Raw genomic sequence first — 56,608 nt, 5'->3', positions numbered from 1 at the left:
CGGTCCGGTTCGTCGTCGCCCGGGGGGACGACGAACCGGCCGGCGCTCTGGCCTGGCCCGAAGCACCACTGTCCGAAGCGGAGCGATCCACTTTGGACTCGCAGGTGACCGAAGCCGACGTGAACGACTGCGTGACGATCTGCTGGACGTCCGGCACCGAAGCCGAGCCGAAGGCCGTCCCGCGCTGCCACGGCGACTGGCTCGCGACCGCGCGCGGCTGCGTCCAAGCCGCGGGCATGACGCGCGACGACGTCCTGCTGTCGCCCTTCCCGATGACGAACATGGCCGGCATCGGCGGGATGTTCCTGCCCTGGCTGCTGACCGGCGCCGTGTTCGTCCCGCACCACCCGTTCGACCTGCCGGTGTTCCTCGGACAGCTCGCCGCCGAACGCGTGACGTACACGCTCGCGCCGCCGGCGTTGCTGACCATGTTGCTGCACAACGACAAGATCCTGTCCGGAGTGGACATCTCGGCGCTGCGCAAAATCGGGTCGGGTTCCGCGCCGCTGTCACCGTGGCTCGTGCGCACCTGGGCCGAGCGGTACGGCATCGACATCGTCAACTTCTTCGGGTCCAACGAGGGCACCGCGCTGCTGTCCGGCCCGGCCGACATCCCGGACCCGGACCAGCGCGCGAGCTACTTCCCGAACTACGCCTCCGACGTCACGTGGTCGACGCCCGTCGCCGGCTGGACGTCGGTGCGGCTGCACGACCCGGTCACCGGCGAGCGCGTGACCGAACCCGGCCACCCCGGCGAGCTGCGCATCGCCGGGCCGACGGTGTTCGCCGGCTACCTCACCTCGGTGGGCGAGCCCCTGGACACCTCGTCGTTCGACGAGGACGGGCACTTCCGCACCGGTGACGTCTTCGAGATCGCCGGCGACCGCGACCGGTTCCTGAAGTACGTGGACCGGATGAAGGACCTGGTCATCCGCGGCGGCATGAACATCTCGCCCGCCGAGGTCGAAGGTCTGCTGGCCGGGCACCCGGACGTCGCCGACGTCGGGGTCGTCGGCGTCCCGGACGAGGTCATGGGGGAGCGGGTGTGCGCGGTCGTCGTGCCGGGCGCGCGGAAGCCGTCGCTCGAGGAGCTGGTCGCGTACCTGCGCGAGAAGAAGGTGGCCGCGTTCAAGCTGCCCGAACGGCTCGAGTACGCGGACGCCTTGCCCCGCAACCCGGTGGGGAAGATCCTGAAGCGGCAGCTGCGGGAGAGTCTGGAGTGAGGCCATGACGGTGTTCGTGCTGGGCGGGGCGCAGACCGACTTCGCGCGCAACTACGCCAAGGAGGGGCGCGGGATCCTCGAGCTGTTCGCCGAGGTCGTGCCCGCCGCCCTCGCGGACGCCGGGGTATCGGCCGACGACGTCGAGGTCGCGCACGTCGGGAACCTCGCGGCGGAACTGTTCACCGGCCAGGCCCAGCTCGGCGGGTTGCTGGTGGCCGCGGTCCCGGAACTCGACGGCGTGCCGAGCACCCGGCACGAAGCCGCGTGCGCGTCCGGCAGCACCGCCGTCCTCGCCGCCTGCGCGGACATCGAAGCGGGCCGCTACGACCTGGCGCTGGTCGTCGGCGTCGAGCTGATGCGGAACGTCGACGGGCAGCGCGCGGCCGAGCACCTCGGCTCCGCCGCGTGGGCCGGGCATGAGGCCGTCGGCGCGAAGTTCCCGTGGCCCGCGTTGTTCGCCGAGGTCGCTTCCGCGTACGACGAGCGGTACGGCCTCGATCCCGGCCACCTCGGGCAGTTCGCCTCGCACGCTTTCGCCCGCGCGGCGCGGAATCCGCTCGCCCAGGCCCGCGACTGGCGCTTCCCGGAGGGCGCCTTCGGGGCCGACGACGAGCTGAACCCGCTGATCGAAGGCAGCCTGCGGAAACAGGACTGCGGCCGGATCACCGACGGGGCCGCCGCGGTCCTGCTGGCCTCGCCGTCGTTCGCCGACCGGCTCGGCGGCGGCTTCCCGCGCATCGCGGGCTTCGGGCACCGCACGTCCCACCTCGGCCTCGCCGAGAAGATCGCTTCCGACGGCGAGTACCTGTTCCCGCACCTGCGCGGCGCGGTCGTCGACGCCTACGAGCGCGCGGGCGTGCCGGGGCCGGACGCGCTCGACGTCGTCGAGCTGCACGACTGCTTCACGATCACCGGGCTGGTCGCGCTGGAACACCTCGGCGCCGCACCGCCCGGCGACGGCGGCCGGTTCATCGCCGACGGCGGGCTCGACGCGGCCGGGATCAACCCCGGCGGCGGCCTGATCGGGCTCGGCCACCCGGTCGGCGCGACCGGCGTCCGGATGCTGCGCGACGCCGCCCGGCAGGTGACCGGGACGGCGGGCGAAACGCAGGTCGAGGGCGCGCGGACGGCGTTGACGCTCAACGTCGGCGGCTCGTTCACCACCGTGGTGACCATGATCGTGCAGGCGCTCGCATGAGGCTTTCGGTGTCGCTGGGGCTCTGGCAGGACCGCCCGCCGGAGGAGGCGCTGGAAACCGCGCGCGCCGCCGAGGCCGCCGGCTACCCGGAGCTGTGGATCGGCGAGATGGCGACGTGGGACGCCTTCGCGCTGGGCACCGCGATCGGCGCGGCGACCTCGCGGATCTCGCTGACGTTCGGGCCACTGGCCGTGACCGTGCGGGACCCGGCGACGATCGCGATGGGCGTCGCGTCGGTCGCGGCCTTGACCGGCCGGACCACTGGCGTCGCGCTGGGCACGTCCAGCGACGTCGTCGTGCGCGGCTGGCACGGCCGGTCCCGCGCGCGGGCCGTGACGGCGTTGGCGGAATCGGCGCTCGCCGTCCGGCAGCTGCTCGACGGTGAGAAGTCCACAGTGGACGGAACGGTCGTCGGCTCGCGGGGCTACCGGTTGCGGCTGACCGCACCGAAGTCGCCGCTGACGATCGCCGCGTTCGGCCCGCGCGCCCTGGACGTGGCCGCGCGGCACGCCGACCGGATGGTGGTCAACCTGGTCAGTCCCGCCGCCGCGGCCTCGTTGGTGCGCGGGCTGCGGGAGGCGGCTTCGCGGGCGGAGGTCGCGCCGCCGCCGGTCGCCGCGTGGGTGGTCGGCGCGGTGGATCCGGGCCCCGCGGAGATCGAGCAGCTGCGCCGCGGCGTCGTCGGGTACCTGGCGGCGCCCGGGTACGGCGAAATGTTCCGCGCGGCCGGGTTCGGCGACCTGGTGGACTTCGCGCGCACCCGCCCGCACCCGCGTGAGCTGCTGGCCGCGGTGCCGGTCGAGGCGATCGCGACGGTGGGTCTGCTGGGCTCGCGCGCGGACGTCGCCGCGAAGGCCCGGGAGTACGCGGAAGCCGGGATCGACGAGCTGGCGATCGTCCCCGCGACCGGCGACGACGATCCCGGTGGCGCGAAAACCCTGGAAGCGTGTCGATCCGCCGTCGGCCCGTTCGACGCGTAGGCATGACTGAACCCACGAAGACCACGAACCTCGACCGGAACGGGGCCCCGGCGCTGCCGTGGAGCCGGGCCCGCGACCTCCTCGCGACGCAGACCCCGAAGGAGGACCTGACGTTCTTCGTCGGGACCGTCCGCCCCGACGGCCGGCCGCACGCCGCCGGCGTCGGCGCGATCTGGGTCGACGACGCCCTCTACTTCGTCAGCGGGGACGGCACGCGCCGGGCCCGCAACCTGGCGGCGAACCCGGCGTGCAGCGTCTCGGTGCGCTTGAAGGGGCTCGACCTCACCCTGGAGGGCGAGGCCGAGCGGATTTCCGATCCCGCCACGCTCGAGCGCGTGGCGGCCGTCTACCGCGAGGGCGGCTGGCCCGCGACGGTGTACGAAGGCGGGTTCACCGCGTCCTTCATGGCGCCGAGCGCCGGACCCGCGCCGTGGTTCCTGTACCGGCTCGTGCCCACCCGGGCGATCGGCGTCGCCTGCGCCGAGCCCTACGGCGCGTCCCGCTGGGACTTCACCCGCTGACGGCCGCCGCGACGAGCGCGCCGATGTGCCGCATGCCGTCGGCGTTGGGGTGCAGCGGCGCCGCGACGGCGGTCGGGATCACGCTTTCGAACCACTTGACGCCGGGCAGCTTGCAGACGTCGTGCCCGATCGACGCCGTCCGGACGTCGACGTACCGCGCGCCGTGCGCGGCGGCCTGCCGGGCGAGGGCGGCGTTCGTCTTGTCGATGCTGCCCTGGATGTAGTTCGCGTCGCGCGGGGTCAGCGGCGCGACCGGCCAGCACCCGTTGTGCGGCAGGTAGGTGCCGTAGCCGGCGACGAAGACGCCGGCGTTCGGCGCCTTCGCGTGGATCGCGTCCAGCAGCGCGCCCCACGTCGGTTCGAAGGCGGCGATCTTCTCGGCCAGCTGGTCGTGGCCGCCGGCGGTGTAGCGGTCGACGCAGTCCGGGTTGATGCCGGGCAGCAGGTTGATGCAACTGGTGGCGGCGCCGACCAGGCCGACGTCGTTGCCGCCGATGGTCACCGTGACGGTCTCGGTGGTCGAGCCGAGCGCGTCGAGCTGCGGCGGAACCGCGCCGGCTTCCGTCTGTTGCGGCGCGTACATGTCCGCGGTCGTCGCGCCGGAGCACGTGACGTCCTTCAGCGGGACGCCGAGCTGCTTCGCGGCGACGTGCGGATAGTCCGCGAGGGATCGCAGGCAGCCGGGGGACGAGAGGTCCGGGGGCGGGATCAGCGGGCCGGCCGCCGCCGAGTCCCCCAGTGCGACGTACTCGCCGGCGGTGCTCGCGGCCGCCGTTCCCGCTGTCGCCGCCAAAGCCGCGACCATGATCGTGACGAACGCCGTTGTCCTCACTCGCACGCCGTCCTCCTTGACGTAGTTGGCTTCCGTGACACCATCGGCACCGAGGGTGGCCGGATTGACTGGGAATCCGGGCAGAGAACGAGGGGATCGGCTGTGACGGAGCACAAAACCGGCGGCGAGCTGACCCTCGGCGGGCTGCGCGTCCACGAGCGGCTGACCCGGGAGGAGCCGGAGCTGATCGCGCGGGTGCTGACGCGCATCCAGGAGCAGGTCGCCGACTACCGGCGGCTCCCGGTCGAGGAGCTGGCCGGCGACATCGCGCGGATCACGCGGCAGGCGGTGCGCGCGTTCGCCCGGAGCCTGCGCGAGGACCGGCAGCTCAACGACGCCGAGCTGCGGCAGATCGGCGCGTCGGCGGTGCGCCGGGCCGAAGAGGGCTTCCCGCTGGAGGCCGTGCTGACCGCGTACCACGTCGGCGCGCGAGAGATCTTCGCCGTCGGCTCGGCGGAGTCGGGCAGCGCGGACGTCGCGGACCTCCTCGAGGTCGCCGACCGGGTGCTCGCGTTCGTCGGCACCATCACCGGCGCCGTCACGCGGGGCTACCTGGAGGAGCTGCGCACGAAGGTCGGCCAGGAGCACACCGCCCGCCGGACGCTGCTGTCGGTGCTGGTGGACGGCGGCCCGGTCGACGGCGTCGCCCGCAGCGCCGGCATCACGCTGCCGGCGCGGTACCTGGTGCTGAGCGTCGAGCTGGGGCCGCACGCCGACGAGGCGTCCCCCGGCGTCGACGCGGGGATCGCGGTCCGCCGCAAGCTGCGGCGGTTCCTGGCGGCGTTCGAGCAGTCCTGCGGCGAGGGCGTCCTGGCGTCGCTGGACGGGCCGGGCGGGCTGGTGCTGCTGCCGCTGGCCGGCCGGCTGGCCGACGTGGCGGAGTGGCGTCCGGTGGTGGACACGGCCGGCCGCGCGGCGGGGGTCGACGTGCTGGCCGCGGCCGAGACGGCGGCGCCGTCCGAGGTCAGGCTCGTGGCCGCGCGGACGGGTGAGGTCCTGGAGGTGCTGCGCTGGTTCGGGCGGCCGCCGGGGCTGTACCGGCTGGACGACGTGCTGGTGGAGTACCAGCTGACCCGCCCGGGCGAGGCCCGCGACCGGCTCGCGGCGGTACTGGCACCGCTGGACGCGCACCCGGAGCTGATCGAGACGGTGTCGGCGTACCTGGAGCTGGACACGAACCGCCGCCGCACGGCGGCCCGCCTGCACGTCCACCCGAACACGGTCGACTACCGGCTGCGGAGGGTGCGGGATTTGACGGGGATCGACCCGCTGCACCCGGCGGGGTTGCCGCGGATCATCGCCGCGTTGGCGGCGCGACGGGCTTCGGAACCGCGGCGGGGGTGAGGGCTTTGCGGCCTCGGGGGGGCCTCCCGCGGGTCATCGCGGCTTGGGGGCTGGTCGGGGTGAGGGCTCGCGGCCTCGGGCTGGGCGCATCTCGGCTCGGCGGCTTGGCGCCCGTGACCGGGGCCGGCCTCGGCGGGCCTCCCGATCCCGCCGAGGCCGGCCGCCCCGCCGCCGCTGAGGGCCGCGAGAAAGCCCGTCAACCCACCGGACTCACCGTTCGCGGCGCTTCGACCGCGGCCGGTCGGCGAGGCGCGGGCACCCGAACCGGCACCCGCGGCCGTGCGCGAGCGAGCAACCCCACCACGACAGCCGCGCCCAGCACGCCCGCCGTCAGCGCCGATGCCGTGTCGAACCGCAGCTCTCCCGCCCGGCCGAGCACGAACCCCGAGTCCAGCGCCCACGCCACCACCGCGACCCCGATCGCGGCGGTGACCGAGCTCCACACCACCGTCAGCAGCACCACCGGCACGAGCGTGACCAGCGCGTACCACGGCTGGCGCGTCGCACCGGCGACGTCCGCCAGCACCACCGCGACCACCGCCGCCACGCAGCCGAACGGGAACCCGAAGCCACCACTCATGCCGTCCAGCGAAGCCGCCGGGAACCGCACGAGCGTGGTCCAGGACACATTCCCTACGCCCGGGCCCCCGGATCTTGACGCGCTATTGACCCGTCACGCGCCCGATCGCGTCGACCAGCGTCGGCCACACCGCGCGCGGCAGGTTGTGCCCCATTCCCGGGATCACCACCAGCTCCGCGCCGGGGATCGCCTCCGCCGTCGCCTTGCCGCCGCTGACGTTGATCAGCGGGTCGGCGTCGCCGTGCACGACCAGCGCCGGCAGCCGCACCGAGCGCAGCCCGGACGTGCGGTCGCCCGACGCCACCACCGCCGCCGCGTGGCGCAGCGTGCCCACCGGGTGGCGGGCGCGGTCGTAGTGCAGGGCCGCCTTGGCCAGCAGGAACGCCTCGTCGTCCGGGTAGCCGGGGGAGCCGAGCCGCCGGTAGCCCTCGACGCTGTCGGCGATCGCCTGCTCGCGGGTGGACGCCGGCGGGCGCGCCAGCAGCCCCAGCGCCCACGGCTCGGCCTGCCCGACCGACGGGTCGCCGGTGGTCGACATGATCGACGTGACCGACAGCAGCCGGTCCGGGTGGTCGATCGCCAGCTGCTGCACGATCATCCCGCCCATCGACGCCCCCACGACGTGGGCCCGCGCGATGCCGAGCGCGTCGAACAGCCCGACGGCGTCGTCGGCCAGGTCCGAGAGCAGGTACGGCGCCGTCGCCAGGTCGCCGGCGGCCAGCGCGGCCAGGTCCGGGGCGGGCAGGTGGTCGAGCCACGTCGAGAGCCCGACGTCCCGGTTGTCGTAGCGGACCACGAAGAACCCGCGCCCGGCGAGCAGCTCGCAGAAGCCGTCCTCCCAGGTGATCATCTGGGCGCCGAGACCCATCACCAGCACCAGCGGCGGATCGCCCGGATCGCCGAAGGTGTCGTATTCGAGCTCGAGACCGTTGGCCTGTGCGCGTGCCATGTCCCGATCCTGCCGTACCCCCGCGGCGCTGGCACCGGTCCCACCCGTGCGGTTACCGTTACCTCCCATGCCGACCTCATCCTCGGGTACGGGCCAGCGCCCCCGGTCGCGGGCCGCGGCGGGACTGCCGGCGCTCACGGCCGACCGGATCATCGACGCCGCGACGGCCCTGACCGCCGAACGCGGCCTCGACAACTGGACGCTGCGGGAGCTCGCGCGTGCGGTCGAGGCCTATCCCGCGGTGATCTACCACCACGTCGGCGACCGGGACGCGGTGGTCAACGCCGTCGTCGACCGGGTGGTCGGCCTGCTGGAGCTGCCCGCCGACGACCTGCCGTGGCAGGCCTGGTTCACCGCGCTGCTGGCTTCGCTGCGGGAGCTGCTGCGCACGTACCCGGGCTGCGCGCGGCGGCTCGCGCTGTTCGGGCCGTCGGTGCAGGCGGCCACGCGCAGCATCGACGCCGGCGTCGGCGTGCTGCTGAGGGCGGGCTTCGGCCGCGAAAGCGTGCTGGCGTACAACCTGCTGCTGATGACCGCGTGCCAGTTCGTCGCGATGGAGGACGACCGCGACGGCGCGCTCGCGCTGCGGATCGACAACACCGAGGAGTACGCGACCTACCGCGAGCGGGCCGACCTGCCGGGGATGGCCGAGCTCGGCGCGGCGATGCACGACCTGATGGGCGATCCCGACCTCGCGGCGGGCTACTACGCGCAGCTGTACGACTACGCGGTCGGCCGGTGCCTCGACGGGCTCGCCTGCCGCCTCGCCGAGCTGGGCGGATCGGGGTTGACAGCGACTTGACAGCGCTCCGGCGTACCGTGGACGTGCGTCGGCGGTTCGCCCGCCGACCCGGAGCCCCTGGCGCCCTCCTCCCCCTCGTGGCGCCGGGGGCTTCGGTCTATTCCGGACCGTTTCGCTGCGCCGGTTCCGCCTGGATCGCCGGGAAGATCTCGCCGACGAGCGTGACGAGCGATTTGGACAGCAGCAGGTGTACCTGGGCGCGGGTCAGCGATCCGCGCACGAGCCATTCCCGGCCGGCGGACTTCACCATCCCGCCGAACGCGCGCACGAGCGCGTTGAGTTCCGGGCCGTGCTCGCTCGCGCTGGACAGGCCGACGGCTTCGAGCACGCGGTCGGCGGATTCGCGGTCGGCCTCTTCGAGGATGCGTTCGACTTCGAGGTCGCGCCCGATGCCTTCCGGCGCGATCGCGGCGAGCCACATCCGCTCCTGGCTGGTGACCATGTCGAGGAACCACTCGATGGCGACGTCGGCACGCAGTTCGAGCGGCCCGTCGGGCAGGATTTCCACGGCCAGCCGCGGCACGGTCAGCGCGCGGCGGATGATTTCCAGGTACAGCTCGCGTTTCGTGCCGAAGTAGTGGTTGATCAACCCCCGCGCGACACCGGCGGCCGCGGCGATGTCCGAAGTGGACACTTCGGAGTAGGGGCGTTCACCGAACAGCCGCGCCGCGCAAGCGTAGATCTGTTCCTTCCGTTCGTCCGGTTCCAGTCTTCGCCATCTCGGCGCCGGCTCGGTGTTCATGGTCTTATCGTCGCACGCGAGGTGGGGCGGGGCAGGGCAATGGGCACGATGTCGGACCCGATGGCACGATCGGGGCACGCTCAGTCCGGCAGCGTGATCGGCGCGAGGTCGTCGAACAGGTCCCCCGGCCCCGGGTTCACCGGATCGGTTGCCCCGCCGAAGTGGTGCAGCACGCCCCACACCGCGTTCAGTGCCGTCTGGACCGCGCCCTCCGCCCAGCCCGCCGTCCACGACACGTCGTCGCCCGCCAGGAACAGCCCGCGGTGCCGCTCCTCCAAAGCGTCCTGCATGAAGTGCGTGAACAGCCGGTGCTGGTAGCGGTAGTGCCCGGGCAGGTTCGCCTTGAACGCGCCCATGAAGTGCGGCTCCGCCTCCCACGACACCGTCACCGGGTCGCCGATGATGTGGCGCCGGACGTCCACCCCCGGGTAGATCTCGCGCAGCGAGCCCAGCATCACCTCGACGCGCTCGCCCACCGACAGCGGCAGCCACTTCAGCGAGTCGTCGGCCCACGTGTACGACAGGCAGATCACCGCCGGTGAGTCGGGCGAAGAGCCCAGCAGGTATGTCCCGCGCGGCATGCGGTCGGTGAGCGTCATGCTCATCGTGTCGCGGCCGGTCGCCGGGTCGGGGTCGAGCCAGAACGGCCGGTCCACCGGCACGAACACCTTCGACGACTCCATGTAGTGCGTGCGCTCGATCGCCGTCCAGTGGTCGATCGGGAACAGGGCTTCGTCGCATTCGATCTTGGACAGCAGCATCCAGCTCTGCGCCGTGAACACCGCCGCCGGGTACGTCCGGATGTGCCCGGCCGCGTCGGTCACCGTGATGTTGTTCGGCGCCGTCCGGTGCAGCCGCGTGACGCCCGGGCGTGGTCCGCCTTCGTGCAGCGACGCCAACGACGTTCCGGCGGGCCAGAAAGCCATGCCGGCCGGCGCGTGTTCCCACAGCCGCAACGGCAGCTGCCTGCTGCCGCCGACGATGCTGCGGTGCTCGTCGTCGGCTCCGGTGTAGACGACGCGCAGGATCTCCAGGATGGAGTTGGGGAAGTCGGTGTCCCAGCCACCGGTGCCGAAGCCGACCTGGCCGAAGATCTCGCGGTGGCGGAAGGAGGCGAACGCGGGGGAGTCGCAGAGGAAGCCGTAGAACGTCTGGTTGTCCAGCCGCGGGACGAGCTCGTTCCACAGCCGCTTGATCGTCTTCGCGTCGCGGTCGCGGATCGCCGTCTGCATTTCGGCGAACGACGCGTGCTCGGCCAGCGTCCGGTCCCACGCCGCGGCGACGTCGCGGAACACCGCGGGCAGGTCCTCGGGCGTGCGCGCGTAGTGGCTCTGTCCCTTGAGGTCGACGACGGTGCTCGGCGTCCCCGGCGCCAGCGGGTTCGGGAACGGCGTCGTTTCGAGGCCGACCTTGTCGATGTAGTGGAACAACGCGGTCGACGCGGGCGGGAAGCGCATCGCGCCCATCTCGGCGACGACGTCGTCCGGGCAGCCGGGGAACCGCACCGTGCGCAGCCGGCCGCCGATCTCCGCGATTTCGTGGACCACCGGCCGCAGACCCAGCTTCATCAGCTCGTACGCGGTGACGATCCCGGACAGGCCGCCGCCGATCACGGCGACCTCGGTGCCGTACCGCTCGGCCGGGATCGCGCCCAGGCCGGCCGGGTGGGCGAGGTAGTCGTCGTAGGCGAACGGGAAGTCGGGGCCGAACATGGTGATCGGGCGGCCCGCCGGTTCGTCGTGGTGGATCGCGGTCGGGACGGCGGAGGTCATGCGGTGGTTCCTCGGTACAGTTCGGGCCGCCGGTCGGCCAGGTGGGTGTTCTCCAGCCGGGACGCGGCGAGCGCTTCCCGGGTCACGTCGGCGGTGATCAGCGCCGGGCCGGAGCCGGCGCGGGTGAGCACTTCGCCGGTCGGGGCCACGATGCAGGAGCGGCCGCAGTAGGTCAGCTCCTGTTCGACGTCACAACGGTTGGCGTAGGCAACGAACAGCTGGCTTTCGTAGGCCCGCGCCGGCACCAGCGTGTCCGCGACCAGCTCGTACGGGCTCATCAACGCGGTCGGCACGACCAGCAGCTCGGTGCCGGCCAGCGCGTGCGCGCGGACCAGCTCGGGGAACTCGACGTCGTAGCAGATCAGCAGCCCGACCCGGACCCCGCCGACGTCGGCCTGCACCACCGGCTCGTCGCCCGGGGTGAACCACTTCTTGTCGAGGTCGCCGAACAGGTGCGTCTTGCGGTAGTTCGCGAGCCGCCGGCCGGTGGCGTCGATCAGCTGGACGCTGTTGTACACAGCGGAACCGTCGGTCTCCGGGTAGCCGTAAACGAGCGCGGCACCGGTTTTCCTCGCCAGCGCGGCCATCCGGGTCGCGGTGGGTCCATCGGCGGGTTCGGCGAGTTCGTGCGTGCGCGCGCCGATGTGGTAGCCGGTCGTGCCCAGCTCCGCGGTGACGACGAGGTCGGCGTCGAGCCGGGGCAGGTCGGCGAGCGGGCCCTGGTGGATCGCGACCCTCATGCCAGCCTCGACCGCCGGATGCCGTAGCCGAAGTAGATCAGCAGGCCCAGTGCCATCCAGCCGCCGAAGACGACCCAGGTGGCGCCGTCGAGGCTGACCATCATGTAGCCGCAGCAGAGCACACCGAGGAGCGGCGTCACCGGCGAGAACGGCACGCGGAACGAGCGCGGCCGGCCGGGCCGGCGCCGCCGCAGCAGCAGGACGGCGATGTTGACCAGCAGGAACGCGAACAGCGTCCCGATGCTGGTGGCGTCGGCGAGCTTGCCCAGCGGGATGAAGGCGGCCAGGACGGCGACGAAGGCCGACACGACGAGCGTGTTGATCCGCGGCGAGCCGGACTTTGCGTCCACTTTGGACAAGGACCTCGGCACGAGGCCGTCGCGGGACATCGCGAACAGGATGCGCGTCTGTCCGTAGAGGACGGTCAGCACGACGCTGGAGATCGCCACGATCGCGCCGACGGCGAGCAGCCCGGCCCAGAAGGGATTGCCCGAGACGACGCTCAGCACGTGCGACAGCGCGGCTTCCTGGCCGTCGAACTGCTGCCACGGCAGGGCGCCGACGGCGGCCACGGCGACGAGGCAGTAGAGCACGGTGACGATGCCGAGCGAGAGCAGGATCGCCCGCGGCAGGTCACGCTGCGGGTTCTTCGCCTCCTCGCCCGCGGTCGACGCCGCGTCGAACCCGATGTAGGAGAAGAACAGCTTGGCGCCGCCCGCGCTCACCCCGGCCAGGCCGAGCGGCAGGAAGGGCGTGAAGTTCTTCGCCCGCACGGCGGTGAACGCGATCGCGCAGAACAGCACCAGCGTGCCGATCTTCACCGCGACCATGACGGCGTTGGCCCGCGCGCTCTCCTTCGCGCCGGACAGCAGCAGGACCATCGCCAGGACCACGACGACGATCGCGGGCACGTTGACCACTCCGCCCGAGCCCGGCGGCCGGCTCAGCGCGTCCGGGATGGCGAAGCCGAAGGCCAGCCGCAACAGCTCGTTGAGGTACTGCCCCCACCCGACGGCGACCGACGCCACCGAGACGCCGTATTCGAGGACCAGGCACCAGCCGCAGACCCAGGCGACCAGCTCGCCGAGCGTGGCGTACGCGTAGGAGTAGGACGAACCGGACAGCGGGATCATGCCGGCGAGCTCGGCGTAGGAGAGCGCGGAGAACAGCGCGGTGACCCCGGCGAGCACGAACGACAGCACCACCGCCGGCCCGGCCACCGGGACGGCTTCGCCCAGCACCACGAAGATGCCGCTGCCCAGCGTCGCGCCGATGCTCAGCGTGGTGAGCTGCCCGAGCCCGAGCGACCGCTTCAACGTGCCGTGCTCACTTTCGGCGACCAGATCGGCGACCGGTTTCCGCCGCACCGTCGCGGCCCGCAGATTCATGCCGACGACGGTATCGGCCGTCTTGAGCGCACAAAACAGGACAACGTTGCGCGTACAGATGAATCACAGGTGATTCATTGCACAAGCCGAACGAATCATGGCGAATCGTTCCGTCGGCTACTCGGCGGCCGGGAGCAGCAGCGTGAACGTCGGTGGCGCCGGCTTGCTCAGCCGCAGCCGGCCGCCCTCGGCTTCGGCGAGGCTGCGGGCCAGGCGCAGCCCGATCCCGTTCCCGCTGGTCGCGGCCGCGAACGGGTCGGTCTCGCCGAGGTCGGGACCTTCGTCGGCGACGTCGATGGCGAGCGTGTCGCCGGCGTCGCGGGCCACCACCGTCACGGTGCCCCGCCCGTGCGTCACCGCGTTGTCCAGCAGCACGCCGAGCACCTGCCGGACGGCCGCGGCCGCCACCCGGGCCGGCGGCGGGTCCTGCCGGACGATCCGCAGCGCCCGCCCGCGCGGTGCCAGCAGGGCGTCGCCGGACTGCCGGAGTTCGTCGAGGAGGGCGTCGAGGTCGAGTTCCGCCCGGGGCGCCCGGCGCTCGCGGCCCAGTGCCAGCAGGTCGTCGATCGTGCGCTCCAGCCGGTCGGCGGACGCGATCCCGGCGCGGATCGCCGCGTACGGGTCGGCGGCCGGCGTCTGCAAGGCGGCTTCGAGTTGCAGGCGCAACCCGGTCAGCGGGGTCCGCAGCTGGTGCGACGCCTCCGCGGAGAACGCGCGCTCGCGCTCGAGGGTCTCGCCGATCCGGGCGGCCGTGGAATCGAGCGCCTCGCCGACCTGGTCGATCTCGGCGATGCCCGCCCGCGGTGACCGGGCGGTGAAGTCGCCGTCGCCGAGGCGTTCGGCCGCGGCGGCGAGCTCCTCCATGGGCGTGACCAGCCGTTTGGTGGACCGGCGGGCCATCAGCCAGCTCAGCCCGGTCGTCGCGACCGCGAGCCCGGCCATGCCGAGCCAGGTCAGGATGATCCGCATCCGCAGGTCCGACATCGGCAGCGCGGCGCGGACGACGCCGGTCACCCGGGGCCCGCTGACCACCGGCACCGCCAGCGCCAGTTCGTCGCCTTCGCGGCCGAGGGCGACGTCCACCGTCGCCTTGGCTGCCTGCCGCTCGACCGGCCCGGCGACGGCGGGCCCGTGCCCGGCGAGCAGCCGCCCGTCCGGGGCGTAGATCGCGACTTCGCCGCCGGTTTCGTCGTCTTCCCGGTCGAGCGGGGGCACGGCAGGCTGCCGCCCGGCGTTCAGGTCTTCCGACACGGTGAGCGCGGTGGCGTCCGCGGCCCGCTCCAGGTCGCCCTTCACGTCGTCGTGGTAGTACTGCCACACCGCGAAGCCCAGCGGCAGCGCGAACAGCAGGGTGGCGACGAGTGCGGCCAGCACCGTCAGCGTGGTGATCCGGCGGCGCACGCCTCAGCCCTCGGCGAGGGTCCGCGTCGGATCCTCCAGCCGGTAGCCGTGGCCGCGCAGGGTGGCGATCCGGGGCACCTCGTCGCCGGGCCCGGCCGCCGACGCGAGCTTGCGGCGCACCGCCGCGATGTGCACGTCCAGGGTCTTCGTGGAGCCGTACCAGTGCGCGTCCCAGACCTCGGACATCAGCGTCTCGCGGCTGACGGCGATCCCGGGCTGCTCGGCCAGCCGCGCCAGCAGGTCGAACTCCTTCGCCCGCAGCACGACCTCGCGCCCGCCCAGGGTGGCGCGGCGGCCGGCGATGTCGACGGTCAGCCCGCCGACGGTCACCGGCGGCCGGGCCCCGGCCGGCGCGCCGCGGCGCAGGTGCGCGCGCACCCGGGCCAGCAGCTCGCCCAGCCGGATCGGCTTGGTGAGGTAGTCGTCGGCACCGGCGTCGAGGCCGACGACGACGTCCATCTCCTCCTGCCGGGCGGTGAGGATGACCAGCACGGTGGCGGGCAGGGCGGTCCGCAGGCGACGGCAGACCTCGACGCCGTCGAGGTCGGGCAGGCCGAGGTCGAGCAGCACGAGGTCGAATTCGCCGGCCTCGGCGGCCTGCAGGGCGCTGCGGCCGTCGCGGCGCCAGCACACCTGGTAACCGTGCAGTCGCAGGGTCGATTCGAGCACGCTGCCGATCGCCGCGTCGTCTTCCACCACCAGCAGGTTCGGCATGCGGGGAGCCTAACCAACGCGCCACCGGATGCCCGACGACTGTGGGCTATTCCGCCCGTGTCCCGAGGCCGATCTGCGATATCCGCAGCGAAGCCCCGGCGACGGCTTCGGTAAACGCAGCGACTTCGGCGGGGCCGAACCGGCTGCTGGGTCCGGTGACCGCGAGCGCCGCCAGCACGCGCCCGTCGCCGTCGTGCACGGGCGCGGCGACGCTGGACGCGCCCGCCTCCGGCTCGCCGTGGCTGACCGCCGCCCCCTCGGCACCGTCGAGCACGCGCCCGGCGGCCCCGAAGCCGAGCGGCAGCTCGTCGCCGACCCGCCCGACGTGCCGGATGGCCAGCGGTCCCTCCTGCTGCGCCACGCAGACCAGCACGGACGTGCTGCGGACGTAGAGGTTCACGGTCTCGCGGCATTCCCGGGCGAGGTCGCGCAGCACCTGCCGGACCGGCTCGGGCAGCTGCCACGCGGTGTTCGCCAGCTGGGCCCACCGGAGCATCCCGGGCCCCACGGTGATCCGCCCGTCCGGCCGGGTCCAGAGCAGGCCGCGCTGTTCGCAGGTGGCGACCAGCCGCAGCACGGTCGTCTTCGCCAGGCCGCTGGCGGTGGTGAGGTCCTTGACCGCCCAGGTCCGGCGGTGTTCGGTGAAGAGGGCGAGCAGGTCGAAGGCGCGGAGCACGCTTCGGACCGATCCGTCGTCGTTGTGGGTCATCGCGCGACCTCCCCAGTCCGCTAGACGGACCGAGTGTACCGCGGGGTGGACCGGTTCAGGCCACGTGTCGCTCGAACGCCGCAATGGTCTCGGCCAGCACCTCCGCTCCCGGCCGCGCCCACAGCCGCGCGTTGAAGACCTCCACCTCGATCGGCCCCGCGTACCCCGCCGCCTCCACCGCGGCGCGCAGGTGGCGGTGGTCGATCGGCCCGTCGCCCGGCAACGCGCGCCCCAGCAGCGGGTCCGGGAGCGGCACCAGCACGTCGCACACGTGGAACCCGGCGATCCGCCCGGCCGCCGCGGCGATCGACGCCTCGATCCGCGGGTCCCACCACACGTGGAACTCGTCGACGACCACCCCCACCTGCTCCGCCGGGTGCTCGGCGGCGATCGCCAGCGCCTGGTCCACAGTGGACAGCACCGACCGGTCCGCGCACTGCATCGGGTGCAGCGGCTCCAGGCCGAGCCGCACGCCGCGTTCCCCGGCGTACGGTGCCAGCTCGCCCACGGCGTCCGCGACCCGCTGCCGGGACGCGGCGAGGTCGTTGCCCGCGATCCCGCCCACGACCAGCACGAGCACCTCGGCGCCCAGCGCGGCCGCCTCGTCGATCGCCTCGCGGGTCCGCGCCACACCGTCCACAGGGGACCCTTCCGGCGTCACGCCGGTGAAGAACCCGCCGCGGCACAACGACGACACGCGCACCCCGTGCGCCTTCAGCAGGCGCGCGGCCTCGTCGACGCCGGTTTCGGCGACCTTGTCCCGCCAGAGCCCGATCCAGCCGACGCCGGCCGCGGCGCAGCCCGCCACCGCCTCCGGCAGCGACCAGGCCTTGGTGGTGATCTGGTTGAGGCTGAACCGCGGGTCCATCACGCCACCCCCGCCACCCGCAGCAGCGGCCGCATCCGGGCGACGGCCAGGTCGGGGTCGGCGAGCACGCCCGCCGCGTCGGCCAGCCGCAACAGCGTGGCCAGGTGGGTGATCGTGCGCGCCGACTCGCTGCCGGCGAGCATCCGGAAGTGCTCCTGATGGCCGTTCAGGTACGCCAGGAAGACGACGCCGGTCTTGTAGTGCCGGGTCGGGGCGCGGAAGATCTCGCGCGCCAGCGGCACGGTCGGGTCGAGCAGGGCGGCGAACCCGGCGCGGTCGCCGTCGTCCAGGCGGCGCAGCGCGGCCGCGGCCACCGGGGCGATCGGGTCGAAGATCCCCAGCAGGGCCTCGCTGTGGCCCTGCTCGTCGCCCGCGATGAGCCGCGGGTAGTGGAAGTCGTCGCCGGTGTAGCAGGCGACGCCGGCCGGCAGCGCGCGCCGGAACTCGGTCTCGACTTCCGCGTCCAGCACCGAGACCTTGACCCCGGCGACCGTGCCCGCGTGCTCGGCGCAGAGCGCGGCCAGCTCCCGGGCCGCCGCGCGGACGTCGTGGTGGCCCCAGTAGCCGGCCAGCGCCGGGTCGAACTGCTCGCCCAGCCAGTGCAGCAGGACCGGGCCGCTCGCCCCGGACAGCACCTTGCCGTAGGCCGCGTGGTAGTCGTCCGGGCCCTTCGCCGCCGCGGCCAGCGCCCGGCTCGCCATGACGACCGGGACCGCGCCCGCACCGCCCACCAGGTCCAGCTGCGCGCGCCAGGCGTCCACAATGGACGACGGCGTGGCCGGGCCGGGAGGCAGCTGGTCGGTGCCGACGCCCGCGCACCACCGGCGGCCGGCGGCGATCGCCCCGGTGCGCGTCACGAGTTCCCGGGTGGCCGGCCAGTCGAGGCCCATGCCGCGCTGCGCGGTGTCCATCGCCTCCGCGACGCCAAGCCCGCACGCCCAGAGGTGCTCGCGGAACGCCAGGGTGGTGTCCCAGTCGAGCACGTCGGGTTCGTCGGCGAGCGCGTCCACGACGACGTGCGCGGCGGCGTAGGCGATCCGCGACGACGGTGGGGTGCCCGGCGGCCCGGGCCGCGGCGGGCCGGACGGCGACCAGTTCACGAGCCCGCCGCCGGGAACCGGGAGCACGAGCATCGGCTGACCTCCGCAGTCTCGGAAAGCGCTTTCTCGAATCCACGGTAGGGCCTGCGCCGAAAGGCGACAAGGCCCGGCCGGGGGTCAGCGCCTGGGGCGCGCGGTGCTGTCCCGCAGGACGACTTCGCCGGAGAGCCGGACGGTCCGGGGCCGGCTGCCCGCGGACCCCTTGACCGCCAGGTCCATCGCCCGCTCGCCGAGCTCCTCCAGTGGCAGCCGGACTGTGGTCAGCGCCGGGGCGAGGTCCCGGACCACCGGGATGTCGTCGAAACCGGCGACCGAGACGTCCCCGGGCACGGACAGGCCTTCCTCCCGCAACGCCGTCATCGCGCCGATCGCCATCACGTCGGTGACGGCGAAGAGGCAGGTCGGCAGCTTGCGCTTGCGGCCGGCGAGCAGCCGCTTCGTCGCCTCGTAGCCGCCGTCGCGGGTGAACGCGCCCTCGATGACGTCGTCTTCGCGCAGGGTGATGCCGTGCTCGGCGAGCGCGTCGGTGAACCCGGCCAGCCGGTCGATGACGGTGCTCAGCTTCCGCGGCCCGGCCAGCACGGCGAACCGCTTGTGGCCGAGCCCGACGAGCGCCTTCGCCAGCTCGGCGGCGCCGCCCTTGTTGTCCGGCTGCACGGTGTCGATCTTGAGCCCGCGGTGCCTGCTGACCGCCGCGACCTGCCCGCCGCCGCGGCGGTAGGGCTCGAGCTCGGCGGCCATCGCGCGTTCCCAGGCGCGGTCCTCGAACGCCGAGCCGATGAGCAGGATCGCCGCGGCCCGCTGCGCGCGCAGCGTCGAGACGTAGGCGACCTCGCGGTCCGGGTCGCGGAAGGTGCCGGCCAGCATGACGAGCAGCCCGTTGTCGGTGGCGACCCGCATCACCCCGCCGGCGATCGCCGCGAAGTACGGGTCGCTGACGTCGTGGCAGATCACGCCGACCGTGCGGTGGGTGCCCCCGGCGAGCGCCTGCGCGTGCGCGTTCGGGGCGTAGGCCAGCTCGGCCGCGGCGGCGGAAACGCGCTCCCTCAGGTCGGCGCGGACGGACGCGGTGCCGTTGAGCACCCGCGACGCCGTCGCGAGCGAGACGTTCGCGCTGCGTGCCACGTCTTCGAGTGTCACGTGCGGCCGGGCCTTCATGGCTGGCTCCTCCAAGATCGGTCTCGAGTGTCTCGGCGTGCTCGGTCGGTGCAATCTACTGGGCGGGGGGTGGGCCGGGAGAAGCCGCTGGCCGGGGGACCTGACCCGTTCGAGTGAATTGCGCGGGAAGCTTCGCGGCCGCGGGTTTGTCGTAAACAAGGAGTACCTTCAAATGGTTTGTACGCCACTGCAGTTACGACCGCGAAAGGACCACGCATGCTGTTCGGTGACGAGCACGTCCGCCGCTACGAGGAGACCGACGGTGAGGTCGGCCACGACTGGAAGGACGGTGTCCCGACGCTCGTGCTCACCACGAAGGGCCGCAAGACCGGGCAGGACCGCAAGTTCGCCCTGATCTACCAGGAGGTCGACGGCAACCCGGTGATCGTGGCCTCCAAGGGCGGCGCGCCGAAGCACCCCGGCTGGTACCTCAACCTCGTCGAGAACCCCGAGGTCGGCGTGCAGGTGAAGGCGGACAAGTTCCGGGCCCGCGCCCGCACGGCCGAGGGCGAGGAACGCGCGAAGCTGTGGGAGAAGCTGGCCGCCGTCTGGCCGGACTACGACAACTACGCGAAGAAGACGGACCGCGAGATTCCTGTCGTGGTGCTCGAGCGACTGTGATCTGCGCCGCGTTCCGCGCGTGCTAGGGCCGATCCGGCCGGCCGTGGGCTACGAATGACACTCATGGACCGCTGGACCGCCCTGGACACCGAAGGTGAGCTGCTCACCCGACGCCAGATGATCGCCTACGGCCGGCGCTTCGCCCGCGCCGGCCGGGGCGCCTGGTACAGCTTCGCGATCGAGGTCGTCTGGCAGTTCCTCGCCCAGACGACCCGCTTCCGGGTGCGGGGTTCGCACCACATCCCGAAGACCGGCGGCGTGCTGGTGGCGTCCAACCACCTGTCGTTCGCCGACCCGACGACGCTGACGGCGTTCTGCCTCGCCGCCGGCCGCGTCCCGCGGTACCTGGCCAAGGCGTCGCTGTGGAACCTCCCGGTGGTCGGCCGCGTGATGCGCTCCGGGCGCCACATCCCGGTGTACCGCGGCGCGGCGACGGCCGCCGAGGCCTACCGCGACCTGGTCGCGTCCGTGCGGGCCGGCGAGTGCGTCGCGGTCTTCCCGGAAGGCACGTTCTCGAAGGACCCGGACGGCTGGCCGATGCGCGGCAAGACGGGCATCGTGCGCGCCGCGCTCGAGACCGGCGCGCCGGTGGTCCCGGTGGCCAACTGGGGCACCCACCACCTGCTGCCGTCGACGGCGTGGTTCCCGCGCGCGTTTCCCCGCAAGACCGTCGAGCTGGTCGCCGGGCCGCCGGTCGACCTGTCCGACCTGCGTGACCGGCCGCTCACCCGCGAGGTGCTGGAGGAGGCGACGGCCCGGATCATGGGCGAGGTGACGGCGCTGCTGGAGGAGATCCGCGGCGAGGAACGCCCCGCCGCGGCGTGAGGTCCGCGTCACCCCGCCCCGACCTGCCGGAAGGGGTAGTTTCGGCTCATGAGTGCACAACACTTTGATGTCGTGGTCCTGGGGGCCGGGGTCGGCGGCTACGTCGCGGCGATCCGCGCGTCGCAGCTGGGGCTGAGCGCCGCGGTGGTCGAGGAGAAGTACTGGGGCGGCGTCTGCCTGAACGTCGGGTGCATCCCGTCGAAGGCGCTGCTGCGCAACGCCGAGCTGGCGCACGTGGTGACGCAGGAGGCGAAGGCGTTCGGGATCTCGTCCGACAGCCCGATCCGGGTGGACTACACGGCCGCCTACGAGCGGAGCCGGAAGGTCGCCGACGGGCGCGTCAAGGGCGTGCACTTCCTGATGAAGAAGAACAAGATCACCGAGTTCGACGGGCACGGCACCTTCGTCGACGACCACACCCTCGAGGTGAACGGCTCGCGGATCACGTTCGACCACTGCATCATCGCCACGGGTGCCACCACGCGGCTGCTGCCCGGGACGTCGCGCAGCTCGCGGGTCGTCACCTACGAAGAGCAGATCCTCTCCAGTGAGCTGCCGTCGAGCATCGTGATCGCCGGCGCCGGTGCCATCGGCGTCGAATTCGCCTACGTGCTGCACAACTACGGCGTCGACGTCACGATCGTCGAGTTCCTCGACCGGATGGTGCCGCTGGAGGACGCCGAGGTTTCGGCCGAGCTCGCGCGACGGTACCGGAAGCTCGGGATCAAGGTGCTGACTTCGACCCGGGTGGAATCCATCGACGAGTCCGGCTCGTCGGTGCGGGTCACTGTTTCGTCGGAGAAGAACGGGAAGCAGGTCCTCGAGGCCGAGAAGGTGCTGCAGGCGATCGGGTTCCAGCCGCGGGTCGAGGGCTACGGGCTCGAGAAGACGGGGGTGGCGCTGACCGACCGCGGCGCCATCGCGATCGACGGCCGCGGGCGGACCAACGTGCCGCACATCTTCGCGATCGGTGACGTGACCGCGAAGCTGATGCTCGCCCATGCTTCCGAGTCCATGGGGGTGGTGGCCGCGGAGACCATCGCCGGGGTCGAGACCATGGAGCTCGACTTCCCGATGATCCCCCGGGCGACCTACTGCCAGCCGCAGATCGCCAGCTTCGGGTGGACCGAGGAGCAGGCCCGGGAGAAGGGCTTCGACGTGAAGGTGGCCAAGTTCCCCTTCACGGCCAACGGAAAGGCCCAGGGCCTCGGGGACGCCGGCGGTTTCGTGAAGCTGATCAGCGACGCGAAGTACGGCGAGCTGATCGGCGGGCACCTCATCGGGCCGGACGTCACGGAGCTGCTGCCGGAGCTGACGTTGGCCCAGCAGTGGGATTTGACGGTGCACGAGGTGTCGCGCAACGTCCACGCGCACCCGACGCTGGGCGAAGCGGTCAAGGAAGCGGTGCACGGCCTTGCCGGCCACATGATCAACATGTAGGGATGTCGAAGCGGAGCTCCGGCCGTTCCCAGCGGACCTTCGGCGGTCTCGGTGGGATCGTGCCGGTGCGCCGCGCCCCCATGCGGAGGTAGAACTCCAGCGCCGGCGGGTGTGCGACGACGCGGACGCTGTCCAGCCCGCGGGCTTGCGCTTCGCCTCGGATGTGGTCGACCAGCCGGCGGCCGACGCCCAGCCCCTGGGCGGCGTCGGCCACGAAGAGCAGGTCGAGTTCCGCGCCGGTGAGCGCGTAGAAGCCGAGCAGCTCCTCGCCGGACATCGCCACGAAAGTCGGATTGTCCGCGATGTAGGCCGGCGTGACCTCGTAGCCGTCCAGGATGGACGCGTACTCGCCTTGGTACGCCGAGGAAGCGTGCATCAGGGCGGTGAGCGCGCCGGCCTGGGCGGTCGTCGCGCGGCGGATCTCGGCCATGGGCGCAGCCTACGATGGCGCCATGACGGACCTCGACCGGCTCCGCGGCCTCCTGGTGCGCAACGAAGTCCTCGTCACGGTGCTGGACCGCGCGCGGGCCTGCGACCTGCCGCACTGGTACCTCACGGCGGGGTGCGTCGTGCAGACCGTGTGGAACGCCCTGACCGGGCGGGACGCCGGACACGGCATCGAGGACTACGACCTCTTCTACCACAATCCCGCCGATCCGAGCTGGGCGGCCGAAGACCGGGTCATCCGGATGGTCGCCGACGCGTGCCGCGACCTGCCCGTCGAGGTCGAAGTGCGCAACGAAGCCCGGGTGCACCTGTGGTACGAAGCCAAGTTCGGCGTTCCCTGCCCGCCCTTCGCGAGCACCGAGGCGGCGATCGACGCCTTTCCCGCCGTCTGCTCGTGCGTCGGGGTGCGGATCGGGCGGGACGGCTCCTGGCACCTCCACGCCCCGTACGGGCTCGACGACCTCTTCGGCCTCGTCGTCCGGCCCAACCCCGTGCTCGCGCCGCGGGAGGTCTTCGAACGCAAGGCCGCCCGCTGGAAAGCGCGCTGGCCCGAACTGACCGTCTTGACTTCAAGGTAACTCGAAGTATCAGACTGGCGGCATGAAAGCCGTTGCCTTCACCGAATTCGGTGGCCCCGAAGTGCTCCGCGTTCTCGACCTGCCCGAGCCGCACGCCGGGCCGGGGGAGGTTCGCGTGCGCGTGAAAGCCGCCGGGGTACAGCCCTTCGACGCCGCCGTCCGTGCCGGGTGGGAGCCGCCGCACCTTTCGCTCGGCTGGCCGCGCGTTCCCGGCAACGAGTTCGCCGGCGTCGTCGACGAAGGCGAGCTCGAGCCCGGTACCGAGGTGCTCGGCTTCACCGCCGTGCAAGCCGCCGCCGAGTACATCGTCGTCCCCGCCACCGACGTCACGCCGAAGCCGCCCGAAATGCCGTGGGACGTGGCCGGCGGGTTCACCGCCGGTACGCAGACCGCGTCGATCGCGCTGGAAGTGCTCCGCCTCCGGGAAGGCGAGACGCTGCTCGTCCACGCCGCCGCCGGATCCGTCGGCACCGCCGCCGTTCAGCTCGCGAAGCTCATGGGTGCCACCGTCGTCGGCACCGCGAGCGAGGCCAACCAGGACTACCTCCGCGAGCTGGGTGCCACACCCGTCGTCTACGGGCCGGGGTTGCGCGACCGCCTCGCGCCGCTGGGGATCGACGTCGTGCTCGACGGGGCCGGCGGGGAAGCGCTCGACGTTTCACTCGAACTGGTGAGGGACCGGACGCGGATCCTCACCCTCGTCGACCACGACCGGGCCGCGGATCTCGGCGTGCTCGTCTCGAAGTCCGGACGCTCTGCGGCGCGGCTCGCGGAGCTGGCCGCGCTCTATGCGAAAGGTGACTTGCGGTTCCACGTGCGCCGTGCGTACCCGTACACCGAGGCTGTGGCCGCGCACCGGGAAATCGAGACCGGGCACGGCCGGGGAAAAATCGTTCTCATGTTTCCCTGATCGTTCCAGCATGTGGGCAACCGGACCTTCCCGACTTTGGTCGGTGGACCACCGCGCGGTCACTCCTTAGATTCTCCCCATTACACCCGGTTGGGTGTCATACGGCCGAGTGCCTTCAGGGAGAAATCGATGGTGAGATTCAGCCGGGTCGCCGCGCACGCGGTTCCGCTGACGGTCGGCGCGCTGCTGCTGACCACGGGGGTTTCCGCGGCGCAGCCGTCCACCGTGGACGCGGCGGCCGCGCGCACCGAGGCGGGCATCAACGCGCTGCAGGGCATCAAGAAGAGCCTGACCCCCGCCGAGCGCAAGCAATCGAGCCAGCTCGTCGTCGAGAAGCGGTTGCGGGCCGACCGTTCCCTGGCCGCGAAGCTGCCCGACTACCGCTCCGGCGTCGGCGTCAGCGCGGCCGGCACCGTCGCGGTCGACATCGCCGCGACCCGTGACGAGGCCGTCGCGAAGGCCGTCAGGGCCGCCGGCGGCACCGTCCGCTACGCCGCGGGTGGCGCCGTCCGCGCCGACCTGCCGCTGTCCGCCGTGGACGGGATCGCCGGCCGCGCCGACGTCGCCGAGGTCCGGCCCGCCGCGCAGGCGACCACCTGGAGCGAGCCGGGCAACCGGGACTTCCGCCAGGCGCTGGCCGCCGCGACCCAGGTGTCCGAAGGCGACAAGGCGCACGGCGCCGACACCGCCCGCACCACCTACGGCGTCAGCGGATCCGGGGTCAAGGTCTGCGTCCTCTCCGACGGCGTCGACTCGCTGGCGAAGTCCCAGAGCGCCGGTGAACTGCCCACTGTGGACGTCCTGTCCGGCCAGAAGGGCAGCGGCGACGAGGGCACCGCGATGCTGGAGATCATCCACGACCTCGCGCCGAACGCCGCCCTCGGCTTCGCCACCGCGTTCACCAGCGAGGCGAGCTTCGCCGCGAACATCCGCGCGCTGCGGACCACCGGCCACTGCACGATCATCGTCGACGACGTGTCCTACTTCGACGAGTCGCCGTTCCAGGACACGCAGGTCGCGCAGGCGGTCAACGACGTCACCGCGGCCGGCGTCCTGTACTTCTCCTCGGCGGGCAACTCGGGCAACGCGACCGACGGCACGAGCGGTTACTACGAGGGCGACTTCCGCGCGTCGTCGTCGAAGATCAGCGGCGTCACCGGCACCCCGCACGACTTCGACCCCAGCAGCACGACCCAGAACTTCGACGCGCTTTCGGCGGGCTCGCTCGGCCGCCCGGTGACGCTGTTCTGGTCCGACCCGTGGGGCAAGTCCGCCAACGACTACGACCTGTTCATCCTCAACTCCTCGGGCAGCGTCGTGGCCTCCAGCGAGAACGGCCAGTCCGGCGCGCAGAACCCGTACGAGATCGCTACGGTGCCTTCTTCGGGCTCCGGCTACAAGGTCGCGGTGGTCAAGTACAGCGGCGCCGACCGGTTCATCGCGCTGAACGTCATCCGCGGCCGGTTCGTGGCCTCGGGTTCGCTCAAGGCGTTCAGCACCAACGGTGTCACGAACGGCCACTCGGCGGCGGCCAACGCGTTCAGCGTGGCGGCGGCCCCGGCGGCGGGCGCGTTCACCCGGCCGCTGGAGACCGGTGACCCGGCCAACCCGGCCGGCCCGTACCCGGGCCAGTACACGGCGTCGAGCAAGTGGGAGCGCTTCTCCTCCGACGGCAAGCGTCACCTGTTCTACAACGCGGACGGCACGGCGATCACGCCGGGCAACGTGTCCTCGACGGGCGGCACGACCCGCAACAAGCCGGACATCACGGCGGCGGACGGCGTGGCGACGTCGGTGACGGGCTTCCAGCCATTCTACGGCACATCGGCGGCGGCCCCGCACGCGGCGGCGATCGCGGCGCTGCTGCTGTCGGGCAAGCCGACGGCGACGCCGGCGGAGATCCGGTCGGCGCTGGTGTCCTCGGCGATCGACCTGGGCACGCCCGGCTTCGACACGGTGACCGGCAACGGCGTGATCATGGCCGGCCCGGCCTTGGCCGCGCTGGGTGTCCAGCCGAAGTAGGTTTCTCGCGGCGGGGTCCGGCGTGCGCCGGGCCCCGCTGTGTCATTTCCGGGCCGTGTCACTTTCGGGCGATGAGCAGGTGGAAGCCGAGCCCGCTGTGCGCGAACCGTTCGTGTTCGCGCGAAGTAAGTCCCGCCGCGTCCAGTGCCGACTCGACCTCGGCGACCGGGCGGATGCGGAAGCCGTTGTCCGTGGCGTGATCATGTTCGGTCCGGCCCTGGCCGCGCTGGGTGTCCGGCCGAAGTAGGTTCTCGCGGCGTGCGCCGGGCCCCGCTGTGTCATTTCGGGCCTGTGTCTTTCCGGGCGATGAGCAGGTGGAAGCCGAGCCCGCTGTGCGCGAACCGTTCGTGCTCGTGCGAAGTCAGTCCGGCCGCGTCCAGCGCCGACTCGACCTCGGCGACCGGGCGGATGCGGAAGCCGTTGTCCGTGAGCATCCGCGACCGGCCCATCAGCTCCGGGTCGCCGATGCCGAGGACGAACCGGCCACTCGGCTTGAGCACCCGGGCCACTTCGGCGAACGCGAGACCGAGGTCGTCGACGAAGTAGATCGTGTTCGTCGACACGATCGCGTCGGCCGAACCGGCGTCCAGCGGCAAGGCCGTTATGGAACCCTCGTGGACCGCCAGCCGCCCGGCCGCGATCTCCTCGCGGAACGCCGTCCGCGCCCGGTCGAGCATCGTCGCCGAAATGTCCACGCCGTGCACCAGCCGAGCCTGGTCCAGCAGCAGGGTGAGGCCGAGACCGCCGCCGAAGCCGACGTCCACCGCCGTTTCGCCGCCGGTCAGCCCGAGGGCCGCGACCGCCTTCACCACCGCCGCGCGGTTCCGGCGGTTGAGCATCGTGCCGACGATCCGGCCGCGCAGGCCGCTAGGGTGGCCGAGTTGCCGGGCGAGCCCGGCCTGGAAACTGTCGCGAAGTCCCATGTGCGCAGTCTAGGAGGCGGAATGGCGAAGACCGCGGTGGTCACCGGTGCCGGATCGGGGATCGGACGGGCCGTGGCCCGCGCGCTGCTGACCGACGGCTGGTCCGTCGCACTGGCCGGGCGGCGCGCTTCCGCTCTCGAGGAAACCGCGACCGGCTTCGACGGTGCCCTCGTCGTGCCCACCGACGTCTCGGACGAGGACTCGGTCGGCGCCCTGTTCGCCGCGGTTCGCGCCGAGTGGGGGCGGCTCGACCTGCTCTTCAACAACGCCGGCGTCGGGGCCGCCGGGACCGTCGCTGACCTGTCCGTCGAGGACTGGAAGCGGACCGTCGACGTCAACCTCACCGGGATGTTCCTGTGCGCGCAGCAGGCGGTCCGGCTCATGCGGGACCAGGACCCGCGCGGCGGCCGGATCGTCAACAACGGTTCGATCTCCGCGCACGTCCCGCGCCCGGCGAGCGTCGCCTACACCGCGACCAAGCACGCCGTCACCGGCCTCACCCGCTCGATTTCCCTGGACGGCCGCGCATGGAACGTGGCGTGCGGCCAGATCGACATCGGCAACGCGGCCACGGAGATGACCGAGCGGATGGCGGCGGGCATCCCCCAGGCGGACGGCCGGGTGGTCGCCGAGCCGACGTTCGACGTGGAGCACGTCGCATCGGCGGTGCGGTACATGGCGGGGTTGCCGCTGGACGCGAACGTCCAGTTCCTCACCATCACGGCGACGACGATGCCCTTCATCGGCCGCGGCTAGGTTCCGACATTCAGGTGAAGTAGCGACGTGCGGGTCGACGGCCCGCGGCCCGGTTGGTAAACCGGAATGCCGTCGACCGGGGGTTTTGCCGTGCCCGATCAATTGACCTACGCCGCCGTCGTGACGGCCACTCTTGCTGTAGCCGGTTTTCTGGTCAAGCAATTCCTCGGTGAAGGCGCGAAACAGCTCGGGCAGCGTTTTTGGCCCGCCGTGCTGCGCAGCAGGCGCCGGACGTTGACCGGGCGGGAACTGCGGCGGTACGCGAACGGTGTGAAGGCGACCTACAACAGCCACGCCCTCGGTTTCCTGGCCAACACCAAGGTGACCGTCAGCGACGTCTACGTCCCGCTGCAGCGCGAGGTGGGCGGGCGACGGGAGGAGATCTACGGGAGCATCCGGGATCGGGCCCGGACCGTCGTGCTCGGGGCCGCCGGGGCGGGGAAGTCCATGCTGCTGAAGAACTCCATGGTGAACTGGGCGGACAAGCCCGCCGGCTTCGAGCGCGTCCCGGTGTTCGTCGAGCTGTTCCGGTGCAACCGCGGGGAGGAGGGCCTGCGGGACCTCGTCGCCGGCGCCCTCGGCCGGGCCGGGGTGAAGAAACCCGAACGGTTCCTCGACCGCGCGCTGGCGGACGGCCTGGTGAGCGTGTTCTTCGACGGCTTCGACGAAATCGTGACGGACCGCCGTGCGGAAGTAGCGCAGCAACTGAAGCAGTTCGCCGAGAAGTGGCCGGAATGCCAGGTCGTCGTCACCTGCCGGGAGGCCGTTTACGATTACGATCTGCGGCCGGATTTCGACCACGAGGTCCGGGTGGCCGGTTTCGACGACGCCGCGGTCCGCCGGTTCCTCAAGCTTTGGTTCGCGCCGAAACGACCCGAGCGCGAGGCGCGGTACGAAGTCGAACAGATGATGGCCGGACTGCGGGCCAGCCCGTCGCTCATGCAGCTGGCGCGGACCCCGCTGCTGCTCACCATGATCGCCTCCCTGCACGACGCCGACCCCGGGATCGGCGCGGTGCTGCCGGGCTCGCGCACCGAGTTCTACGAACTCGCGCTGCAGCACCTGCTGCGCCGCGACTCCGAGCTGGGCCGTACCCGCGGCCTCGCCACCTACAAGGCCGGCCACAAGCACATGGTCCTGCGGTCCATCGCGGTCCAGGCGCAGGGCGCCATGGCACCGGGGACCGACCGGCGGACGGTGTCGGAAGGCGAGCTGCTCGCCAACATCACCCGGGTACTCGCCCGGTTCAACCTGGAAGCGGCGCACGCGGCTCCGCTGCTCGAGGAGATCGTCGACCGCAGCGGCCTGCTGGTGCGGGTGGACGAAGGCAACCTCCTGTACGAGTTCCCGCACCTGACGCTCCAGGAGTACCTGGCCGCGATGGAACTGGCCGACCGCCCGGAACAGCTGCTGGCGCTGTACGAGGACAACCCCGGCCGCTGGCGCGAGACGGTCAAGCTCTGGTGCGGCGGCGCCAACCGCGACTGCACGCCGGTCGTAGCCGAGATCTTCGCCGGTGACGAACGCGGCAAGCTCCTGGCGCTCGAGTGCCTGGCGGAAGCGCGCCAGATCGACGAGGGGCTGGCCGAAGAGGTGCTGTCGCACTTCGAGGCGGCCCTGCGGCGAGACGTTCCCGGGGACGCCCCCATCGTCGCGGCGCTGGGCGCCGTCGCGGCCGAGCCCGGCCCGCGCGGAACGGCTCTGCTCGCCCGGCTCACCCAGGCGGCGTTGCAGCGACAGGTGTGCGCGATCCACGCGCTGGCCGCGTCCCGGCTGCGCCCGGCGGTGGAGACGCTCAGCGACCTGGCGACGTGGGTCCCGGTGGCGCGCACGGCCCTGCGGTCGACCGGGGAGCTCGCGCTCCCGGTCCTCGCCGAACGCGCCCGGGCGGGCTCGATCGCCGCCGTCGACGACATCGCCGCCATCGCGACGGCCTCGGCGGGCGTGGCGCTGGCCGAGCTGCTGTGGGACGACAGTGCGGTCGCCGTCCGGGCCGCGTGGCGCCTGGCCGTGCTGGTCGACAACCCGGACGTCGAGGACGAGCTTTCGCGCGCCGAGGCCGGGAGTCCGGCGGGCGAGTGGTACGACTGGCTGTGGGCGCCGTTCGCCCCGGGTGGGCACCTCGGCGCGATCATGGGCCGCGTCGGCTACCTGATCGACGACCGCGCCGGGACACGGATGCCGGACGACCTCGGGCGGGTGGACCCGCGGCTCGCCATGCCGATCGGGGTCCGCGGCGCGTCCCGGCAGTACGACCCGGTCGCGCTGGCCGGGCTCGATCTCGAAGTCGCGCGGGTGGCGCGTTCCCTCGGCGTCGAAATCCGGGACGACACGGGCAACGACGTGGTGCTCGGGGACATCCACCGGCGGGACGAGGGCCAGGCGCGCCGGCTCGCCCTGCTCCTGTTCGAACGGGCCGGGGTGGGTGCCGGGTACCGGAAACTGCTGGACAACCTGCCGGCCGCGGTGCTGGTGCGGCTGGTGGAGCGGCTTTCGCGGACCTATTTCCGCGCCGACGAAAACGAGTGGCGGACCGTCCACGAAGACCCGAAGGCGCCGATCGTGCTCCGGCCGCTGGTGAAGCTCGCCTTCACGGTCCTGGTCGGGATCCCGTACGTGGTGGGCGTGGTGCGGGCGTCGGGATCCGCCTTCGGCTGGTGGCCCTGGACGGCGCCGTGGATCGGGTGGGCCACCTGCCTAGCGGTCTTGGCCTCCGTCCTCGGTCTTCTCGTGCTCCTGTCCTACGACACCGGCTGGGCGGTGGTGGCGTTCGGGACCTTCGTGGTTCTGTCGTTGCCCGGGGTCCTGGCGTTCGCGGTGACGACACTGGCGGACTGGGTCGGTGGACCCGCCCTGACGTCGGGTTCGGCGCTCCTGCTGGTCGGGACGATCGGCCTGGTGGGGCTCCTCGGCCACCGGGAGCGCGAGATGGCCAACCCGTTCCGCGAGCTGCGCAGCCTGGACGAGAGCGTGCTACGGGTCCGGTCGACGGTGATCTCCGGGCGGGGAACGAAGGCCTAGCGGCGGTCGAGCCACGGGGTCCTCCGGGAGGGCGCCGACGGTCGGCACCGGCCGGGTCCCAGGTCACGAAACCCCGATCCCCGCGAGCACCGGGCCGGTGAACGGTGTCGTCGTGACGTCGTGCGCTCGCGAGGACCACACCGCGTGGCCGTGGCCCGACCACAGCGGGGCCACCGGGAGGTCGCGCAGCAGCTGGTTCTCCGCCAGCCGGTACAGCTCGCCCGCCTCCTCCGGTGTCGCCGCCGCGTCGGCCAGTGCGAGGTTCTGGCGGAACACGTCGTCGGTGTACCCGGATGCCGTGGCCAGCAGTGACAGCAGCTCGTACGGGCTAGCCGTGGCCAGTGAAACGTCCAGTGTGGACGGACCGTCCGCCGCGCCGGGGGCGGGCTGGGCCGTCACCGAAACGTCCAGGGACTTGTGCAGCCCGACCACCAGCGTGCGGGTCCACCCTTCGGTGCCGGGTCCGAAGTAGACCGTCGCGCCGCCCGGGAAGGATGCCTGCCGCAGCAGGGCTTTCCCGGCCGCCGCGTCGAAGCTGCATGGGCGGCACGTGCCCGCTCGCTCGCCCGGCGCGTCCGCCGGGGGCAGCAGTGCCTTGGCCGGGTCGGCCTGGTACGCGAGCGGGCCCGCTTCGAGGGCCGCGCGGTCGATGCCGAGCGCGAAACCGTGGCGGACCGTCGCGTCGGCGAACCGGGGGTTCGCCACCGGGAACGCCAGGTAACCCGCCCGCGGCAGCGGCCACGTCGCGTGGTGGTCGTCGCCGAAGTCGGCGTGCATCGCGTCGTGCTTCTCGCCCGGGACCTCGGTGGCGAGGTCGAGCGTGCCCGCCTTGACCGCGTCGTACTGGGCCGCCGGATCGCCGACGCGCAGGTCGATCTCCTCGGCCTTGCCGGGGCCGACGCGCTTCAGCGTGCCGCCCGAGCCGGGCCGCCACGGGCCGTCCAGCCGATACGGGCCGTTGCCGACCGGCGCCTTCGCGAAGCCGGCCCAGTCTCGGGAGGCGAGCACCGACGCGGGCAGCGGCACCAGGCCCGGCGCCGCCAGCAACGCCTGCACCTGACCCGACGGCCGGTCGAGGACGAGCGTGATCGTGTCCGGAGTGGACGCCGTGATCTCTCGGGTGCGCAACAACTTCGTCAGAACAACAGCAGAAGCCCACTGGGAACCCGCGACCGCTTTCCACGTGTCCACATAGGACTGCGCGGTGACGGGCGTGCCGTCGTGGAACTTCGCGGGCCGCAGCTTGACCGTCCAGTGCACCCGGTCGGCGCTCTCGATCGACTCGGCGGCGCGCGGGGTGACCTTCCCGGTCGCGGCGTCGTAGTCGGCCAGCGGCGTCCACAGCGCGCCGGTCACCAGCCGGCCCGCCTGGTCGGTGACGTCGGCGGGCAGGAGCGTCGCCGGCTCTCGGAGGCCGGCGGAGAGGACACCGGGCCGGGCCGGGTCGGCGGGGGAACAGCCCGTGACGGCGAGGGCCACGACGGCGAGCAGGGCGAGCAGGCGCATGGGCCAGTCCTACCAGTCAGGAGGCAACCAAAGGTGGTTGTGTCCGGTTGATCTCCGTCGTACCGTTCCCTGGACACGCGTTCTGGGAGGTTTCGTGCGCACCTGGCTCCGGTCGTGCTTCGCCGCCGTCACCGTCAGCGCCACGCTCGTCGCGACCGGGCTCCCGGCCGCCGCCTGCGGCGAAGACGACAAGCCCGCGGTCCCGGCCGCGCGCACCCTGGGCGACCCGGGGGCGATCAAGAACGTCAAGGCCGTCGGCAGCGTCCCGGACGCCGCCGGAGCCATCTCGATCAACTTCCTCGACTACGGCCGCCGCGACGTCATGGTCGTGTCCGGCGAGTTCGGGCTGAAGGTCTACGACCTGACGAAGAACCCGGCCGCGCCGCAGCTGGTCGGGCAGGTCAGCCTGCCGGGGCTGTGGGAGACCGAGGACACCGAGGTCGACCAGAACCGCAAGCTGGTGTTCCTCTCCCGCGACCCGCGCGCGTTCGGCGGCACGACGCACACCGGCGAGTCCGGCATCTACGTCGTCGACGTCTCGAAGCCGGAAGCGCCCGCGATCCTCAGCTACACGAAAGTCCCGGCCGGGCACACGACCAGCTGCGTCGACGGCTGCCGCTACCTCTGGACGGGCGGCCCGGCGAAGGCCGACGACCAGCCCGCCGACTGGGGCGGCCGGCCGATCTGGGTCACCGACATCCGCGACCCGCGGCACCCGAAGGTGAACCCGCAGCCCATCGAGCTGGCCCGCAACGACGGCAAGACCGACTACGTGCACGACGTCCAGGTGGACGACGACGGCGTGGCCTGGGTGTCCGGCCGCGGCGGCGTGCGCGGCTACTGGACGTCCGGCGTCCACCGCGACCCGGTCGCGGGCAAGGTCCGGCGCGCGACGGCCCACGAGCCGATCCCGTACGCGGGCGGCGGCATCGCCGAGACGGCCGCCCCGTCGCGGTTCATGCACAACAGCTTCCACCCGGCGGGCCACCGCATCGGCGACGGCGCGTGGCGCGGCCAGGACCTGATCTACGCGACGGAGGAGAACTTCGTCGACGGCTGCGCGGGCGACGGCGTCCTGACGATCTCGTCGCTGGCGGGGTCGTACCACGGCGAAGGCTGGCGTTCGACGCCGTCGCAGCCGTTCCGGCTGCAGAGCGTGGGCACCTGGAGCGTCAACGGCCAGGAGGGCAGCGACCCGGCATCGGACGACTGTTCGGCGCACTACTTCGACGTCCGCGGCAAGGTCCTGGTGCAGTCGTTCTACTCGCAGGGCACCCGGTTCCTGGACGTGAGCGACCCGACGAACCCGCGCCAGATCGCGTACTACCGCCCGGGCGACGCGAGCGCGTGGGCGCCTTACTGGCACGGCAAGTACGTCTACGTGGCCGACAACGCGCGGGGCGTCGACATCCTGCAGCTCACGAAGTAGCGGTCGGGCACCGGAAGCGCAGCCGCCCGGCTGATCCACCGGAGGCCGCCGCCGAGCCGGACTCGGCGACGGCCTCCGGTGCGTCTCTCAGCCGCGCAGCCAGACCGCCGTGTCGGTCGGCAGCGAGTCCGTCACCGGGCCGCTCGCCAGCAGCACCTCACCGGCCGGCAGGGGCACCGGAACAGCCGAGAAGTTCAGCGCGAACGTGAACCCCGTCCCGATCCGGAACGCCAGCACCCCCTCGCCGAGCGACAGCCACTCCAACGCGCCCGCCGGGAGGTCCCGCCGCAGGCGGAGGCCCGCGCGGTACAGCGACAGCATCGAGTCCGGGTCCGCCGCCTCGGCCGAAGCCGTGTACGCCTTCCACTCCTCCGGCTGCGGCAGCCACGCGCCGCCCGAACCGAAGCCGAACGGCGGTTCCTCACCCGACCACGGGATCGGGACCCGGCAGCCGTCGCGGCCCGGGTCGGCGCCGTTCGTGCGGGCCCACACCGGGTCCTGGCGCAGCTCGTCGGCGATGTCCAGGACCTCCCACAGCCCCAGCTCCTCGCCCTGGTAGACGTACAGGCCGCCGGGCAGTGCCAGCGTCAGCAGCGCCGCCGCCCGTGCCCGCCGCGTACCGAGTGCGCGGTCCACCGGCAGCTCGTGCAGCCGGTTCGCGAACGAAAAACCCGTGTCGCCCTGCCGGCCGTACCGCGTGACGTGCCGGGTGACGTCGTGGTTCGACAGCACCCACGCCGCCGGCGCGCCGACCTCGTCGTGCGCCCGCAGCGTCCGGTCGATGACGTCCCGGAAGCGCGCCGCGTCCCACGGGCAGACCAGGAAGTCGAAGTTGAACGCCGAGTGCAGCTCGTCGCGGCGCAGGTAGCGCGCCGCGCGGGACATGTCCGGCAGCCACATCTCGCCGACCAGCACGCGCTCGCCCGGGTAGCTGTCGACGATCTTGCGCCACGAGCGGTAGATCTCGTGCAGGCCCTCCTGGTCGGAGAACGGCGTCTCGTCGCCGTCTTCGACGTCCGGTAGGGCCGGGTCCTTCACCAGGCCGTCGGCGACGTCGATGCGGAAGCCGTCGACCCCGCGGTCGAACCAGAACCGCAGCACGTCCTCGAACTCCGCACGGATTTCGGGGTTGTCCCAGTTGAAGTCGGGCTGGCGGGAGCTGTAGAGGTGCAGGTACCACTCGCCGTCGGGCACGCGTGTCCACGCTGACCCGCCGAAGCGCGACTTCCAGTTGTTCGGCGGCTCACTGCCGTCCGGTCCGCGGCCGGGCCGGAACCAGAACCGCTGCCGCTCCGGCGATCCCGGGCCCGCGGCCAGCGCGGCCCGGAACCAGCGGTGCTCGTCGGAGCAGTGGTTGGGCACGATGTCGATGATCACGCGGATGTTCCGGGCGTGGGCCTCGGCGATCAGCTCTTCCGCTTCGGCGAGCGTGCCGAAGAGCGGTTCGATGTCGCGGAAGTCGGCGACGTCGTAGCCGCCGTCGTCCATGGGGGACGGGTACCACGGGGTGAACCAGATCGCGTCGATCCCCAGGTCGGCCAGGTGGTCCAGCCGGGCACGCACGCCGGCGAGGTCGCCGATGCCGTCGCCGTTGCCGTCCGCGAAGCTGCGGATGTACACCTGGTAGATCGCCGCGCTCCGCCACCAGCCGGTCTTGTCGGTCACGAAAGTGCCCCTCCTGAGTCGATTGGGGAGTCAGCCCTTGATGGAGCCGGCGGTCAGCCCGGCGAGGATCTGCCGCTGGAACGCCAGGAACAGCGCGACCATCGGCAGGCTGGCCAGCACCATCCCGGCGACGAGCACGTTGAGCGGCATGTCGATCGCCACCCGCTGCAGCATCACCGAGAGCGTCTGCTTTTCGGTGTCCGGGAACACCAGCAGCGGCCAGATGAAGTCCTTCCACGCGGTGACCACCGCGAGGATCGACACCACGGCCAGGATCGGCCGCGAGATCGGCAGGATGATCCGCCAGAGCGTGCGCACCGGCCCGGCGCCGTCGATGCGCGCGGCTTCGATCAGCTCGTCCGGGATCTGGTCGAAGAACCGCTTCAGCAGGTAGATGTTGAACGCGTTCGCGGCCGCCGGCAGCCAGACCGCGGTCGGCGAGTTGATCAGGTTGAGGTGCACCAGCGGCAGGTCCGTCACCGTCACGTACGTCGGCACGAGCAACGCCGTGGCGGGCAGCATCAGGGTCGCCAGCATGAGTCCCAGCACGACGTTGCCGAACTTCGGCCGCAGCTTCGACAACGCGAACGCGGCCGGGACGTCGATGGCCAGCTGCGCCAGCCACGCGCCGCCCGCGACGACGAGCGTGTTGAGGAAGTACTTGCCCAGGCTCAGCTGGCTCCACGCGTCGGCGAAGGTCTCCGGGTGCCACTCGTGCGGGACGAGCGTCGCCGGCGTCGCGGCCAGTTCCTGCGGTGACTTCATCGCCCCGGTGACCGCCCAGTAGAGGGGGAACAGGAACGCGAGGACGAACACCGCGAGCGTGCACGCGAAGACGACGCCGTAGACGACCTTGCCGCGCGGGCTGCGCAGCGCGCCGGGCGAAACGAGGGTTCTCATGACTGGTCCGCCTTCCGCGTCAGCCGGACGTACCACGCCGAGAACACGCCGAGCGCCACGAACAGCAGCAGGCTCATCGCGCTCGCCGAGCCGAAGTCGTTGTAGACGAAGGCGTAGCGGTACAGGAGCAGGAGCACGGTGACCGTCGAGTCGTCCGGCCCGCCGCCGGTCATCACGTACGGCTCGGTGAACACCTGCATGGTCGCGACGATCTGCAGCAGGAGCAGCACCAGCAGGACGAACCGCGTCTGCGGGAAAGTGACGTGCCGCAGGCGTTTCCACAGGCCGGCGCCGTCCAGTTCGGCGGCTTCGTAGAGCTCGCCCGGGATCGTGCCGAGCGCGGCCAGGTAGATGAGCGTGGTGCTGCCCATGTTGGCCCACGTCGAGACGAACACCAGGGACAGCATTGCCGTGCCGCTGGAATCCAGCCACTGGCCGCCGGGCAGGCCGACCGCGCCGAGCGCGGAGTTGAACAGCCCGGGCCCCGGGTCGTAGAACCACTTCCACATCAGGGCCGTCACGACCGGCGGGAGCATCACCGGCAGGTAGACGGCGAGCCGGAAGAACGCCTTCGCGTGCCGGATCTCGTTGAGCAGCACGGCCGTCAGGAACGGGACGGCGAAGCCGAAGACCAGCGCGAGCCCGGTGAACAGCAGGGTGTTGCGCCAGGCGACGCCGAACAGCGGATCGTCGAACAGCTTCGCGAAGTTGTCGAACCCGACCCAGGTCGGCGGGTTGACGAAGTCGACCTGCTGGAAGCTCAGCAGGACCCCGCGGACGATCGGGTACCAGGAGAACAGGGCGAACACCACGAGCGCGGCGCAGAGCAGGCCGTACGCGGTGACGTTCTCCTTGAGCTTGCGGCGGAGTCTCGTCCGGCGGCGTTCTTCCGGGGAGGCGACCGGCCGCCCGGCCCGCGACGAAGCCGTCGCGGGCCAGGCGAGCAGGCTACTTGACCTGGGCGAGGACACTGTTGACCTTCGACGCGGCCGACGACAGCTGCTGGTCGAGGTTGGCGTTCTGGTCGGTCAGCACGGCCTGCATCACGCTGTCGAGCGCGGCGTAGATCTGCTGCGCGTTCGGCGGCTCGATGCTGCCCTTGATCCGGCTGGTCGTGTCCACGTAGGACTGGAAGTTCTTCGCGGGAACGTTGGCGTACTTGGCCTTCAGGGCCAGCTGCTGCTCGCGCACCGAGCCCGTCCAGACGTCGGGGGTCGGCTCGGCGGGCAGGCCGACGGGCTGCTTGCCGTCGACGTACTGCTGGATGTGCTTCTCGAAGCGGTCCGGGTTGAGGTACTTCCACTGGATCCACTCGAGGCCGGCCTTGACCTTCTCCGGCGAGGCCTTCGGGTTGATCATGTAGCCCTCGCCGCCGAGCAGCGTGCCCTGGCCGCCGGGCATGCCGGCGACGCCGTAGTCCTCGTACTTGCCGTTGAACTGCTTGACGAGCACGGGAACGTTGTCCGGGGCGGCCATGTACATGCCGAGCTGGCCGGCGCCCATCATGCGCTGCACGTCGGTGGCTTCGAGGAGCTGCTTGGCGCCCATCGAGTTGTCGGTCCAGCGCATGTCGTGCAGGTACTGCAGGGCCTGCTTGCCCTTTTCGTTGGCGAAGTCGGCGACCCACTTGTCGCCGTCCTTGCGGGCGATGTCGCCGCCGAGCGAGTACAGCCAGCTGGTCAGGTGCCAGCCGCCCTGGTTGTTCTTGCTGTAATCGGCGTACCCGACGACGCCGTTGCCGAGCGCGGCGATCTTCTTGGCGTCTTCGCGGACCTCGTCCCAGGTCGTCGGCGGCTTGTCGGGGTCGAGCCCGGCCTTCTGGAACAGCGGGCGGCTGTAGAGCAGGCCCATCGTGTAGTTCATCGTCGGCAGGCCGTAGAGCTTGCCTTGCGCGTCGCGGAAGTTGTCCAGCAGTTCCGGCTTGATGTCGTTGATGTGCGGAACGCTCTTCGCGGCTTCCGTGATGTCGGCGGCCTGGTGCCGCGCGATGATCTGCGCCGGGTCGGTGAAGTAGACGTAGTAGACGTCCTCGAGCTGCCCGCCGGCGAGCTTCGCGGAGAACGTCTTCGGGTCCATGAACCCTTCGTGCGGATCGATGTCGATGTTCGGGTGGGCGGCTTCGAACTCCTTGACGTCGGCGTCGAACACGCTGCGCTCGAACGGCTGGCTGGTCGGCGGCTGGCCGGTGACCGTGATCTTCACCTTGCCGCCGGTCTGGGCGGCGGTGTCCCCATCGCCGCAGGCGGCGAGGGAGAGTGCGAGTCCGCCGGCGGCGATCAGGCACAACGTGCGGCGGGACCAGGGACTGCTCATCTCAAGCCTCTTCTCGGGGTCGCGACGGCTGTCACGTGATTGCGGTCACTCTAAAGTGTGAGAGCAGATCGACGCAATAAGGCGACGAGAATTTGCAAGTTACGAACAGGCCCCGGATGGCTGTGTTCGGCAGGGCGCAGGGCTTCGCAAGCGGCCTGACGCGGGCACGCCCGAGAGCGCGACGGCTTGAGGGCTGTCGCGCTCTGGAGGTGGTTGGTGGGCCGCTGCCGACCGTGTGGAGGGGTGGCGGGGGTGAGGCGCGCGGGAGTCGGGAGCGTGCCTGCCCAAGCGCCCCAATGTGGCCTTCGGTGCGTCATACGCAACCAAGGCCACATTGGGGCGCTTGGGGCAGACGTGAAAAGGGCGCGACGACCGGAGTCGTCGCGCCCTTCGTGGACCTGGCTCAGGCGATGCGCCGCGCCGTGGACCCGCGGACCACCAGTTCCGGCGCGAACAGCAGCTCCTCCGCCGCCACCTCGCCGCCGTTGATTCGCTTCACCAGCAGCTCCACCACCGCCCGGCCCATGGCCTCGATCGGCTGGCGGGTCGTCGTCAAGGGCGGGTCCGTGCAGTTCATCAGCGCCGAGTCGTCGTAGCCCACCACCGAAATGTCCTCCGGCACCGACAGCCCCTGCCGGCGCGCCGCGCGGACCGCTCCCAGTGCCAGCAGGTCGCTCGCGCACAGCACTGCCGTCGCGCCGCGGGGGTACAACCTCGCCGCCGCCGCGTGGCCGCCCTCGATCGAGAACATCCCGTGCTCGACCAGCTCGTCCAGGACCGGCAACCCCAGCTTCGCCGCGTACGCCTGGAACGCCGCCAGCTTGCGCTGCGACGGCACGTGGTCCGACGGCCCCAGCACCAGCCCGATCTTCTCGTGCCCCAGCGAGCTCAAGTGGCCCACGACCTGCTCGACGGCCACCGCGTCGTCGCACGAAACCTGGGGGAGGCCGAGGTGCTCGACCGCCGCGTTGATCAGGACCGTCGGCAGCCGCCGCTCGACGAGGTGGTGGTAGTGCGAGTGGACCGCGTCCGCCTGCGCGTACAGCCCGCCGGCGAACACCACGCCCGACACCTGCTGCTGCAGGAGCAGCTCGACGTACTCCGCCTCGGACACCCCGCCCGCGGTCCGCGTGCACAGCACCGGCGTGAACCCCTGCTGCGCGAGGGCGTTGCCCATGATCTCGGCCAGCGCGGGGAAGATGGGGTTCTGCAGCTCCGGCAGCACCAGCCCGACCAGCCGGGCCCGCTCGCCGCGCAGCTGGGTGGGGCGTTCGTAGCCCATCACGTCGAGCGCGGTGAGCACGGCGGCCCGGGTGCTGGCGGACACCCCGGACCGGCCGTTGAGCACCCGGCTGACCGTGGCTTCACTGACCCCGACCTGGCGGGCGACTTCGGCAAGACGACGCGTCATGAGTGAAACTTTACAGCAACCAGGCGCAAAAGTATGACAAGCCCGTACCGGTCCAGCCAACCGGTACGGGCTTGCCGACAGCCGAGCTACGAAGCCGCCACTTCGAACTCGGACACCTGGCCCGCGGGCCAGCCGGTGTTGCCGGTGAACGTCAGCCGGACGAAACGTTGCGACGTCGCCGTGAAAGACGCCGACGCCGTGTTGCCGGAAGCCGGGTCGAACGCGTAGCCGCGCGATCCCACCAGCGTCGTGTACGTCCCGCCGTCCGTGCTGCCCGAGATCGTCACCGTCTGGGTCCGCGCACCCCACGCCGACGACGGGGGCAGCTTCAGCGTCACCTTGTTGATCGACGCCGCCGCGCCCAGGTCCACCGTCAGCGTCTGCGGGAACGCGTTGTTCGCGCTCTCCCAGTACGAATTGGCGTCCCCGTCGACCGCGTTCGACGGCGGGAACCCGCCCTGCGAGGCCGACGCGCTGACCGGCTTGCCCTTCGCGATGTTGGTCCCCGACTGCGGGGGCTGCGGCGGCCCCGAGTTCGGCGCCGGCCACGTCGAACAGTCGCTCCACGTGCCGGTCCAGCCGCTGTTGCCGGAGCCGCTGAACGTCATGCGCGGGATCGACGTCGGGTACGGGCAGTTGTACGTCCCGGTCACCCCGACGCCGGACGCCGTCAGGTTGCTGATCGACACCGAGCCCTGTGTCTGCGACTGCGCCACGAACGTCCCGACGCCCTGCACGGAGACGCCGTCGATCGTGATGCCCTGGATCTGCTTGCCGGCGCCGTTGCCGTCGATGAACTGGATCGCTTCGTACGGGCTCTGGATCGCGGTGAAGCCGGTGACCCGGATCGTCACGCCGGTGATCGCCTGGTCGCGCGCGTCGAACCACAGCGCGCCCACGCCGAACTGCCAGTTCGGGTCGAGCGCGCCGGCCCGCAGCGCCGTGTTGTTCGACAGCGTGACCGTGCCGGACAGCGGCACCGAGTTGAACCGGTTCGCGACCAGGTAGCCGCCGCCGAGGGCGTTGGTGTCCTGCACGAGGTTGCCGCTCACCGTGTTGTTCGACCCGCCGTAGAGCGCGATGCCGTTGGCCAGGTTCGGCTGCACGACCGTGTTGTTCGCGATCGTGTTGCCCGAGTCGGCCTGGCCGTTGGACCACAGCGCGAGCCCGTCGTCGCCGTTGTTGCGCAGGTAGTTGTTGCGCAACGTCGAGTTCGTGACGGCGCCGTCGAAGTTCACCCCGTCGGCCTGGGTGTCGAGGATGCGGTTGTTCTCGATGGTGACGTTCGACGACGCGCCGTTCATCAGCCACAGCCCGCACTTCGTGTCCTGGATCCACAAGCCGGAAACGACCGAGCCGTTGCCCAGCACGCCGTGGAACGCGTTGTCCGGGCTGCCGTCGTTCCGCTCGGTGACGTCACCGAACACGGCGAAGTCGTAGAGCTTGATGTTCCCGGACGCGCTGCCGTTGTTGAAGATGTTGTTGCCGTGCAGCACGGTGTACCACTGACCCGCGCCGCGGACGGTCGTCTGGTCGATCTGCAGCGCCGAGCCGATTTCGAACCGCCCGGACGGCACCCAGACCTCACGACCTTGCGAGCGCGCCGCCGAGAGCGCGCTGCGGAACGCCTGCGAGTCGTCCGAGGAGTCGTTCGCCGTGGCGCCGTAGTCGGTCACCGAAAGCGAGTTGGCCGGCTGGGAGCCCGCGCCGCCGACCTGCTCGAAGTCCGCGAGGTCGATGGTCGCCTGGCCGACGTCGCCGGAGTCGGCCGCGACCCGGACCTTCGCGCCGGCCGAAGCGTTCTGCCCGAACAGCAGCCGGGCGTCGTCGAAGAAGTGGTGCGTCTTCGCGCCCGGGATCCAGCCGGTGTCCACATAGGAATACCGGGACGTCACCGGCAGCCCGCTGCCGAGCTTGGTCCCGTTGACGTACACCGAAAGCCGGCCCGAGGACCCGTCCGGCAGGTTGTAGTGGACGTTGATCGAATTGGCCGCCGCGGGCAGCGTGAACTCGACGTACTGGCCGGTCGTGATCCGCACGGCCTGCCGTCCGGAGGCCTCCGAGGCGATCGAAGCCTGGGTGTAGTCGGGGCCGACGGCCGAGCCGTTGGTCGCCGAGCACTCGGCCTCGACGGTCCGGAACGGCACGCTCGCGCCGCCGGACGCCGTCGTGGGGCAGGTCGCGGCAGTGGCGGGCGCGGCGCCGGACAGGACGGTCAGGCCGGACGCGGCGAGCGCGGCGGCGAGTAGCGCCGGGATGCGGGACATCGTCGTCACCTTTCTGGTCAGGAGGAATAGGCTTCGAGTTCGGACAGCTGCCCGGCGGGCCAGCCGGTGTTGCCGGTGAAAGTCAGCCGCAGGGTGCGCACGGACGTCGCCGCGAAGGTCACGGTCGCGGTGTTCCCGGACGCCGGATCGAAGGCGTAGGTCGCCGACGCCTTGACGCCGTCGACCGACAGCGTCTGGGTGCGGGAGCCCCACGACGGCGGCAGCTTGAGGACGAGCCGCGACACGCTGACCGTGCTGCCGAAGTCGACGGTCAGCGACTGCGGGAACGCGTTGTTCTTGCTCTCCCAATAGGAATTCGCGTCGCCGTCGACGGCGTTGCCCGGCGGGAAGCCACCCTGCGAACCGGACGCGCTGACGCTCTTGTGCAGCGCGAGGTTGCCCGTCGGCTGGGTGGGCGTGGTGGTCGGGGGAGTGGTCGTACCGCCGTTGTCCGACCCGTACACCGGCGATGGCCACGAGCCGCAGTACGTCGTCGTCCAGCCGGAGTTGCCGCCCTGGTCGGCCAGCCCGGCGAGCGCGTCCGGGCCGAGGCAGTTGTAGACGCCCGCCCGGCCGACACCGGTCGCGACGACGTTCTTGACCGAGCCCGTCGGCTTCGACTGCAGCTGCCAGGCGAAGGTGCCGGCACCGCTGATCCGGACGCCGTCGAAGTGGACGTCCGTGGTGGCGCCGTCGATGAACTGGATCGCCTCGTAGTTGTTGTCCCGCAGGTCGAGGTCGGTGACGTCGACGCGGCCGGTGATGGCCGAGTCGCGGCCGTCGAACCACAGGGCACCGACGCCGAACTGCCAGTTCGAGTCGAGCACGCCCGTGCGGATCGCGGTGTTGCGCGCGACCGTCGTCGTGCCCGAAAGCGGCACCGCGCTGAACCGGTTGGCGATGTGGATCCCGCCGCCCTGGTCCTGGTTGTCCGCAACGACGTTGTCGGACACGGTGTTGTCGTGCCCGCCGTAGACCGCGATGTTGTTGGCGAGGATCGGCAGCAGCACGGTGTTGAAGGAGAACGTGTTGTGGTGGTCGGCGTCGTGCTCGGACCACATCGCCAGGCCGTCGTCGCCGGTGTTGCGCAGGAAGTTGTTCGTCACCGTGACGTTGCTGATGCCCTGGTGCAGGTTCAGCCCGTCGGCGGTCTGGTCGAGGATCCGGTTGCCGGACACGGTGAGCCCGTCGAACGGCCCGTCGAGCCACAGGCCGACCTTCGTGTGCTGCAGCCACAGGTTCTGCACGACCGAGCCGCCGCCCAGCGCGCCGCCGACGGCGTTGGACTGGTCGCAGTCGACGCGCGCGTCGACCTGGCCGATGATCGCGAAGTCGTAGAGCTTGACCGCGCTGCTCGTGCCGGGCACGGCCGGGTTCCCGGGATACGTCGACGTTCCGCAGCTCGCCGGTTCGCCCTTGCCGAAGATGCCGGCGCGTGGGCCCGTGAGCACCGAGTACCAGGGCCCGGCGCCGCGGATCGTCACCTGGTCGACCGTGATGTGGTGGCCGAGGGTGAAGGTCCCGGAGGGGATCCAGACTTCCTTGCCCTGGCTGCGAGCCGCGGACACCGCCGAGTCGAACGCGGAGGCGTCGTCGCTCGTGTCACCCGCCGTGGCGCCGTAGTCGGTGACGGACACCGAGTTCGCGGGCCGCGTGGCCGCCGGCCCGACCTGTTCGAAGTCGGCGAGGTCGATCGTCGCCGGCGTGACGTCGCCCGCGTCGACCTGCAGCTTGATCTTGGTGCCCGCCGGGTAGGACGTGCCGAGCAGCGCGCGGGTCTCGTCGTAGAAGTGGTGCGCGTGGCCGTCGCCCGGGTTGTTGGTGAACGGGTACGACCCGTAGTACCAGGCCCATTTCGAGGTCAGCGCGATGTCGCGGTTGTGGGCACCGCCGACGTACAGCGAAATCGTCCCCGTCACGGAATCCGGGACGCTGTAGCGGAAGTCGATCGAGTTCGCCGGCGCGGTGAGCGTGAACTCGACGTACTGGCCCTGGCCGGACAGCGTCACGGCTTTGCGGCCGGACGCCTCGCCGGCGAGCGTGCCCGCGGCGCGGTTCGGGCCGATGACCGAACCGTTGGTGGCGGCGGTTTCCGCTTCCTGTTCGACGAAGGGGACGTTCGCGCCGCGACCGGCGGCGAGCGCGTGGGCCGGAAGGGCGGCGATGGTGACGCCGGCCGCCGTGATCACGGCAGCGGCGAGCGCTCCCAGTCGAATTTTGGGCGCGCTGAAGACAGAGCTGGGGGACATGGGCGGCACTGGCCTTTCCGCAGCAGGTGGGGACCTCTGTGATCCGGATCATACGAATCCTGGACAGGAAATCGCAATACTTGGACGAACGTACGCAAGTTTGCGACAGGAATTGACGACTGCGCCGGATGCCCGGCGTTCGCTTACGCCCAGCGGAGCAACACCCTCGACGGCGGGCCGCGCTGATAGTTTTCAGTCATGAGCCAGCGACGTGCGGACGGCAGCGCCGGGGACGCGGACTACGGCGCGATCGGCGGGGTCTACACCGACTACCGCAAGCCGGATCCCCGCATCGGCCGGTACATCCTCGACGCGCTGGGCGACGCGCGGACCGTGCTGAACGTCGGCGCGGGCGCCGGCGCGTACGAACCCGAAGACCGCGAAGTGACCGCCGTCGAGCCGTCGGCGTCGATGCGCGCGCAGCGGCCGGCGGACCTGCCGCCGGCGGTCGACGCGGTGGCCGAGAAGCTGCCGTTCCCGGACCGCGCGTTCGAGGGCGCGATGAGCACGTTCAGCGTCCACCAGTGGAACGACCTGTGGACCGGGCTGAAGGAGATGCGCCGGGTCACCCGCGGCCCGATCGCCATCCTGACCTGCGACCCCGCGCTGCTGCGCCGGTTCTGGCTGCTCGACTACGCGCCCGAGGTGATCGAGACCGAGGCGCGGCGCTACCCGTCGGTCGACGACATCGCCGACGGGCTCGGCGGCCACACCTCGATCGTCGGCGTGCCGATCCCGATCGACTGCACGGACGGCTTCAACGAGGCCTACTACGCCCGCCCGGAACGCCTGCTCGACCCGGGCGCGCGGCTGTCGTGCTCGGCGTGGAGCTTCGTCGACGACCGCGTCCACCACCGGTTCGCCGCCGAGCTGCAGCACGACCTCGACGACGGCACGTGGGACCGCCGCTACGGGCGGCTGCGCGAGCAGCGGACGTTCGACGGCTCCCTGGTCCTCGTGGTCTCGGACCCGACGTCGTGACGCCGCCGCCGTTCGACCCGGAGCTGGCGCCCGTCGTCGAGATGCTGCGCGCCCTCCGGCCGCCGCTGGCGTCGCTCGCCGACATCCCGGGCCGGCGCGAGCTGAACGCGGCCGAGCACCGGACCGTCGAGGAGCTGGTGGCCGCGTACCCGGCGTACAAGGTCGCCGAGGAGCACGCCGGGGACGTCCCGCTGCTGGTGATGACGCCGGCGTCGAGCGCGGGCGTCCTCTACTACGTGCACGGCGGCGGCACGATCGTCGGCAGCCACCTCGGCGCCGACGTGCCGAACCTGCTGGCCTGGGCGGGCGAGCTGAACTTGACGATCGTGTCGCCCGGTTACCGGCTCGCCCCCGAGCACCCGTACCCGGCGCCGCTCGAGGACTGCTACGCGGGTCTCCTGTGGACGGCCGAGCGGTTCGCCGGCCCGCTCGTGCTCGGCGGGATCAGCGCGGGCGGCGGGCTCGCGGCGGCGACCGCGTTGCTGGCCCGCGACCGCGGCGGGCCGTCCCTCGCCGGCCAGCTGCTGCTCTGCCCGATGCTCGACGACCGCAACGACACCCCGTCGGCGGTCGACCTCGACGGCCGCGGGTTGTGGGACCGCACGGCCAACAACGTCGGCTGGACGGCGTACCTGGGCGGCCTCGACGAAGTCCCGCCGTACGCGGCGGCGGCCCGCGCAGCCGACCTTTCCGGCCTGCCGCCGGCGTTCCTGGACGTCGGCACGGCGGAGACGTTCCGCGACGAGGTCGTCGCCTACGCGAGCCGCCTGTGGCAGGCGGGCGGCGAGGCGGAGCTGCACGTGTGGCCGGGCGGCTTCCACGGCTTCGATTCGCTGGCGCCCGAAGCGCGGCTCAGCCGGGCAGCGCGCGCCGCCCGGCTGAGCTGGTTGCGCCGCCTACTCGGCCAGTAGGTCCTGCAGCTCCCGCACCGCGACCGCGAGTTCGTCCGCGAAGCGGTACATCTCGGCCGACACGTGCTTCGGCGTGCTCAAGTAGATGTTCCACCGGTCCGGCAGCAGCACGTACGCGATGCCGATGCACTGCGGGCTCGTCGAACCGAACCCGAAGTACTGGATGTTGACCGACGGCGCCGAGCTGGTGCTCAGGTAGTCGTCGCGCGACTTCAGCCAGCCCGGCGAGGAGTACAGCGGCAGGTCCGTGGCTTCCCCACGGCGTTTCGCGATCAGCTGCAGCTCCCACAGGTGCTGCTCCGGCGCGTCCCCGGCCTGGCACTCCTTCGCGCGGGCGACGTGCTTCGCCGCCGCGGCGCGGAACGCTTCCCGCTTCTCTTCCCGCGAAGCGCTCGACGAAGTCATGACGTCGGCGAAGCGCACCACCTCGGGCGTCACGACTCGCATGGCTTCGGTCCGGCCGTTCTGGAACTGCCGCGTCGCGATCGACTCGTACGTCGCACCCGTCAGGCCCTTCGCCCGGCGGTGCGCGAGCTGGTACGACATCTGCGCGAAGGCGTCCGGGGACATCCCCAGCTCCTTCGCGCGATTGGCGCCGAAGTCGAACGACACGGTCTGAGTCGCCGTCGCGTCCGCGTAGGCCTTGAAGGCGGCTCGGGCGGCGCGCGCGTCTTCGCGGAGAGCGTCGGTCAGCGTGAACTCGACGACTTCGTAGCCCGGGACGCCGTCCGCCGGCTCGCGCTCTTCGCGCGAACCGCTCAGCAGAGCGTCGGTGAAGCCGAGGATCGTCGTGCCGTCGAGTTCGCAGTGCTCGACGTTGATGCCCGCCGTGCCGTCCTCGAACACGATCAGCGAGACGGCCTTGTCGTACCACCGATTGTCGCCGTACAGCAGCTGGTCACCCGCCTCCAGGGCGTTCGACGGCGTGAAGTCGTCCAGGCACAGGCAGAACAGCGCGGTCTCGATGGTCTCCAGCGCGGCGGCGTTGCCCGCCTCGAGGAGCGCGGCCCGCGACGCCGCCCACTCCGCGCGTGCCTTCGTCGTGAAGGGCCCGGCCGGGACGTCGGTGACGTGGTCGTCCTTGAGGATCGCGCGCAACCCATCGGCGAGCTGCGCCGGCGAGTGCGGGCGGCCGTCTTCGGCGAGGACGTCCATCCGGAACGGCGTGCCCTTCGAGAACACGACGATGTGCCGCTCGGGCGACGGGAACCGCGTGCGGGCGGTGTCGAGCAGCTCGCCCGGGATGCGGGTGGCCGAGAACAGGTACTTGTGCTGCACCATCGACTGCGGCGTGCCGCGCAGGAGCACCGGCGGCACGAGCTCGGCGTCGAGCTTCAGCTTGTAGTCCACGGCGGCCGCGGTCAGCTCGGCCGCGCGCTCCACCTGCCCCAGCGGGGAGTCGGAGAACAGGAAGAAGAAGTTGGCGTTGAGCGCGATCCGGTCGCGGCGGCCGAGGTAGCGGTACGGCCAGAACGTGTCGAGCCAGCTGCGCACGCCGGGCGAGCGGTCGTACTCCTCGAGCGCGGCCTGCAGCCCGTGCGCGGGGCTGTCCGGCGCCAGGAACCGCGCGACCGCGGCTTCGGTTTCGGCCAGCTCGTCCGGCGTCAGCAGGGGGGCGCACCACTCGAGGAAGCGGCGGCCGCTGTCCTCCAGCGTGGGGACGGGGACGCGGGGAAGCCGGTCCTCGTTGCCGAAGGTGCGGGTGGACCAGTCCGGACTGCTCACGGTCATCCTTCTTCGTCGGAGGTGCCCAGCGCGGCCGCCAGCTCGGCCGCGCCCTCAGGACGGGAAACATACAGCTGCGCGTAGAGCCAGCCATCGGATTCGAGCCCGGCCGGGTCGATCCCGGCGGCGTCGAGGGTGTCCAGGATCTGCGCCTGCTCCTCGCCCGAGGCGAACTGCCGCTGCCGGAACACGCCCGGCACCTGAGCGGTCTCGTACCCCAGTTCGGCCAGGCTGTCGGCGACCGGCTCGTAGGAGAACATCCGCAGCACGAAGTGCGCCATCCACGGCCGCGAGCCGCGGGCGATCCGGGTCAGCGTCTTCTCGGTGACGTACCCGACGCAGCCGGTCGAGATGACCAGGTCGACGTCGTCCAGCAGCTTCTGCTGAGTGGGGTCGGGGTCGTCGCGTTCGAGGTCGGCGTGGATCGCCTCGTCGAGGAACCCGGTGGAAAGCGCGTATTCGAGCGCCGGCGCCGACGCGTCGAGGCCGTGGAACTTCGCGCCGCCCAGGTCGGTGACGCGTGCCCGGTCGGCCTCGATCAGCTGCGCGTGGCCGAGCGCCCGCACGTCCGGGGCGGTGTAGTGCGCGTAGAGGTCGTCCATCGTGGCTTCGCAGCGCCTCAAGGCCGCGTTGACACCGTACGAGCAGCCGACGTCGAGCACGGTCGGGCGCTCGGCCGGGTGTTCGGCGATCAGCTTCGCGAAGTACGGCTTCGCCAGCTGCGGGATTTCGTAGTTCACGCGCCGCAGGGTGCCGAAGAACGGCCTCGGGTCGGGCGCGGTGTAGATGTGGTCGAACGAGATCTTGCCGGTCGAGTCGAAAGGCACAGGCCAGGCTCCTGATCTAGTCGAGCAGCTCGTCGCCGCGGTCGGTGCGTCCGGCCAGGTGGGCGGGCAGGACCCGGCCGAAGAGCTGCCTGGTCCGCTCCGCGCTGCCGATGACCCCCGGGCGCTCGCTGTAGGCGAAGATCGCGGAATGCCGCGCGATCGCGCCCTCCACCGTACTGACCCGGTGCAGGGCGAAGCGTCCTTGGAAGAGCTGCAGATCCCCCGGACGGAGGCCGAGGCGCTGCACCGGATGGGTGCCGTCCTCGGCGAGCACGGCCCGGACGGCCGCGAAGTTCTCGTCGGCCGCCGACCGGATGCCGGGGCAGTACTCGAAGGTCCCGCCCGCTTCGGCGGCCTGCGTCAGCATGCTCACGGTGTAGGAGTTCGTGTCGAAGTGCCACGGGTGCGCGCGACCGGGCGCGATCACGTTGAGCGTCAGCCCGGACAGCGGGTCGGCCAGCTCGTGCAGCTCCGGCAGGCCGAAGCAGTCGGCGACGAACCGCTGGAACACCGGGCTGCCGTAGAGCCGGGCGATGATCGACGACGCGGGGATGTGGTCCCGCGCGACGAAGGCGTTGCCGCGCTCCATGATCGTGCGGCCCGGGTGGTCGCCGGGCAGCGGTGCGTCGATCGCCGTGTTGTAGGCGTTGACCTTCTCGATCTTCGTGTAGGCGTGCGGTTCGAGCGCGGCGCACTCCGCGCGGAGGGCTTCCTGCAGCTCGGGCCGGATGAAGTCGGCGAGCACGCTGCAGCCGACGTCGGCGAGGTCCGCCCGCGTGCGCGCGACGGTCTCCCGCCACGCGGTGCTGTCCGGATCGGTGAGCGGGTAGCGGTCGGTGTCGACCATTTCCAGTGGCGCTACGGAGGTGCTCATCGAGGTCCCTTCCGGCGGGTGAAGGAACAGAGGTAGCACAGAGTCCCGCTGGTCAACCGTCGGTTTGTGAGCGGTGACACAGGGTTGTCAGGCCCCCACCTCGGTGGCCCACGAGCTGACCGTGACGGTGTCCGTGGTGCCCAGATCGGTGTCGAGGGGCTGCTTTTGCGCAGGTTCGCCCGGCACCGGCACCACCGCGATTGCCGCGCCCGTGCGCGTGTCGCCGCTCGTGACGGTCGCCGACCACGCGAGCACGGCCACGACCTTCTCGCCCGGCTGGACGGTCAGGTCCTGCGGGCCGAGGTCGCGCGCGAAGTACGAAGTCCCGTGCTCGACCTTCACCTCGAGCGGGGTGCCGTCGCCCGCGAGGATCCTCAGGTCGGGGTAGCCGGTGACCCGCCGCGGCGCGGTGTCCCGGTTGGTCAGCGTCAGCACGCTCGCGCGGTGGCCCAGCCCGGCCTCGACCTGGCCGACCGAAAGCGACAGTCCCGTCGACGGTGGCGGCCCGTACGTCGGGCTCGGCGTGGTCGTGGGTGTCGGTGCGGGCGGGGGCGGCGGAGTGCCGCAACCCGCGAGAAGCGCGACGAGAAGAACCGGCGTGAAGCGGAAAACCCCCATGATCCGGAAGGGTAGCGGGCGCCCCGGAAGGCGCCCGCCACGCCTCACGGAGTCAGCAGCGGGAGAAGCGGCTTGCGCACGGCCGTCGCGACGCCGTCCGACGCCTGCGCGGCGGCGAGCCGCTCGGCCGACGGCCGCCCGTACCCGGTCGTGCGCTGGACCAGCGGACGCCCCAGCGGTTCGACCATCGCGCGCATGTCGCTGATCGTCTTGTACGACCCGTTGGACGCGCCCGCCATCCGGCTGATCGTCTCCTCCATCAGCGTGCCGCCGATGTCGTTGACCCCGCCCTGCAGCACCGCGCGGCTGCCTTCTTCCCCGAGCTTCACCCAGGAGCTCTGGATGTTGTCGATCATGCCGTGCAGCAGCAGCCGGGCCAGCGCGTGCACCGCGCGGTTCTCGCGCAGCGTCGTGCCCGGGCGGGCCAGGCCGGCGAGGTAGATCGGCGCGCTCTGGTGGATGAACGGCAGCAGGACGAACTCGGTGAACCCGCGCCGGCCGTGCTTCTCCAGGCCTTCGCGCTGCAGCCGCGCGAGGAGCTTCAGGTGCGCGACCCAGTGTGCCGGCGTGTCGACGTGGCCGTACATCATCGTGGACGTCGTCGGCAGGCCGACCTCGTGCGCCGTCGTGACGACCTTGATCCACTCCGACGTCGGCAGCTTGCCCTTGGTGAGCACCCAGCGGACGTCGTCGTCGAGGATCTCCGCCGCCGTGCCCGGCAGGGAGTCCACGCCGGACTCCTTGGCCTTGATCAGCCAATCGCGAAGCGACAGGTTGGTCCGCGAAGCGCCGTTCACGACCTCCATCGGGCTGTAGGAGTGCAGGTGGATCTCCGGCTGACGGCGCTTGACCTCGGCCGCGAGGTCGAAGTACGCGGTGCCGGGCAGGTCCGGGTGGATGCCGCCCTGCATGCAGATCTCGGTCGCGCCCGCGGCCCACGCCTCGTCGACGCGGTCGCCGACCTGCTCCAGCGAGAGCGTGTACGCGTCGGCGTCGGTGCGACGCTGCGCGAAGGCGCAGAAGCGGCAACCCGTGTAGCAGACGTTGGTGAAGTTGATGTTCCGCGTGACGACGAACGTGATGTCGTCGCCGACGGTCTCGCGGCGCAGGTCGTCGGCGATCCGGGTGAACGCGTCGAGTTCGCGGCCGTCGGCGTGCAGCAGCGCGAGCGCGGCGTCGTCGGACAGGCCGGCCGGGTCCTTTTCCGCGCTGCGCAGCGCTTCCAGGATGTCCGTGTCGAACTTGGCCGGCCCGGTCTTGATCCGGTCGCCGATCTCCTTCCAGTCCCCGTACACGGAGTCGAAGTCGCTTCGGCGGTCCTCGGTGCGGCCGCTGGTGTCGATCTCGGTGTGCAGGTCGGTGCGGCCGGACTCCTGCCAGCCGCCGTCCGGCTCCTGCCACGGGATGCCGACCGGCAGCGCGTCCTCGCGGGCCAGCCCGGTGTCGTAGTCGACGAGCGCGGCGACGTGCCGCGTGATCCGCGGGTCGAGCCACGGCTCGCCGGCCTTGACGTACTCCGGGTAGATCGTCAGCCGTTCCTTCAGCTCGAACCCGGCCTTCTCGGTGCGGCGGGCCAGCTCGTCGATCTGCGGCCACGCGCGTTCCGGGTTGACGTGGTCCGGGGTCAGCGGCGAGACGCCGCCCCAGTCGTCGATGCCGGCGCGGATCATCAGGTCGTACTGGCTGCCGATCAGGTTCGGCGGCGCCTGGATGCGCATCCGCGGGCCGAGCACCAGCCGGGCGACGGCGATGTTCGCGGCCAGCTCCTCGAGGTCGGCGTCCGGCGTCGCGCGCATCTTCGTGTCCGGCTTGGCCCGGAAGTTCTGCACGATGACTTCCTGGATGCCGCCGTAGGTCTTGGCGACCTTGCGGATCTCGAACAGCGCGTCCGCACGCTCCTCGAACGTCTCGCCGATGCCGATCAGGACCCCGGTGGTGAACGGGACCGAGCTGCGTCCGGCGTCTTCGAGCACCCGCAGCCGCACGGCGGGTTCCTTGTCCGGCGAGCCGTAGTGCGGCCCGCCCTTCTCGCTCCACAGCCGGGTCGCGGTGGTCTCCAGCATCATGCCCATCGACGGCGCGACCGGCTTGAGCCGCTGGAAGTCCTGCCAGGTCAGCACGCCCGGGTTGAGGTGCGGCAGCAGGCCGGTCTCCTCCAGCACGCGGATGGCCATCGCGCGGACGTAGGACAGCGTGTCGTCGTAGCCGTGCGCGTCCAGCCACTCGCGAGCGGCCTTCCAGCGGTCCTCGGGCCGGTCGCCGAGCGTGAAGAGGGCTTCCTTGCAGCCCATCTCGGCACCCTTGCGGGCGATGTCGAGCACCTCGTCCGGGGACAGGAACGGCGATTCGAGCCGGCCCGGCACGGTGACGAACGTGCAGTAGCCGCACCGGTCGCGGCACAGCCGGGTCAACGGGATGAACACCTTGCGGCTGTAGGTGATGATCCCGGCGCGCCCGGCCTCGGCCAAACCGGCGTCGCGGATGCGGGAGGCGTACTCGGAAAGCGTGGTGAGGTCGTCGCCGCGGGCGTGCAGCAGGACGGCCGCTTCGGTGACGTCCAGTGTCTTCCCGTCACGCGCCCGGGCGAGCGCGCGGCGCATCGCGGAGGCGGTCGGGGCGGTGGCGTCGGGTTCGGGTCCCATTCCGCCCACGCTAGGACCGTCCTGAGGCGACCAGCCAGTGTGTGTTGCGCACCCGGCTGGATTTGTACCCGGACGTGATCGTCGTCGCAGGTCACCGCGGTGCCGTGGTTGTCGATCAGCGGCCCGGCGTGTATTACCTAAAGGGTGGCATCGGTGGTCGGCAAGAAGATCGGCGGACGGACGTACTACTACCTGGCGGAGTCCGGCCGGGTCGACGGCAAGCCGCGGGTGGTCACCCAGCGTTACCTGGGGACGGCCGAGGAGATCGCCCGCGCCGTCCCGGGCGGCGAGCCGGCCTCGACGTCGTACCGGCCGTTCGGCGACGTCGCCGCGGTGTGGTCGACGCTCTCGCGCTTGGACTTCGTCCGCCGCGTCGACGACGTCGTCCGCACGAAGCCTTCGCTCGGGCCGACCCTCGCGGTCGCGGTGCTGCACCGGGCGACCGCGCCCGGCACCCCGCTGCCGGACTGGTGGGCGTCGGGGCCGGCCGCCGACCTCGTCCGGCCCCGGTTGTCCACAGTAGACGGTATCTGGAAGGCGCTGGAACGCCTTACGCCGGAACGCATCGCGGGCATCGAGGACACCCTCGCCGCCGCCGTGCTGGAGACCCTCGACGACCACGCGGCCCTCGCCGTCGACGTCCCCCAGTTCGCCGCGTTCGCCCCGGCGGACTGCACGCTGCCGTCCGCGTGCCAGGGCGTCCTCGCCGGCGTCGGGCTTCGGGTGACCCGTGACGGCGCCATCCCCCTGAACTCGCGGCTGTACCGGCGCGACGACGGCACGGCACCGACGTTCGCCTCGCTGATGGCGGGACTGGGGCCGGCGACGCTCGTCTTCCACTCCGGCCAGGCGGCCCAGCTGGACCTCGGTTCACGCAGCGGGTTCGTCGGGTCGCTGCCGCTGACCGACCACCCCGAACTGTTGACCCAGCCCGCGTCCGCCCGCAAGCGCGTCGACCCCGAGCGGTTCGCCGGGCTGACGGCACTGGACACGCACGCGGTCGTCGACGGCGTCCGGCGGCGGGTGATCCTGACGCATTCGGCGACGCTGCACGCGGCACAGTCCCGCGCGTTCGCCGACGAGCTGGCCACCGCGACCCGCGAGCTGGACGGCCTGGCCGAGGCGCTGGCCGCGGGCACCCACCGCGGCGACCGCGCCCAAGTGCACGCCGAGCTGGGCCGGGTCACGCGCGGCCGGCGGATCGAACGCGTGCTCACGGCCGTGCTGAGCGGCACCCGGCCGGGCGAAATCCGGCTGGAACGGCGGATCGACTCCGCCGCGCTGGCCCGGCTGGACGAGGAGTTCTTCGGCAAGCAGGTGCTGGTCACCGACCGGGACTGGCCGATCGGCGACGTCGTCACCGCCTACCGCGCGCGCACCCACCTGGAGTCGACGTTCCGCTGGCTGACCGGGCCCGCCGTCACCGGCCCGACCCCGCGCTGGGAGTGGACGCGGCAGCGGATCGCCGCGCACGGCCTGGTCTCGGTGCTCGCGGCGACCGTCACCCACCTCATGCGGCGCGAGGCCGACCGGGCGGGCATGAACCTGTCGGTGCGGGAGCTGCTGGACCGGCTCGCGGGCATCGGCGAGCTGGTGCTGCGCTACCCCTCCACCGGCGGGCGGCCGCGCACCAAGCGCCTGCTGACCGAGCTGGACCCGGAACAGCAGGCGCTGGCCTCGCTGTTTCAGCTCTCGCGGTAGATCTGGAGGGCCGAGAAGCTCTGCACCACCGGCATCAGCTCGATGACGTTGATGTTGACGTGCTTCGGCTGGCTCGCCGCCCAGTGGACGGACTCGGCGACGTCCTCCGCGGTCAGCGGCGTGGTGCCCTCGTAGACCCTGTCCGCCTTGGCCGCGTCGCCGTCGAAGCGGACCTTCGAGAAGTCGGTGCCGCCGACCATGCCGGGCTCGATGTTCGTCACGCGCACGCCGGTGCCGTGCAGGTCGCTGCGCAGGTTGAGGCTGAACTGGTGGACGAACGCCTTGGTCGCGCCGTAGACGTTGCCGCCGGGGTAGGGGTAGGTGCCGGCGATCGAGCCGATGTTGATCACGTGGCCGCGGCCGCGCTCGACCATGCCGGGCAGCAGCGCGCGCGTGACGTGCGCGAGGCCGCGGACGTTGGTCGCGATCATCTGGTCCCAGTCGTCCAGGTTCGCCTGGTGGGCGGGCTCGAGGCCCTTGGCGAGGCCGGCGTTGTTGACCAGGACGTCGATCTCCCGCCACTCCTCCGGGAGGGCGTCGATCTTCTGCCGGACCGCGTCGGGGTCGCTGACGTCGAGCTTGATCGGCAGGACGGCCTCGCCCAGCTCACCGGCCAGCTTCTCGAGCTTGTCCTCGCTGCGGGCGACGGCGACCACGCGGGCGCCCTCGGCGACGAACCGGCGCGCGATGGCGTCGCCGAAGCCGGCGCTCGCGCCGGTCACGAACACGGTCTGCTGGGTCATGGGGTAGCTCCGCTGTTCTTCAGGAAGGTGCTGAGTGCCTCGTCGAACTCGGTCTCGCGCTCCAGGTTAGGCAGGTGGCCCGCGCCCTCGATCACCACCAGGGTCGAACCCGCCACCTCCCGGTGGATGAGCCGCGCGTCTTCCACCGGGGTGAACTCGTCCTCGCTGCCGACGACGACCAGGGTGGGGACGTCGATGTGCTTCAGCGTCGGCGTGTAGTCGGGGCGTTCGGCGCGGCCCCTCAGCGCGGCGGCGGCTCCTTCTTTCGGCGCGTCGCGCATCATGCGCCGGACGTGGGCTTCGACGTCGGGCCTGGTCGCGCGGGTCCGCTTCGAGATCATCTTGGGGAGCAGCTCGTCGGCGTAGCGCGCCATGCCCTCTTCGGTGATCCTCGCGGCGGTGTCGTAGCGGGCCTGCTTCGCCTCCGGGGTGTCGAGGCCGGGGAAGGTGTCGGCCAGGAGGAGGGCGGTCACCCGTTGCGGGTGGTCCGTCATCAGCTGCATGACGATCTGGCCGCCCATGGAAAGGCCACCGAGGACGAAGCGCTCGAGGCCCAGGTGGTCGGCCAGCGCGATGAGGTCGTTCGCGAAGACGTCGAGGCCGGTCTTCGTGTCGCCGGTCTTGGAGCCGCCGTAGCCGCGGAGGTCGGGTGTCACCACCCGGTGGCCGCGCCCGGCCAGGTACTCGGCCTGGGGACGCCACATGGAGCGGTCGAAGGGGTGGCCGTGGACCAGCAGGACCGGCTGCCCGTCGCGCGGGCCGAGGTCGTCGTGGGCGAGGTTCATGCGACCGACGCTAAGCGGAGCACTGGCGCGGAGCAATACGGTGCAATGTAGTCGGAGCAATGTTCTTTCGCTGGCGCTCCGGGGCCCGTGGGTGCAGACTGAGCCGCAGACGGGCTTCGTCATGGGGTCTGACCTGCGCTGATCTTGTTAAGGGACCCCCCTGTTTCGGGCCCTTTCGGGGCATGTAAAGTTCTCCAAGTCGCCAGGGAAACCGGGCGGCGGGGACACGAACCAAGCTCTCGCAGAAGCGATTGAGTGGGTGGCCCACCAAAACTGCTAGAAATAACTCGCTTCGAGTAAGGCCGCTTGACGGCGGTGCGACTCGGGGTGTGTTGCTTGAGAACTCAACAGTGTGCTAGTGAACTAAGCCAGTAGAGCTTATATATGTAACCTCGTATGAGGTTCCTTTGAGAGCATTAAATTGCCTCGATTAAACTGTTCATTGTTGGAGAGTTTGATCCTGGCTCAGGACGAACGCTGGCGGCGTGCTTAACACA

At 71.6% G+C, this 56,608-nt stretch carries 49 protein-coding genes (1 of these 49 cut by a window edge); 19 read left to right on the top strand and 30 right to left on the bottom strand.

Annotation, left to right across the window (positions count from 1 at the left end):
- The 4 genes in view from AB0J40_RS39640 to AB0J40_RS39625 are tightly spaced (at most 4 nt apart) and all read left to right on the top strand, a layout consistent with a single transcriptional unit that may run on beyond the window.
- On the top strand, window positions 1–1,223 hold the 3' portion of the coding sequence (locus AB0J40_RS39640) for a class I adenylate-forming enzyme family protein (protein ID WP_364464344.1). The gene continues 469 nt to the left of window position 1, outside the view; only the last 1,223 of its 1,692 coding nucleotides appear in the window; its start codon lies beyond the left edge, outside the window; the stop codon is at window positions 1,221–1,223.
- Window positions 1,224–1,227: 4 nt separating this feature from the next.
- Entirely contained in the window at window positions 1,228–2,421 is a 1,194-nt protein-coding gene (locus tag AB0J40_RS39635) for an acetyl-CoA acetyltransferase (RefSeq protein WP_364464341.1), read from the top strand.
- Complete coding sequence (locus AB0J40_RS39630; protein WP_364464338.1) at window positions 2,418–3,401, top strand: LLM class F420-dependent oxidoreductase; 984 nt, start codon at window positions 2,418–2,420, stop codon at window positions 3,399–3,401. The genes AB0J40_RS39635 and AB0J40_RS39630 overlap by 4 nt, the downstream gene beginning before the upstream one ends.
- Window positions 3,402–3,403: 2 nt before the next feature.
- On the top strand, window positions 3,404–3,922 hold the full coding sequence (locus tag AB0J40_RS39625; protein ID WP_364464335.1) for a pyridoxamine 5'-phosphate oxidase family protein: 519 nt from the start codon (window positions 3,404–3,406) through the stop codon (window positions 3,920–3,922).
- Here the strand turns inward: AB0J40_RS39625 and AB0J40_RS39620 are convergent.
- On the bottom strand, window positions 3,912–4,754 hold the full coding sequence (locus tag AB0J40_RS39620; protein WP_364464518.1) for an SGNH/GDSL hydrolase family protein: 843 nt from the start codon (window positions 4,752–4,754) through the stop codon (window positions 3,912–3,914). The genes AB0J40_RS39625 and AB0J40_RS39620 overlap by 11 nt on opposite strands.
- Before the next feature lie 102 nt (window positions 4,755–4,856).
- Here AB0J40_RS39620 and AB0J40_RS39615 point away from each other — a divergent pair, with 102 nt between their 5' ends.
- Window positions 4,857–6,098: a helix-turn-helix domain-containing protein gene (locus AB0J40_RS39615; RefSeq protein WP_364464333.1), complete on the top strand. Its 1,242-nt coding sequence runs from the start codon at window positions 4,857–4,859 to the stop codon at window positions 6,096–6,098.
- A 196-nt stretch (window positions 6,099–6,294) separates the two neighbouring features.
- Here the strand turns inward: AB0J40_RS39615 and AB0J40_RS39610 are convergent, their stop codons facing one another.
- Both AB0J40_RS39610 and AB0J40_RS39605 read right to left on the bottom strand, forming a co-directional pair.
- Window positions 6,295–6,726 carry a hypothetical protein gene (locus AB0J40_RS39610; protein WP_364464330.1) on the bottom strand — a complete coding sequence of 144 codons (432 nt, stop codon included), beginning with the start codon at window positions 6,724–6,726 and terminating at the stop codon, window positions 6,295–6,297.
- A gap of 34 nt (window positions 6,727–6,760) precedes the next feature.
- Window positions 6,761–7,627 (bottom strand): alpha/beta hydrolase, encoded by an 867-nt coding sequence (locus AB0J40_RS39605; RefSeq protein WP_364464327.1) that lies wholly within the window; start codon window positions 7,625–7,627, stop codon window positions 6,761–6,763.
- A 67-nt stretch (window positions 7,628–7,694) separates the two neighbouring features.
- Between AB0J40_RS39605 and AB0J40_RS39600 the strand changes: the two genes are divergently transcribed.
- A complete protein-coding gene (locus AB0J40_RS39600; RefSeq protein ID WP_364464324.1) occupies window positions 7,695–8,429 on the top strand; it encodes a helix-turn-helix domain-containing protein in 735 nt (244 codons plus the stop codon).
- A 97-nt stretch (window positions 8,430–8,526) separates the two neighbouring features.
- Here the strand turns inward: AB0J40_RS39600 and AB0J40_RS39595 are convergent, their stop codons facing one another.
- The 10 genes from AB0J40_RS39595 to AB0J40_RS39550 all read right to left on the bottom strand — a co-directional run bounded on the left by AB0J40_RS39595 (window position 8,527) and on the right by AB0J40_RS39550 (window position 19,021).
- Entirely contained in the window at window positions 8,527–9,171 is a 645-nt protein-coding gene (locus AB0J40_RS39595; RefSeq protein WP_364464321.1) for a TetR/AcrR family transcriptional regulator, read from the bottom strand.
- An 80-nt stretch (window positions 9,172–9,251) separates the two neighbouring features.
- Complete coding sequence (locus AB0J40_RS39590) at window positions 9,252–10,943, bottom strand: NAD(P)/FAD-dependent oxidoreductase (RefSeq protein ID WP_364464318.1); 1,692 nt, start codon at window positions 10,941–10,943, stop codon at window positions 9,252–9,254.
- Complete coding sequence (locus AB0J40_RS39585; RefSeq protein WP_364464315.1) at window positions 10,940–11,683, bottom strand: carbon-nitrogen hydrolase family protein; 744 nt, start codon at window positions 11,681–11,683, stop codon at window positions 10,940–10,942. Before AB0J40_RS39585 ends, AB0J40_RS39590 begins: the two co-directional genes overlap by 4 nt.
- Window positions 11,680–13,071: an amino acid permease gene (locus tag AB0J40_RS39580; RefSeq protein WP_364464312.1), complete on the bottom strand. Its 1,392-nt coding sequence runs from the start codon at window positions 13,069–13,071 to the stop codon at window positions 11,680–11,682. The genes AB0J40_RS39585 and AB0J40_RS39580 overlap by 4 nt, the downstream gene beginning before the upstream one ends.
- A 117-nt stretch (window positions 13,072–13,188) precedes the next feature.
- On the bottom strand, window positions 13,189–14,472 hold the full coding sequence (locus AB0J40_RS39575) for a HAMP domain-containing sensor histidine kinase (protein ID WP_364464309.1): 1,284 nt from the start codon (window positions 14,470–14,472) through the stop codon (window positions 13,189–13,191).
- A gap of 3 nt (window positions 14,473–14,475) precedes the next feature.
- On the bottom strand, window positions 14,476–15,186 hold the full coding sequence (locus AB0J40_RS39570) for a response regulator transcription factor (RefSeq protein WP_364464306.1): 711 nt from the start codon (window positions 15,184–15,186) through the stop codon (window positions 14,476–14,478).
- A gap of 46 nt (window positions 15,187–15,232) precedes the next feature.
- A complete protein-coding gene (locus AB0J40_RS39565) occupies window positions 15,233–15,895 on the bottom strand; it encodes an IclR family transcriptional regulator (RefSeq protein ID WP_364464303.1) in 663 nt (220 codons plus the stop codon).
- 55 nt (window positions 15,896–15,950) lie between these two features.
- The gene (locus tag AB0J40_RS39560) at window positions 15,951–16,763 is read right to left on the bottom strand and encodes a sugar phosphate isomerase/epimerase family protein (protein WP_364464300.1); all 813 of its coding nucleotides are present in this window, start codon (window positions 16,761–16,763) and stop codon (window positions 15,951–15,953) included.
- On the bottom strand, window positions 16,763–17,896 hold the full coding sequence (locus AB0J40_RS39555; RefSeq protein WP_364464297.1) for a DUF993 family protein: 1,134 nt from the start codon (window positions 17,894–17,896) through the stop codon (window positions 16,763–16,765). The genes AB0J40_RS39560 and AB0J40_RS39555 overlap by 1 nt, the downstream gene beginning before the upstream one ends.
- Window positions 17,897–17,980: 84 nt before the next feature.
- Window positions 17,981–19,021, bottom strand: a complete 1,041-nt coding sequence (locus AB0J40_RS39550; protein WP_364464295.1) for a LacI family DNA-binding transcriptional regulator — start codon at window positions 19,019–19,021, stop codon at window positions 17,981–17,983.
- Window positions 19,022–19,237: 216 nt separating this feature from the next.
- Here AB0J40_RS39550 and AB0J40_RS39545 point away from each other — a divergent pair, with 216 nt between their 5' ends.
- From AB0J40_RS39545 to lpdA, 3 genes are all read left to right on the top strand, one after another.
- Complete coding sequence (locus AB0J40_RS39545; protein WP_364464293.1) at window positions 19,238–19,642, top strand: nitroreductase family deazaflavin-dependent oxidoreductase; 405 nt, start codon at window positions 19,238–19,240, stop codon at window positions 19,640–19,642.
- A 63-nt stretch (window positions 19,643–19,705) separates the two neighbouring features.
- Window positions 19,706–20,467: a lysophospholipid acyltransferase family protein gene (locus tag AB0J40_RS39540; protein WP_364464290.1), complete on the top strand. Its 762-nt coding sequence runs from the start codon at window positions 19,706–19,708 to the stop codon at window positions 20,465–20,467.
- 48 nt (window positions 20,468–20,515) lie between these two features.
- Complete coding sequence (gene lpdA, locus AB0J40_RS39535) at window positions 20,516–21,907, top strand: dihydrolipoyl dehydrogenase (protein ID WP_364464288.1); 1,392 nt, start codon at window positions 20,516–20,518, stop codon at window positions 21,905–21,907.
- Here lpdA and AB0J40_RS39530 read toward each other — a convergent pair.
- Window positions 21,897–22,337, bottom strand: a complete 441-nt coding sequence (locus tag AB0J40_RS39530) for a GNAT family N-acetyltransferase (protein ID WP_364464285.1) — start codon at window positions 22,335–22,337, stop codon at window positions 21,897–21,899. The two genes, lpdA and AB0J40_RS39530, sit on opposite strands and share 11 nt — an antisense overlap.
- 22 nt (window positions 22,338–22,359) lie before the next feature.
- On the opposite strand from AB0J40_RS39530, the gene AB0J40_RS39525 reads away from it, so the two are divergent.
- The 4 genes from AB0J40_RS39525 (at window position 22,360) to AB0J40_RS39510 (ending at window position 26,111) form a co-directional block, all read left to right on the top strand.
- Entirely contained in the window at window positions 22,360–22,932 is a 573-nt protein-coding gene (locus tag AB0J40_RS39525; RefSeq protein ID WP_364464283.1) for a nucleotidyltransferase family protein, read from the top strand.
- Between the two features lie 22 nt (window positions 22,933–22,954).
- Window positions 22,955–23,842: an NADP-dependent oxidoreductase gene (locus AB0J40_RS39520; RefSeq protein WP_364464280.1), complete on the top strand. Its 888-nt coding sequence runs from the start codon at window positions 22,955–22,957 to the stop codon at window positions 23,840–23,842.
- 129 nt (window positions 23,843–23,971) lie between these two features.
- Window positions 23,972–25,864: a S8 family serine peptidase gene (locus AB0J40_RS39515; RefSeq protein WP_364464277.1), complete on the top strand. Its 1,893-nt coding sequence runs from the start codon at window positions 23,972–23,974 to the stop codon at window positions 25,862–25,864.
- Between the two features lie 55 nt (window positions 25,865–25,919).
- Entirely contained in the window at window positions 25,920–26,111 is a 192-nt protein-coding gene (locus tag AB0J40_RS39510; RefSeq protein ID WP_364464274.1) for a hypothetical protein, read from the top strand.
- 31 nt (window positions 26,112–26,142) lie between these two features.
- Here the strand turns inward: AB0J40_RS39510 and AB0J40_RS39505 are convergent, their stop codons facing one another.
- Window positions 26,143–26,787 (bottom strand): class I SAM-dependent methyltransferase, encoded by a 645-nt coding sequence (locus AB0J40_RS39505; RefSeq protein ID WP_364464271.1) that lies wholly within the window; start codon window positions 26,785–26,787, stop codon window positions 26,143–26,145.
- Window positions 26,788–26,808: 21 nt separating this feature from the next.
- Between AB0J40_RS39505 and AB0J40_RS39500 the strand changes: the two genes are divergently transcribed.
- Together AB0J40_RS39500 and AB0J40_RS39495 are read left to right on the top strand one after the other, a co-directional pair.
- Entirely contained in the window at window positions 26,809–27,543 is a 735-nt protein-coding gene (locus AB0J40_RS39500; RefSeq protein WP_364464268.1) for an SDR family oxidoreductase, read from the top strand.
- Between the two features lie 90 nt (window positions 27,544–27,633).
- On the top strand, window positions 27,634–30,564 hold the full coding sequence (locus tag AB0J40_RS39495; protein WP_364464265.1) for an NACHT domain-containing protein: 2,931 nt from the start codon (window positions 27,634–27,636) through the stop codon (window positions 30,562–30,564).
- Window positions 30,565–30,627: 63 nt separating this feature from the next.
- Here AB0J40_RS39495 and AB0J40_RS39490 read toward each other — a convergent pair whose 3' ends face one another.
- On the bottom strand, window positions 30,628–32,070 hold the full coding sequence (locus AB0J40_RS39490; RefSeq protein ID WP_364464263.1) for an ABC transporter substrate-binding protein: 1,443 nt from the start codon (window positions 32,068–32,070) through the stop codon (window positions 30,628–30,630).
- Between the two features lie 94 nt (window positions 32,071–32,164).
- Between AB0J40_RS39490 and AB0J40_RS39485 the strand changes: the two genes are divergently transcribed.
- Window positions 32,165–33,499: a hypothetical protein gene (locus tag AB0J40_RS39485; RefSeq protein WP_364464260.1), complete on the top strand. Its 1,335-nt coding sequence runs from the start codon at window positions 32,165–32,167 to the stop codon at window positions 33,497–33,499.
- Window positions 33,500–33,586: 87 nt separating this feature from the next.
- Here AB0J40_RS39485 and AB0J40_RS39480 read toward each other — a convergent pair whose 3' ends face one another.
- The 7 genes from AB0J40_RS39480 to AB0J40_RS39450 all read right to left on the bottom strand — a co-directional run bounded on the left by AB0J40_RS39480 (window position 33,587) and on the right by AB0J40_RS39450 (window position 44,304).
- Entirely contained in the window at window positions 33,587–35,164 is a 1,578-nt protein-coding gene (locus AB0J40_RS39480) for a glycoside hydrolase family 13 protein (protein ID WP_364464258.1), read from the bottom strand.
- A 30-nt stretch (window positions 35,165–35,194) separates the two neighbouring features.
- Window positions 35,195–36,064 carry a carbohydrate ABC transporter permease gene (locus AB0J40_RS39475; RefSeq protein WP_364464255.1) on the bottom strand — a complete coding sequence of 290 codons (870 nt, stop codon included), beginning with the start codon at window positions 36,062–36,064 and terminating at the stop codon, window positions 35,195–35,197.
- Window positions 36,061–37,035 carry a sugar ABC transporter permease gene (locus tag AB0J40_RS39470; protein ID WP_364464254.1) on the bottom strand — a complete coding sequence of 325 codons (975 nt, stop codon included), beginning with the start codon at window positions 37,033–37,035 and terminating at the stop codon, window positions 36,061–36,063. Before AB0J40_RS39470 ends, AB0J40_RS39475 begins: the two co-directional genes overlap by 4 nt.
- Complete coding sequence (locus AB0J40_RS39465; RefSeq protein ID WP_364464251.1) at window positions 37,013–38,377, bottom strand: extracellular solute-binding protein; 1,365 nt, start codon at window positions 38,375–38,377, stop codon at window positions 37,013–37,015. The genes AB0J40_RS39470 and AB0J40_RS39465 overlap by 23 nt, the downstream gene beginning before the upstream one ends.
- Before the next feature lie 403 nt (window positions 38,378–38,780).
- Window positions 38,781–39,788 (bottom strand): LacI family DNA-binding transcriptional regulator, encoded by a 1,008-nt coding sequence (locus AB0J40_RS39460; RefSeq protein WP_364464248.1) that lies wholly within the window; start codon window positions 39,786–39,788, stop codon window positions 38,781–38,783.
- Between the two features lie 86 nt (window positions 39,789–39,874).
- Window positions 39,875–42,055 carry a discoidin domain-containing protein gene (locus tag AB0J40_RS39455; protein ID WP_364464245.1) on the bottom strand — a complete coding sequence of 727 codons (2,181 nt, stop codon included), beginning with the start codon at window positions 42,053–42,055 and terminating at the stop codon, window positions 39,875–39,877.
- A 17-nt stretch (window positions 42,056–42,072) separates the two neighbouring features.
- Window positions 42,073–44,304 carry a discoidin domain-containing protein gene (locus tag AB0J40_RS39450; RefSeq protein WP_364464242.1) on the bottom strand — a complete coding sequence of 744 codons (2,232 nt, stop codon included), beginning with the start codon at window positions 44,302–44,304 and terminating at the stop codon, window positions 42,073–42,075.
- A gap of 198 nt (window positions 44,305–44,502) precedes the next feature.
- Here AB0J40_RS39450 and AB0J40_RS39445 point away from each other — a divergent pair, with 198 nt between their 5' ends.
- Both AB0J40_RS39445 and AB0J40_RS39440 read left to right on the top strand, forming a co-directional pair.
- Entirely contained in the window at window positions 44,503–45,285 is a 783-nt protein-coding gene (locus tag AB0J40_RS39445) for a class I SAM-dependent methyltransferase (RefSeq protein WP_364464239.1), read from the top strand.
- Complete coding sequence (locus tag AB0J40_RS39440) at window positions 45,282–46,196, top strand: alpha/beta hydrolase fold domain-containing protein (protein ID WP_364464236.1); 915 nt, start codon at window positions 45,282–45,284, stop codon at window positions 46,194–46,196. The genes AB0J40_RS39445 and AB0J40_RS39440 overlap by 4 nt, the downstream gene beginning before the upstream one ends.
- Here the strand turns inward: AB0J40_RS39440 and AB0J40_RS39435 are convergent.
- The 5 genes from AB0J40_RS39435 to AB0J40_RS39415 all read right to left on the bottom strand — a co-directional run bounded on the left by AB0J40_RS39435 (window position 46,182) and on the right by AB0J40_RS39415 (window position 52,882).
- Window positions 46,182–47,927 (bottom strand): choline/carnitine O-acyltransferase, encoded by a 1,746-nt coding sequence (locus AB0J40_RS39435; protein ID WP_364464233.1) that lies wholly within the window; start codon window positions 47,925–47,927, stop codon window positions 46,182–46,184. The two genes, AB0J40_RS39440 and AB0J40_RS39435, sit on opposite strands and share 15 nt — an antisense overlap.
- Window positions 47,924–48,748, bottom strand: coding sequence for a class I SAM-dependent methyltransferase (locus AB0J40_RS39430; protein WP_364464231.1), 825 nt, complete (start codon window positions 48,746–48,748; stop codon window positions 47,924–47,926). The genes AB0J40_RS39435 and AB0J40_RS39430 overlap by 4 nt, the downstream gene beginning before the upstream one ends.
- A 16-nt stretch (window positions 48,749–48,764) precedes the next feature.
- A complete protein-coding gene (locus tag AB0J40_RS39425) occupies window positions 48,765–49,622 on the bottom strand; it encodes an arpA protein (protein WP_364464228.1) in 858 nt (285 codons plus the stop codon).
- Between the two features lie 87 nt (window positions 49,623–49,709).
- A complete protein-coding gene (locus AB0J40_RS39420; protein WP_364464225.1) occupies window positions 49,710–50,240 on the bottom strand; it encodes a DUF4232 domain-containing protein in 531 nt (176 codons plus the stop codon).
- 44 nt (window positions 50,241–50,284) lie between these two features.
- A complete protein-coding gene (locus tag AB0J40_RS39415) occupies window positions 50,285–52,882 on the bottom strand; it encodes a bifunctional FO biosynthesis protein CofGH (protein WP_364464223.1) in 2,598 nt (865 codons plus the stop codon).
- 153 nt (window positions 52,883–53,035) lie between these two features.
- Between AB0J40_RS39415 and AB0J40_RS39410 the strand changes: the two genes are divergently transcribed.
- On the top strand, window positions 53,036–54,583 hold the full coding sequence (locus AB0J40_RS39410) for a transposase (RefSeq protein ID WP_364464221.1): 1,548 nt from the start codon (window positions 53,036–53,038) through the stop codon (window positions 54,581–54,583).
- Here AB0J40_RS39410 and AB0J40_RS39405 read toward each other — a convergent pair.
- Together AB0J40_RS39405 and AB0J40_RS39400 are read right to left on the bottom strand one after the other, a co-directional pair.
- The gene (locus AB0J40_RS39405) at window positions 54,568–55,326 is read right to left on the bottom strand and encodes an SDR family oxidoreductase (protein WP_364464218.1); all 759 of its coding nucleotides are present in this window, start codon (window positions 55,324–55,326) and stop codon (window positions 54,568–54,570) included. The genes AB0J40_RS39410 and AB0J40_RS39405 overlap by 16 nt on opposite strands.
- Window positions 55,323–56,111 (bottom strand): alpha/beta fold hydrolase, encoded by a 789-nt coding sequence (locus AB0J40_RS39400; RefSeq protein WP_364464215.1) that lies wholly within the window; start codon window positions 56,109–56,111, stop codon window positions 55,323–55,325. The genes AB0J40_RS39405 and AB0J40_RS39400 overlap by 4 nt, the downstream gene beginning before the upstream one ends.
- Between the last annotated feature and the right edge of the window lie 497 nt (window positions 56,112–56,608).

Origin of the sequence: Amycolatopsis sp. NPDC049691 (assembly GCF_040675005.1) — a bacterium.
GTDB lineage: Bacteria > Actinomycetota > Actinomycetes > Mycobacteriales > Pseudonocardiaceae > Amycolatopsis.
Note: the sequence above shows the minus strand (reverse complement) of the source record. Positions and strands in the feature narration are given on the sequence as shown.

Coding starts and splice junctions, on each gene's coding strand:
- AB0J40_RS39635 (WP_364464341.1), top strand. CDS start 1,228: ATGACGGTGTTCGTGCTGGGCGGGGCGCAGACCGACTTCGCGCGCAAC.
- AB0J40_RS39630 (WP_364464338.1), top strand. CDS start 2,418: ATGAGGCTTTCGGTGTCGCTGGGGCTCTGGCAGGACCGCCCGCCGGAG.
- AB0J40_RS39625 (WP_364464335.1), top strand. CDS start 3,404: ATGACTGAACCCACGAAGACCACGAACCTCGACCGGAACGGGGCCCCG.
- AB0J40_RS39605 (WP_364464327.1), bottom strand. CDS start 7,627: ATGGCACGCGCACAGGCCAACGGTCTCGAGCTCGAATACGACACCTTC.
- AB0J40_RS39600 (WP_364464324.1), top strand. CDS start 7,695: ATGCCGACCTCATCCTCGGGTACGGGCCAGCGCCCCCGGTCGCGGGCC.
- AB0J40_RS39595 (WP_364464321.1), bottom strand. CDS start 9,171: ATGAACACCGAGCCGGCGCCGAGATGGCGAAGACTGGAACCGGACGAA.
- AB0J40_RS39590 (WP_364464318.1), bottom strand. CDS start 10,943: ATGACCTCCGCCGTCCCGACCGCGATCCACCACGACGAACCGGCGGGC.
- AB0J40_RS39585 (WP_364464315.1), bottom strand. CDS start 11,683: ATGAGGGTCGCGATCCACCAGGGCCCGCTCGCCGACCTGCCCCGGCTC.
- AB0J40_RS39580 (WP_364464312.1), bottom strand. CDS start 13,071: ATGAATCTGCGGGCCGCGACGGTGCGGCGGAAACCGGTCGCCGATCTG.
- AB0J40_RS39570 (WP_364464306.1), bottom strand. CDS start 15,186: ATGCCGAACCTGCTGGTGGTGGAAGACGACGCGGCGATCGGCAGCGTG.
- AB0J40_RS39565 (WP_364464303.1), bottom strand. CDS start 15,895: ATGACCCACAACGACGACGGATCGGTCCGAAGCGTGCTCCGCGCCTTC.
- AB0J40_RS39560 (WP_364464300.1), bottom strand. CDS start 16,763: ATGGACCCGCGGTTCAGCCTCAACCAGATCACCACCAAGGCCTGGTCG.
- AB0J40_RS39555 (WP_364464297.1), bottom strand. CDS start 17,896: ATGCTCGTGCTCCCGGTTCCCGGCGGCGGGCTCGTGAACTGGTCGCCG.
- AB0J40_RS39550 (WP_364464295.1), bottom strand. CDS start 19,021: ATGAAGGCCCGGCCGCACGTGACACTCGAAGACGTGGCACGCAGCGCG.
- AB0J40_RS39545 (WP_364464293.1), top strand. CDS start 19,238: ATGCTGTTCGGTGACGAGCACGTCCGCCGCTACGAGGAGACCGACGGT.
- AB0J40_RS39540 (WP_364464290.1), top strand. CDS start 19,706: ATGGACCGCTGGACCGCCCTGGACACCGAAGGTGAGCTGCTCACCCGA.
- lpdA (WP_364464288.1), top strand. CDS start 20,516: ATGAGTGCACAACACTTTGATGTCGTGGTCCTGGGGGCCGGGGTCGGC.
- AB0J40_RS39530 (WP_364464285.1), bottom strand. CDS start 22,337: ATGGCCGAGATCCGCCGCGCGACGACCGCCCAGGCCGGCGCGCTCACC.
- AB0J40_RS39525 (WP_364464283.1), top strand. CDS start 22,360: ATGACGGACCTCGACCGGCTCCGCGGCCTCCTGGTGCGCAACGAAGTC.
- AB0J40_RS39520 (WP_364464280.1), top strand. CDS start 22,955: ATGAAAGCCGTTGCCTTCACCGAATTCGGTGGCCCCGAAGTGCTCCGC.
- AB0J40_RS39515 (WP_364464277.1), top strand. CDS start 23,972: ATGGTGAGATTCAGCCGGGTCGCCGCGCACGCGGTTCCGCTGACGGTC.
- AB0J40_RS39505 (WP_364464271.1), bottom strand. CDS start 26,787: ATGGGACTTCGCGACAGTTTCCAGGCCGGGCTCGCCCGGCAACTCGGC.
- AB0J40_RS39500 (WP_364464268.1), top strand. CDS start 26,809: ATGGCGAAGACCGCGGTGGTCACCGGTGCCGGATCGGGGATCGGACGG.
- AB0J40_RS39490 (WP_364464263.1), bottom strand. CDS start 32,070: ATGCGCCTGCTCGCCCTGCTCGCCGTCGTGGCCCTCGCCGTCACGGGC.
- AB0J40_RS39475 (WP_364464255.1), bottom strand. CDS start 36,064: ATGAGAACCCTCGTTTCGCCCGGCGCGCTGCGCAGCCCGCGCGGCAAG.
- AB0J40_RS39465 (WP_364464251.1), bottom strand. CDS start 38,377: ATGAGCAGTCCCTGGTCCCGCCGCACGTTGTGCCTGATCGCCGCCGGC.
- AB0J40_RS39460 (WP_364464248.1), bottom strand. CDS start 39,788: ATGACGCGTCGTCTTGCCGAAGTCGCCCGCCAGGTCGGGGTCAGTGAA.
- AB0J40_RS39455 (WP_364464245.1), bottom strand. CDS start 42,055: ATGTCCCGCATCCCGGCGCTACTCGCCGCCGCGCTCGCCGCGTCCGGC.
- AB0J40_RS39450 (WP_364464242.1), bottom strand. CDS start 44,304: ATGTCCCCCAGCTCTGTCTTCAGCGCGCCCAAAATTCGACTGGGAGCG.
- AB0J40_RS39445 (WP_364464239.1), top strand. CDS start 44,503: ATGAGCCAGCGACGTGCGGACGGCAGCGCCGGGGACGCGGACTACGGC.
- AB0J40_RS39435 (WP_364464233.1), bottom strand. CDS start 47,927: ATGACCGTGAGCAGTCCGGACTGGTCCACCCGCACCTTCGGCAACGAG.
- AB0J40_RS39425 (WP_364464228.1), bottom strand. CDS start 49,622: ATGAGCACCTCCGTAGCGCCACTGGAAATGGTCGACACCGACCGCTAC.
- AB0J40_RS39420 (WP_364464225.1), bottom strand. CDS start 50,240: ATGGGGGTTTTCCGCTTCACGCCGGTTCTTCTCGTCGCGCTTCTCGCG.
- AB0J40_RS39415 (WP_364464223.1), bottom strand. CDS start 52,882: ATGGGACCCGAACCCGACGCCACCGCCCCGACCGCCTCCGCGATGCGC.
- AB0J40_RS39405 (WP_364464218.1), bottom strand. CDS start 55,326: ATGACCCAGCAGACCGTGTTCGTGACCGGCGCGAGCGCCGGCTTCGGC.
- AB0J40_RS39400 (WP_364464215.1), bottom strand. CDS start 56,111: ATGAACCTCGCCCACGACGACCTCGGCCCGCGCGACGGGCAGCCGGTC.